Source organism: Cupriavidus sp. 21MJTG02-4, assembly GCF_057798975.1.
Map to the genome: position 1 here is coordinate 1 of NZ_JBYOJP010000030.1, position 52,029 is coordinate 52,029.

General features: G+C 67.3%; 42 protein-coding genes and 2 pseudogenes. 32 read left to right on the forward strand and 12 right to left on the reverse strand.

Annotated elements, in window-relative coordinates; translation table 11 throughout:
• Nucleotides 1-219 precede the first annotated feature (219 nt).
• The 4 genes and pseudogenes from AC3FKH_RS32880 to psrA form a co-directional block, all read right to left on the reverse strand.
• A pseudogene (locus tag AC3FKH_RS32880) lies at nucleotides 220-694 on the reverse strand (AMP-binding enzyme); the annotation flags it as partial.
• Between the two features lie 130 nt (nucleotides 695-824).
• Nucleotides 825-2,270, reverse strand: coding sequence for a phosphonoacetaldehyde dehydrogenase (gene phnY, locus AC3FKH_RS32885; protein ID WP_488679778.1), 1,446 nt, complete (start codon nucleotides 2,268-2,270; stop codon nucleotides 825-827).
• A gap of 84 nt (nucleotides 2,271-2,354) precedes the next feature.
• Nucleotides 2,355-3,658 (reverse strand): annotated as a pseudogene (locus tag AC3FKH_RS32890) (MFS transporter).
• 77 nt (nucleotides 3,659-3,735) lie between these two features.
• Nucleotides 3,736-4,827 (reverse strand): iron-containing alcohol dehydrogenase PsrA, encoded by a 1,092-nt coding sequence (psrA, locus tag AC3FKH_RS32895; protein WP_488679779.1) that lies wholly within the window; start codon nucleotides 4,825-4,827, stop codon nucleotides 3,736-3,738.
• A gap of 242 nt (nucleotides 4,828-5,069) precedes the next feature.
• On the opposite strand from psrA, the gene AC3FKH_RS32900 reads away from it, so the two are divergent.
• Entirely contained in the window at nucleotides 5,070-5,936 is an 867-nt protein-coding gene (locus AC3FKH_RS32900; protein ID WP_488679780.1) for a LysR substrate-binding domain-containing protein, read from the forward strand.
• A gap of 40 nt (nucleotides 5,937-5,976) precedes the next feature.
• Here AC3FKH_RS32900 and AC3FKH_RS32905 read toward each other — a convergent pair whose 3' ends face one another.
• The 3 genes from AC3FKH_RS32905 to AC3FKH_RS32915 form a co-directional block, all read right to left on the reverse strand.
• Complete coding sequence (locus AC3FKH_RS32905; RefSeq protein ID WP_488679781.1) at nucleotides 5,977-7,602, reverse strand: methyl-accepting chemotaxis protein; 1,626 nt, start codon at nucleotides 7,600-7,602, stop codon at nucleotides 5,977-5,979.
• 646 nt (nucleotides 7,603-8,248) lie between these two features.
• Complete coding sequence (locus tag AC3FKH_RS32910) at nucleotides 8,249-8,632, reverse strand: RidA family protein (RefSeq protein ID WP_488679782.1); 384 nt, start codon at nucleotides 8,630-8,632, stop codon at nucleotides 8,249-8,251.
• A gap of 78 nt (nucleotides 8,633-8,710) precedes the next feature.
• Complete coding sequence (locus AC3FKH_RS32915) at nucleotides 8,711-9,652, reverse strand: LysR family transcriptional regulator (protein WP_488679783.1); 942 nt, start codon at nucleotides 9,650-9,652, stop codon at nucleotides 8,711-8,713.
• A gap of 140 nt (nucleotides 9,653-9,792) precedes the next feature.
• Between AC3FKH_RS32915 and gtdA the strand changes: the two genes are divergently transcribed.
• The 5 genes from gtdA to AC3FKH_RS32940 all read left to right on the forward strand — a co-directional run bounded on the left by gtdA (nucleotide 9,793) and on the right by AC3FKH_RS32940 (nucleotide 15,072).
• Nucleotides 9,793-10,839, forward strand: coding sequence for a gentisate 1,2-dioxygenase (gene gtdA, locus AC3FKH_RS32920; protein WP_488679784.1), 1,047 nt, complete (start codon nucleotides 9,793-9,795; stop codon nucleotides 10,837-10,839).
• 103 nt (nucleotides 10,840-10,942) lie between these two features.
• A complete protein-coding gene (locus AC3FKH_RS32925) occupies nucleotides 10,943-11,641 on the forward strand; it encodes a fumarylacetoacetate hydrolase family protein (RefSeq protein WP_488679785.1) in 699 nt (232 codons plus the stop codon).
• A 40-nt stretch (nucleotides 11,642-11,681) separates the two neighbouring features.
• Nucleotides 11,682-12,323 carry a maleylacetoacetate isomerase gene (gene maiA, locus AC3FKH_RS32930; RefSeq protein ID WP_488679786.1) on the forward strand — a complete coding sequence of 214 codons (642 nt, stop codon included), beginning with the start codon at nucleotides 11,682-11,684 and terminating at the stop codon, nucleotides 12,321-12,323.
• A 27-nt stretch (nucleotides 12,324-12,350) separates the two neighbouring features.
• Nucleotides 12,351-13,565, forward strand: coding sequence for a 3-hydroxybenzoate 6-monooxygenase (locus AC3FKH_RS32935; protein ID WP_488679787.1), 1,215 nt, complete (start codon nucleotides 12,351-12,353; stop codon nucleotides 13,563-13,565).
• A 163-nt stretch (nucleotides 13,566-13,728) separates the two neighbouring features.
• Nucleotides 13,729-15,072, forward strand: a complete 1,344-nt coding sequence (locus tag AC3FKH_RS32940; protein ID WP_488679788.1) for an MFS transporter — start codon at nucleotides 13,729-13,731, stop codon at nucleotides 15,070-15,072.
• 12 nt (nucleotides 15,073-15,084) lie between these two features.
• Here the strand turns inward: AC3FKH_RS32940 and AC3FKH_RS32945 are convergent, their stop codons facing one another.
• Genes AC3FKH_RS32945 through AC3FKH_RS32960 form a run of 4 tightly spaced genes read right to left on the reverse strand, consistent with a single transcriptional unit; the run spans nucleotide 15,085 to nucleotide 19,335 of the window.
• Nucleotides 15,085-16,251 (reverse strand): ABC transporter permease, encoded by a 1,167-nt coding sequence (locus AC3FKH_RS32945; RefSeq protein ID WP_488679789.1) that lies wholly within the window; start codon nucleotides 16,249-16,251, stop codon nucleotides 15,085-15,087.
• An 8-nt stretch (nucleotides 16,252-16,259) separates the two neighbouring features.
• A complete protein-coding gene (locus AC3FKH_RS32950) occupies nucleotides 16,260-17,414 on the reverse strand; it encodes an ABC transporter permease (RefSeq protein WP_488679790.1) in 1,155 nt (384 codons plus the stop codon).
• 21 nt (nucleotides 17,415-17,435) lie between these two features.
• Complete coding sequence (locus tag AC3FKH_RS32955; protein WP_483732964.1) at nucleotides 17,436-18,128, reverse strand: ABC transporter ATP-binding protein; 693 nt, start codon at nucleotides 18,126-18,128, stop codon at nucleotides 17,436-17,438.
• Between the two features lies 1 nt (nucleotide 18,129).
• On the reverse strand, nucleotides 18,130-19,335 hold the full coding sequence (locus AC3FKH_RS32960) for an efflux RND transporter periplasmic adaptor subunit (RefSeq protein ID WP_488679791.1): 1,206 nt from the start codon (nucleotides 19,333-19,335) through the stop codon (nucleotides 18,130-18,132).
• Nucleotides 19,336-20,253: 918 nt separating this feature from the next.
• Between AC3FKH_RS32960 and AC3FKH_RS32965 the strand changes: the two genes are divergently transcribed.
• From AC3FKH_RS32965 to AC3FKH_RS33020, 12 genes are read left to right on the forward strand one after another with little or no spacing between them, the layout of a single operon-like run.
• Nucleotides 20,254-20,904: a cytochrome c3 family protein gene (locus AC3FKH_RS32965; RefSeq protein WP_488679792.1), complete on the forward strand. Its 651-nt coding sequence runs from the start codon at nucleotides 20,254-20,256 to the stop codon at nucleotides 20,902-20,904.
• Nucleotides 20,901-23,750: a 4Fe-4S dicluster domain-containing protein gene (locus AC3FKH_RS32970; RefSeq protein WP_488679793.1), complete on the forward strand. Its 2,850-nt coding sequence runs from the start codon at nucleotides 20,901-20,903 to the stop codon at nucleotides 23,748-23,750. Before AC3FKH_RS32965 ends, AC3FKH_RS32970 begins: the two co-directional genes overlap by 4 nt.
• 2 nt (nucleotides 23,751-23,752) lie before the next feature.
• Complete coding sequence (nrfD, locus tag AC3FKH_RS32975) at nucleotides 23,753-25,153, forward strand: NrfD/PsrC family molybdoenzyme membrane anchor subunit (RefSeq protein WP_488679794.1); 1,401 nt, start codon at nucleotides 23,753-23,755, stop codon at nucleotides 25,151-25,153.
• Nucleotides 25,150-25,671 carry a DUF3341 domain-containing protein gene (locus tag AC3FKH_RS32980; protein WP_488679795.1) on the forward strand — a complete coding sequence of 174 codons (522 nt, stop codon included), beginning with the start codon at nucleotides 25,150-25,152 and terminating at the stop codon, nucleotides 25,669-25,671. The genes nrfD and AC3FKH_RS32980 overlap by 4 nt, the downstream gene beginning before the upstream one ends.
• Nucleotides 25,668-26,261 (forward strand): c-type cytochrome, encoded by a 594-nt coding sequence (locus AC3FKH_RS32985; RefSeq protein ID WP_483712345.1) that lies wholly within the window; start codon nucleotides 25,668-25,670, stop codon nucleotides 26,259-26,261. The genes AC3FKH_RS32980 and AC3FKH_RS32985 overlap by 4 nt, the downstream gene beginning before the upstream one ends.
• On the forward strand, nucleotides 26,258-27,172 hold the full coding sequence (locus tag AC3FKH_RS32990; protein WP_488679796.1) for a hypothetical protein: 915 nt from the start codon (nucleotides 26,258-26,260) through the stop codon (nucleotides 27,170-27,172). Before AC3FKH_RS32985 ends, AC3FKH_RS32990 begins: the two co-directional genes overlap by 4 nt.
• Nucleotides 27,169-27,510 carry a hypothetical protein gene (locus AC3FKH_RS32995; RefSeq protein ID WP_488679797.1) on the forward strand — a complete coding sequence of 114 codons (342 nt, stop codon included), beginning with the start codon at nucleotides 27,169-27,171 and terminating at the stop codon, nucleotides 27,508-27,510. Before AC3FKH_RS32990 ends, AC3FKH_RS32995 begins: the two co-directional genes overlap by 4 nt.
• Entirely contained in the window at nucleotides 27,507-28,319 is an 813-nt protein-coding gene (locus tag AC3FKH_RS33000) for an SCO family protein (RefSeq protein WP_488679798.1), read from the forward strand. The genes AC3FKH_RS32995 and AC3FKH_RS33000 overlap by 4 nt, the downstream gene beginning before the upstream one ends.
• Nucleotides 28,316-29,266: a cytochrome c oxidase subunit II gene (gene coxB / locus AC3FKH_RS33005; protein WP_488679799.1), complete on the forward strand. Its 951-nt coding sequence runs from the start codon at nucleotides 28,316-28,318 to the stop codon at nucleotides 29,264-29,266. Before AC3FKH_RS33000 ends, coxB begins: the two co-directional genes overlap by 4 nt.
• Nucleotides 29,247-30,884 carry a cytochrome c oxidase subunit I gene (gene ctaD, locus AC3FKH_RS33010; protein WP_488679800.1) on the forward strand — a complete coding sequence of 546 codons (1,638 nt, stop codon included), beginning with the start codon at nucleotides 29,247-29,249 and terminating at the stop codon, nucleotides 30,882-30,884. Before coxB ends, ctaD begins: the two co-directional genes overlap by 20 nt.
• Nucleotides 30,881-31,519, forward strand: a complete 639-nt coding sequence (locus AC3FKH_RS33015; protein WP_488679801.1) for a cytochrome c oxidase subunit 3 family protein — start codon at nucleotides 30,881-30,883, stop codon at nucleotides 31,517-31,519. The genes ctaD and AC3FKH_RS33015 overlap by 4 nt, the downstream gene beginning before the upstream one ends.
• On the forward strand, nucleotides 31,516-31,857 hold the full coding sequence (locus AC3FKH_RS33020) for a cytochrome C oxidase subunit IV family protein (RefSeq protein WP_488679802.1): 342 nt from the start codon (nucleotides 31,516-31,518) through the stop codon (nucleotides 31,855-31,857). Before AC3FKH_RS33015 ends, AC3FKH_RS33020 begins: the two co-directional genes overlap by 4 nt.
• A 17-nt stretch (nucleotides 31,858-31,874) precedes the next feature.
• Here the strand turns inward: AC3FKH_RS33020 and AC3FKH_RS33025 are convergent, their stop codons facing one another.
• Nucleotides 31,875-32,105: a hypothetical protein gene (locus AC3FKH_RS33025; protein ID WP_488679803.1), complete on the reverse strand. Its 231-nt coding sequence runs from the start codon at nucleotides 32,103-32,105 to the stop codon at nucleotides 31,875-31,877.
• Nucleotides 32,106-32,480: 375 nt separating this feature from the next.
• Between AC3FKH_RS33025 and AC3FKH_RS33030 the strand changes: the two genes are divergently transcribed.
• The 14 genes from AC3FKH_RS33030 (at nucleotide 32,481) to AC3FKH_RS33095 (ending at nucleotide 51,829) form a co-directional block, all read left to right on the forward strand.
• Nucleotides 32,481-34,295 (forward strand): thiamine pyrophosphate-requiring protein, encoded by a 1,815-nt coding sequence (locus tag AC3FKH_RS33030; protein ID WP_483712359.1) that lies wholly within the window; start codon nucleotides 32,481-32,483, stop codon nucleotides 34,293-34,295.
• Nucleotides 34,292-35,392, forward strand: coding sequence for an enolase C-terminal domain-like protein (locus tag AC3FKH_RS33035; protein ID WP_488679804.1), 1,101 nt, complete (start codon nucleotides 34,292-34,294; stop codon nucleotides 35,390-35,392). The genes AC3FKH_RS33030 and AC3FKH_RS33035 overlap by 4 nt, the downstream gene beginning before the upstream one ends.
• Nucleotides 35,374-38,265 carry an FAD-binding and (Fe-S)-binding domain-containing protein gene (locus tag AC3FKH_RS33040; protein WP_488679805.1) on the forward strand — a complete coding sequence of 964 codons (2,892 nt, stop codon included), beginning with the start codon at nucleotides 35,374-35,376 and terminating at the stop codon, nucleotides 38,263-38,265. Before AC3FKH_RS33035 ends, AC3FKH_RS33040 begins: the two co-directional genes overlap by 19 nt.
• A gap of 776 nt (nucleotides 38,266-39,041) precedes the next feature.
• A complete protein-coding gene (locus AC3FKH_RS33045) occupies nucleotides 39,042-39,296 on the forward strand; it encodes a hypothetical protein (protein ID WP_488679806.1) in 255 nt (84 codons plus the stop codon).
• Nucleotides 39,297-39,517: 221 nt separating this feature from the next.
• Nucleotides 39,518-40,438, forward strand: coding sequence for a dioxygenase family protein (locus AC3FKH_RS33050; protein ID WP_488679807.1), 921 nt, complete (start codon nucleotides 39,518-39,520; stop codon nucleotides 40,436-40,438).
• A gap of 36 nt (nucleotides 40,439-40,474) precedes the next feature.
• The gene (locus AC3FKH_RS33055; protein ID WP_488679808.1) at nucleotides 40,475-41,224 is read left to right on the forward strand and encodes an SDR family NAD(P)-dependent oxidoreductase; all 750 of its coding nucleotides are present in this window, start codon (nucleotides 40,475-40,477) and stop codon (nucleotides 41,222-41,224) included.
• 37 nt (nucleotides 41,225-41,261) lie between these two features.
• Nucleotides 41,262-42,146, forward strand: coding sequence for a beta-keto acid cleavage family enzyme (locus tag AC3FKH_RS33060; protein ID WP_488679809.1), 885 nt, complete (start codon nucleotides 41,262-41,264; stop codon nucleotides 42,144-42,146).
• Between the two features lie 41 nt (nucleotides 42,147-42,187).
• The gene (locus AC3FKH_RS33065; RefSeq protein WP_488679810.1) at nucleotides 42,188-43,165 is read left to right on the forward strand and encodes a quinone oxidoreductase family protein; all 978 of its coding nucleotides are present in this window, start codon (nucleotides 42,188-42,190) and stop codon (nucleotides 43,163-43,165) included.
• On the forward strand, nucleotides 43,162-43,503 hold the full coding sequence (locus AC3FKH_RS33070) for a cupin domain-containing protein (RefSeq protein WP_488679811.1): 342 nt from the start codon (nucleotides 43,162-43,164) through the stop codon (nucleotides 43,501-43,503). The genes AC3FKH_RS33065 and AC3FKH_RS33070 overlap by 4 nt, the downstream gene beginning before the upstream one ends.
• A 128-nt stretch (nucleotides 43,504-43,631) precedes the next feature.
• Nucleotides 43,632-44,732: a porin gene (locus tag AC3FKH_RS33075; RefSeq protein ID WP_488679812.1), complete on the forward strand. Its 1,101-nt coding sequence runs from the start codon at nucleotides 43,632-43,634 to the stop codon at nucleotides 44,730-44,732.
• A 25-nt stretch (nucleotides 44,733-44,757) separates the two neighbouring features.
• Nucleotides 44,758-45,741: a tripartite tricarboxylate transporter substrate binding protein gene (locus AC3FKH_RS33080; protein WP_488679813.1), complete on the forward strand. Its 984-nt coding sequence runs from the start codon at nucleotides 44,758-44,760 to the stop codon at nucleotides 45,739-45,741.
• A 96-nt stretch (nucleotides 45,742-45,837) separates the two neighbouring features.
• A complete protein-coding gene (locus AC3FKH_RS33085; RefSeq protein WP_488679814.1) occupies nucleotides 45,838-46,866 on the forward strand; it encodes a LacI family DNA-binding transcriptional regulator in 1,029 nt (342 codons plus the stop codon).
• 316 nt (nucleotides 46,867-47,182) lie between these two features.
• Nucleotides 47,183-48,019: an outer membrane protein assembly factor BamE gene (locus tag AC3FKH_RS33090; protein ID WP_488679816.1), complete on the forward strand. Its 837-nt coding sequence runs from the start codon at nucleotides 47,183-47,185 to the stop codon at nucleotides 48,017-48,019.
• A 171-nt stretch (nucleotides 48,020-48,190) separates the two neighbouring features.
• Nucleotides 48,191-51,829: a YadA-like family protein gene (locus AC3FKH_RS33095; RefSeq protein WP_488679818.1), complete on the forward strand. Its 3,639-nt coding sequence runs from the start codon at nucleotides 48,191-48,193 to the stop codon at nucleotides 51,827-51,829.
• The last annotated feature ends 200 nt before the right edge of the window (nucleotides 51,830-52,029 follow it).

The following is a 52,029-nucleotide window of genomic DNA, read 5'->3' on the forward strand; positions in this document are numbered from 1 at the left end:
AAGGCCGGATATAAGTCTGCAACCAGTCCTGCTCTAGCCAACAATGATCAGCCTTACCTTGCAAACCGGGGCGCGTTCATATAAGTAAGTCGCCGGCTACGCCGGCGAAACAGCCGCGCTTGCCAAGCATGACGTCCCCGCAATTCCCCGAAGAACCTAAAAAAGCCCGCCACACGCATGCACTTGCTGGCAGCCTTTGTCGTGGAGCGGACAGACAATTCATTGCGTAACGCCGAGCTGCTCAAGAATCGCTGGGGTTCTCCAGCGTGGAAGTATCCTGCGTGATCTCCTCCCCCTTGGCCAGCGAACGCAGCAGACGCCGCATGATCTTGCCCGAACGCGTCTTCGGCAGGTTGTCACCAAAACGGATGTCCTTGGGCTTGGCGATCGGGCCGATCTCCTTGGCCACCCAGTTGCGCAGCTCCGTGGCGATCTGCTGCGCCTCGGCATCGCCCGGGCGCGAACGCTTGAGCACTACGAACGCGCAAATGGCCTCGCCCGTGGTGTCGTCCGGGCGGCCTACCACGGCTGCTTCCGCGACGATCGGGTTGGCCACCAGCGCCGACTCGATTTCCATCGTGCCCATGCGGTGGCCCGACACGTTCAGCACATCATCGATGCGGCCCATGATGGTGAAGTAGCCGGTGTCCTTGTCGCGGATCGAGCCATCGCCCGCCAGGTACAGCGTACCGCCAAATCCGGGACGAAGGCGCGGGGAGACCCTCCTGGTCCCGGCTACCGGAGACACCAGCAGAAACTACACGCCGGCCCGGCGGCGCAGGGACGAACTGCACCGCCTTGGCCGGCGCACAGGCCACCGCCGCTCACCAGGGCAGCGAGTACGTCTTGGTATTGGTAAAGCTCTTCATCGCCTCCAGCACGCCTTCCTTGTAGCCCAGGCCGGAGTCCTTGATCCCCCCGAAAGGCGTCAGCTCCAGCCGATACCCCGGCACCTCGCGCACATTGACGCTGCCGACCTTCAGCTCACGCACGAAGCGCGTGATGTAGTCGAGCCGGTTGGTGCAGACCGACGACGACAGCCCGTAAGCGGTGCCGTTCGAAATGCGGATCGCCTCTTCGATGTCCTTGAAGCGGATCACCGGCGACACCGGCCCGAAGGTCTCCTGCCTGGCCACCGTCATGCCGGGATCGACGTGGTCGAGCACCGTCGGCGAGTACAGCGCACCGCGGCGGATATTGCCGTAGCGCAGTTTCGCACCGGCGGCGATCGCCTCGTTGACCACCGTTTCGAACTGGATCGCCGCGGCCTCGTCGATCACGGTGCCCATATCCACCTTCGGGTCCATGGGATCGCCGTAGGTGAGCGCTTCGGTCTTCGCCACCAGCAGGTCGACAAAGCGGTCCGCCACCGACTCGTGCACCAGCATGCGCTTGATCGCCGTGCAGCGCTGGCCCGAGTTCTTGTACGAACCGCTCGCGGCCAGCGTGGCCGCCTCTTCCACGTCGGCGTCTTCCATCACGATGATGGGATCATTGCCGCCCAGCTCGAGCACCTGGCGCTTGTAGGTCGCGGTGGCTGCGATGTACTTGCCGATCGGCACGCCGCCGGTGAAGGTCACCAGGTCCACGTCGGGGTGCGTCAGCATCTCGTCGGCGATCTCGCGCGGATCGCCGGTGATGACCGACAGCATCTGCGGCGGCAGCCCGGCCTCATAAAGGATATCGGCCAGCAAGTAGGCCGCCAGCGGCGTCTTCTCGCTGGGCTTGAGCACCATGCGGTTGTTGGTGGCCACCGACGGCGCCACTTTGTGGATCACCTGGTTGAGCGGATGGTTGAACGGCGTGATGGCGGTGATTACGCCCAGCAGCGGCTCACGCAGCGTATAGACCTTGCGGCTCTTGCCGTGGTGAGTCAGGTCGCACGAAAACACCTGGCCATCGTCGACCAGCGCCTGGTTGGCGGCGAACAGCAGCACGTCGGAGGCGCGGCCCACTTCATAGAGCGAGTCCTTGCGGCACAGGCCCGATTCCAGCGTGATGGTGCGCGAGATCTCGTCGAGGCGCGAGGCGATGATCTCGCCGGCGCGCATCAGGATCTTGTAGCGCTCGTAGCGCGTCAGCGTCGGCTGGTAATCCCGCGCGATGCGGTAGGCGCGGCGCACATCATCGAGCGAGGCCTTCGGCACGGTGGCGATGACTTCGCCGGTGTAGGGATAGGTGACCTCGATCACATCTTCGCGGTAGATCTTCTCGCCGGCGATGCGCAACGCTTCGTGGCGGATTTCGGGGATGGCTTGCAGTGCAGTCATGATCTTCCCTTGCGGGTCTTGAACAGTGTGTGAAAGATGATGCAGCCGCCGCAGGCGGGCCGGCGCCTTGCCGGCCCTGCCTGCTCAGCGGCGGATGAAGGCCGCGATGACGGCGCTGATCATGCAGCTCGTTGCCACGATCGGGAATACCAGCGACGTATTGCCCGAGTGATCCAGCATGCGGCCGATCAGGGGCTCGCCGAGGCCGGCGAGCAGGTAGGAGAAGAAGTTCAGGATGCCGGTGGCAGTACCCGCCCGCCTGGCGCCGACCAGGTCCGGACACAGCGCCCAGAACGACGAGGCCGGGCCGTAGACGAAGAAGCCAGCGAGGAACAGCGCGACAATGGCGCCCATGCCGGTGGGCAGCTTGTACATGACCATCGACGCGATCGCGCCCAGCACCATGTAGAGCACGATCGCCTTGCTGCGGCTCGAACCGAACAGGCGGTCCGAAATCCAGCCGTTGGAGAGTGCGCCCAGGGCCATGCCCACTGGCAGCGCCACCGAGATCCAGGCCGGATCGATCAGCGTGTCGGCATGCTTCCAGTCCTTGCCCAGGAAGTGCACCGGAACCCAGACGATCAGGCCATAGCGCGCCGCGTTCTGGAAGCCGATCGACAGGCCTGCGATCAGCAAGCGCGGGTTGCGCAGCACGGCCTTGTAGCGCGACCACGAGCTTTCTGCTGCGTCGGTTTCGGCATGCGCGCCGCTGGCAGCGCCCCCGGCATTGGCAACGCCCGTGTCAGGCGACTTGTAGCCAAGCTCCTCCGGCCGCTCCCGCACGATCAGGTAGAAGGTGATGCCGCCAACCAGCATCAGCAGCACCGGCAGCCGGAAGATCCAGCGCCAGTCGAGGTGCAGGATATTGACCACCAGGATCGACGTGACAAACGAGAGCACCGATGCGCAGCCCGCGGCGAACACATAGAAGCCGTAGACCTTGCCGCGTTCCTCTGCGCCCCACCAGTTCGACAGCAGCCGGCTGCCAGGCGCCCACCCGAGCGCCTGGAAATAGCCGTTGATGCCCCATGGAATGGCCAGCGTCTTGAAGCCGACGGCAAAGCTGACCACCCAGTTGGCGGCGCACGACAGGATCGCGCCGGCGGTCATGACGCGGCGGCCGCCGAACTTGTCGCCCAGGTTGCCGTTGATCGCCTGCCCGACCGCATAGCACCACAGCAGGCACGTCGATGCCCAGCCGAGTACCTCCTTGGAAAGCCCGAACTCCTTCTGGATGCCGGGAATGGCGAAGCCGAAGGTCTGCCGCCCGGTGTAGAAGAAGAAATAGCAGAACATCGCGGCCAGCAGCATGCGCCACTGTGCCCGCCGGAACGATTGCTCGGCCGGGGCGACGAAGCCCCTACCTGGATGCGATCGGCAGTTTCCATTTTTGTCTCCACTTGTATTGTCGTCCCGTCTTGCGGGATCGTGTTGGCCTGCGATACCGTCGGCCGGGAACGTGCCGCTAGGCCGGCACAGCGCCGATGAAGTTCTTGCCACGGGCACCGTCGAGCGCCCGCGCGATCATGTCGCCGGCCTCGTCATCGGACACGCCGTAGTCGGCGAACTCGGTCTTGACGCCCAGTCCCCGCAGGAACTCGCGCAGGCGCTGCTGTGCCGCGGGCAGCGATGGCCCGAACAGTTCCTGCAGCGTGCGGTCGCGATCCGGACAGCAGGCCCAGGCCTTTTCGAGCACCAGCGGCAGCGTGAACGAGCACGCGATGCCATGCGGCAGGCCGTGGCGCAGCGTCATCTCGTAGGAGATGGAGTGGGCGAGCGCCGTCTTGGTGTTGGAGAACGCCAGGCCCGCCTTGAGCGCCGCAAGCGCCATGCGATCGCGCAGCACGATGTCGCCGGGGTTGCGCACCAGCCGCGGCAGCGTATCGAAGATGTCTTTCGCCGCCGACACGGCGAAGGTGTCCGAGACCGGATTGGCATTGACGTTCCAGACCGACTCCAGCGCGTGCGACAGCGCGTCGAGCCCCGTCGAGACCGTGGTGCCCAGCGGCACGGACAGCATCAGTTCGGCATCGACGATGGCGGCTTCCGGCCACGTCTGGTCGAGATGCAGGGAGTACTTCTTCTGGTTGGCCGCGTCCCAGATGGTCGCCCACGGCGTCACTTCGCTGCCGGTTCCGGCAGTGGTCGGCACCGCAATCAGCGGCTTGACCTGCTCCGGCGTGAACGCCATGCCGGCGGCCAGCAGGCCGATCAGCGAATCGAAGCGGCCGGACTTCGTGCCGACCATCAACGCCTTGGCCGTATCGATGGCGCTGCCGCCACCCACTGCGACAATGACGTCGCACGCGTCCGCCTGTTCCCAGAAGCGGTTGTAGAGGTCCGACAGCTGGGCGACGTCGGGGTTGGGCTGCACGTTGTCGATGACGCCGACCAGGGAAGCACCGAGCAGTCCTTCGAGCCGCGCGACCAGGCCGAGCGCGCGCGCTTCGGGAAAGGTCACGACGACGGCCCGCCGGCCGCGCAGCAGCGCGGGCAGCCGGTCCAAGCTGCCCGCTCCGCACTGGATCGATACAGGGTTGTGGTACGCGTGAATCATGGGGTCTCCTTGCTTGTCGTTCTGGTCTGGCCGGGACCGGCTGGTGCCGCATCCCGCGTTGACAGAAGTTTGGGAGCCCCCCTGGGTACCGTCCAATCGCTTATTCGTGGTCAGCACGCGCCAAAACCGATGGATCGAGCAGGCCGCGGCAGGCACAGGGGAAACCCTGTGTGCGCAAACGCCGCCAACCGTGGGAGACTCTGCGGCCAAACGCTCCCCACACGACAGCCGCGTGCCACGCCATGTTCCACCAGTACTACAAGTCCATCCGGTGCTTCCATGCCGTCGCGAAGACGGGCGGGTTCACTGCCGCGGCGCAATACCTGCATATCGGCCAGCCCACCGTCACGGACCAGGTGAAGGCGCTGGAGACGCGCTTCGGCGTGGAGCTGATCGTGCGCGCGGGCCGCTTCACGCGGCTCACGCCGGCAGGCGAGCGGCTCTATGCGATTACCAAGGGACTGTTCGGACAGGAGGAAGAGGCCATCCAGTTCCTGCAAAGCGCGCACAAGCTGAAGACCGGGCTGGTGCGCGTCGGCGCGGTGTCACCGCCCATTGCACTGGAGCTGGCGCGCGTGTTCAGGGACGTTCACCCGACGCTGGAGCTGACCATCACGATCGGCTCGGAAGCGGCCGTGCTGCGCGGCCTGCAGGATTTCGACATCGACGTGGGCATCCTGGCCGAGCCCGATCCGGTGGAAGGCCTGCATATCGCGCCATACCGCAGCGAGCGCATCGTGGCGGTCGTGCCGCAGCGGCACGCACTGGCGGACCGGCCGACGGTCTCGATGCAGGAACTGTCGCGCGACCCGATCATCCTGCGCGAGCCGGGGTCAAAGACCCGGCATCGCGTGGAGCGCGCGTTCGAGCGCAGCGGCACGGTGCCCCACTACACCATGGAGATCAACAGCCGCGAAGCCACCTTGCATGCGGTCGCCAACGGCATGGGCACGAGCTTCGTCACGGAGATCGAATGCATTCCGCTGCCGGGCCTGCGCGCGGTGCGGGTCGACGAGCCATCGCTGACCATCGACTACGCGCTTTGCTGCCTGGAGGTGCGCAAGGACCGTCCGCTGATTGCCGCGCTGTTCGGCACGGCATTGCGTTAGCGGGAACCGCAATGCCGTGGGTCGCACGGCGTGCCATGGGTCAGGCCATGACGGCGCGCTGCCGCGCCTGCGCCGCAATACCCGCCGGCTCATGCCTGGCGTGCGACTCTCCCGGCAGCTTGAAGAACGACACCAGCTCGATGAGTTCGCGGCCCTGATCTTCCAGGGAGCGAGAAGCGGATGCCGCCTCGCTGACGAGCGAGGCATTGTGCTGGGTCACCTGGTCGATCTGGACCACTGCCTGGTTCACCTGCTCGATGCCGCGCCCCTGTTCCGACGACGCCGTGGCGATCTCCTCGACAATGGCCGTGACCTGCGCCACGGCCTGCGTGACCGACGCCATGGTCTGGCCCGCCTCGCCGGCCAGTTCCGCGCCGCTGGCGACCTGCTTGCCGGAGGTCTCGATCAGTTCCTTGATCTCCTTGGCCGCGCCGGACGAACGCTGCGCCAGCGCGCGCACTTCGCTGGCCACGACGGCAAAGCCGCGGCCCTGCTCGCCCGCGCGCGCTGCTTCCACGGCGGCATTGAGTGCCAGGATGTTGGTCTGGAACGCAATGCTCTCGATGATGCCCGTGATCTCGGCGATCTTGGTGGAGCTGGCGCTGATGCCCTGCATGGTCTGCACCACGCGGCCGACGGTGCTGCTGCCCTGCTGCGCCACGTTGGCGGCATTGCGCGCCAGTTCGGTGGCCTGGCGTGCGTTTTCGGTGTTCTGGCGGACGGCTTCGGTGAGCTCTTCCATGCTGGCCGCGGTTTGCTCCAGCGAAGCGGCCTGCTCTTCGGTGCGGCTGCTCAGGTCGGCATTGCCTTGCGCGATCTCGCGCGTGGCGCCGGCAATGCTGGCGCTGCCCGAGCGCACGCGCGTGACGGTTTCGGTGAGCCGTTCGTTCATGTCGCGCAGCGCCGCGAGCAGGCGGCCGGTCTCGTTGTCGCTCGTGACGTCGATGCGCGCGCCGAGATTGCCGCTCGCGACGGTACGGGCCACGTCCACTGCCTGGCCAATCGGGCCGGTAATGGCGCGCGTAAGCAGCAAGCCGCCTGTCCACGCCAGCGCCACCGCCGCCAGCGCGATCACGATCAGCAGGTTGCGGCGCTCGACATAGTCGGCCGCAAGCTTCGCTTCCATATCGCGCTGGCGGCGATGCGTGAGATCGTCATAGGCGTCGACGGCATGCAGCAGCGACGCGAGCAGTGGCCGGCATTGCGTGTTGATGCGGGCGATGGCTTCCTCGGTGCTCTTCTGGGCGGCCAGCGTGACGATGGCCGTCGCCACCGGCCCGTACTGGGCTTCGACGCGGACCACGTCCGCCACGCGCTGGCGCGCTTCGTCGCTGGCCCCCTTTTCCTGCACCATCTGGTTCAGGCGGGCCAGGCGGCTCTGCACATCGTCATGCGCGTGCAGGGCTTCGGCCTTTTCCTTGTCGATCTCTGCCGGGGACGTCGCGAGGACCATGTTGCGCGCGGCAATGGCGCGGCGATCGACCGCGGCTCGCACCTCGGCGGCCAGCTCCGAACGTGCATTGAGACCTTTCAGGTACTGGGTGAAACCGTCGGTGGCCTCTCCGAGCGCATGAAGCGAGTATCCGGATACGACCAGCACGATGCAGGCCAATGTGCCAAAGCCGGCCAGCAGCCGGGTCTTGATCGAAAGATCCCTGAAATTCACGAATGCCCTCCCTTTTGTCCGTCGGACGTATGCGCTGCGATTGAGTCCTGCCGATCCTGCTGGCACGGCGGCCAACGGCCATCGTGCAACGCCTTCCACCCGTTCGCGAAACCGGCCGCCTGCGATGACGATCGCAGGCTCCGGCGGGGGCCTTTTGCGATGCCGCCTGGAAAGGCGGGTCACGAGGGGCCGGTTCATTGACTTCGTGTTATGCCGGCGGCTAACGGTTCGGATGTGGGGAAGGTTTAGCCCTTCTTAGGGAGGGGGAGGTTTACGTTCTTAGGCTGGTGCAGCATGAGGCGCATGGGATGTGGGGACGGGATCGTCCTTGACATGCGCTGCTGTTTCGCAGGCGTAGCCTGCGAGTCACTTTTTGTCCGAGCGACAAAAAGTAACCAAAAAACGCGTTTACTTGCCCTAACGGGCGAATATTGATCGTAGCGTGCGAAGAATTTCGTACGGGTATTCGCTTCAGAGTCTGCCCCGCTGCCTGCCGCGTGGAGCGCAACCGTATGCAGGCTCCCACACAATGATTGAACGAGCCCCGAACCTGTCCGTGGCCCGGCAGTGGGCGCGCTATCGCATCATCGCCTTCGGCTGCTGCGCGGCTCACCAGTCGCGCGTTGCGGAGACTTCAACCCTGCGGCTAGCTATCCGCAACCACGACCATGCACTCGATCTCGACGCGGGCTCCCAACGCCAGTCCGTGGGCGCCGAGCGCGCTGCGGACGGGATAAGGGGCTTCGAAAAACTCCTTGTAGACGTCGTTGAAAGCCTGCCACTCTCCGATGTCCGCCAGCATGATCGTGCACTTGGCTACTTCGCGCATCGTTACTCCATGCGCTTCCAGCGTCGTGCGGATGTTCATCAGGGCCTGTTTCGCTTCTTCGCGGATGCCGCCCGGGACGAGCCGCGTGCTGCCGGGGACGATGCCCATCTGGCCGGACAGGTAGAGAACGTTGCCGACGCGGACGGCTTCGGAAAATGGCAGCCCCGCGGGCAGGATCTTGCCGGAATTCAGGAATTCCATGTCGCGCCTCCATGGTGGATGTGCGGCACGCCGCAGCATCGGCGTGAGCATCCAATGTAGGCGCCAGAACCCGGTCCCTCAAGGCGCGACATCGACGGCGTCCGGCACCTCGCGATCGGCCGCGCGCCGCAGGCAGTCCAGCATGGCCGCGACGGCCGAGCGCTTGATCGAGTCCTCGCGCCAATACATCGACACCGAACCAAACCCCGCCAGCCGCAGCGGCACGATGCGCAACGCGCCAAGCGCTTCCAGCCGGCGCGCAGTGCGATGCGACGCCAGCCCAATCATGTCGCTGTTGTTCAGAAGCGTGAGATTGAGCACCGTGGAGTTCGACTCGACGCTGTCCGCCGGCAACGGCCGCCCCGCACTAGCGAGTGCGGCTTCCAGCGCGTTGCGGATCGGCGTGCCGCGCGGCCATACCACCCAGCGGTAACCCTGCAGCGCCTCCCACGTCACGGCGTCCTGCGTGGCCAGAGGATGGCGCGGGCGCGCAACGAAATGGATCGGCTCCAGGTAGAGCGATTCGCCTAGCGTCTGCGCATCCTGCAGCTCGGGCGCGGAGCGGCCGACCACGATATCCAGCTCGCTGTGCGCAAGCTGGTTCATCAGCCGGTCCATGGTGGTCTCCACCACCCGCACCTGCGCGCGCGGCATGCGCTGCAGCAGGCGCAGCACGGCCAGCGGCACCGTATCGGCCGCCGAAGCCCCCGATGTGCCGACCACGACCAGACCGCTGCCGCCTTCGCGCATCGCCGCCAGGTCGTCGCGCGCGGTGTCGAGCTGCGCGGCAATGCGGCGCGCGTGCTCGATCAGCGACTCGCCATACGGCGTCGGCTGCAATCCGCGCGCCTGGCGCTCGAACAACGGCAGGCCGATGTCGTCCTCCAGGTCCTTGAGCCACTTGGAAAGCCCGGGCTGGGTGGTGTTGAGCAGCGCGGCCGACTGGCTCATGTTGCCAGTCTCGGCCAGGCTGAGAAGCATCTGCAGGTTGCGCAGACGCAGGCGCTGGGTCCAGTCCATGTTTGATCTTCGGTTCAGCCATACGATGAAACGTATAGACAAGAGGAATTTTTCATTTCAAATCTTATATCGCCGAACGTATAACTCCAAACACCGGCCCGGCGACACCGTCGGGAACCATAAAAAGCCACGGAGACAGCATGTCCGACCATTCGCCTGATCCCGCTCGCGCCGCCTACTACGCGGACATCGGCCGCAGCCATATGACGCCGCTGTGGGAATCGCTGCACAGCCTGGTGCCGCCGCAGCCGCGCCCGCAAATCGTCCCGGCCATCTGGAAGTACGACGCGCTGCGCCCGCTGGTCATGCAGGCCGGCGAGGTCATCAGCGCCGAAGAGGCCGTGCGCCGCGTGCTGATCCTGGAGAACCCGGGCCTGCCGGGCAAGTCGAGCATCACATCCACGCTCTACGCCGGCCTGCAACTGATCCTGCCGGGCGAGATCGCGCCGAGCCACCGCCATACGCAGTCGGCGCTGCGCTTCATCGTGGAAGGCAAGGGCGCCTGGACCGCCGTCAACGGCGAGCGCACCACCATGCACCCGGGCGATTACATCATCACGCCGTCGTGGACCTGGCACGACCACGGCAACCCGAGCCTCGAAGACGGCGGCGAGCCGGTGGTGTGGCTGGACGGCCTCGACATTCCGCTGGTGCAGCAGTTCGACGCCGGCTTTGCCGAGAACTACCCCGAGTCCCAGCAACCCGTCACGCGCGCCGAGGGCGACAGCTTTGCGCGCTTCGGCCACAACATGGTGCCGGTGCGCCACAAGGTCACCGACCCGACCTCGCCGATCTTCAGCTATCCGTACGACCGTTCGCGCGAAGCGCTCGACCAGCTCTACCGCAATGGCGAACTGGATGCCTGGGACGGCGTGAAGCTGCGCTACATCAACCCCGCCACCGGCGGCTGGCCGATGCCGACCATCGCCACCTTCATGCAGTACCTGCCCGCCGGCTTCCAGGGCAAGACCTACCGCAGCACCGACGCCACGGTCTACAGCGTGGTGGAAGGCCGCGGCACGGTTCGCATCGGCGATGCGCAGTTCCAGTTCGAGCCGCGCGATGTCTTCGTGGCGCCGTCGTGGGCACCGGTGCAGCTTGGCGCGATGGAAGACGCCGTGCTGTTCAGCTATTCCGACCGCCCCGTGCTGTCGGCGCTGAACCTGCTGCGCGAAGCGCGCACCTGAGCCGCCTTTCCGTTCCTCCGAATCCTGATGCCCGGGTGCGCGCAAGGCGCTGCACCCCGGCCCCGCACACCCCCTGACTGACCGAACCGACCCGAAACCGACCATGTCCTACGTCTTCACGCCCCCCGCCACCGTTGCCATTCCCGTTGCCGGCACCGGTGACCAGTTCGCCGTGCGCCGCGTCTACTGCGTCGGCCGCAACTATGCCGCCCATGCGCGCGAAATGGGCTTCGATCCCGACCGCGAGCCGCCGTTCTTCTTCTGCAAGCCGGCCGATGCCATCGTGCCCGTGGCCGACGGCCAGACGCTGGAACTGCCCTACCCCACGCAGACGCAGAACTACCACTACGAAGCCGAACTGGTGGCCGTGATCGGCAAGGCCGGCGCCGATATTCCGGTGGAACAGGCGCTGGAGCACGTGTGGGGCTACGCCGTGGGCCTGGACATGACGCGCCGCGACCTGCAGATGAAGATGCGCGAAATGGGCCGCCCGTGGGAAATCGGCAAGGCCTTCGATGCCTCCGCGCCGGTCGCGCCGATCCACCGCGCCGCCGAGATCGGCCACCCGCAGCAGGCCGCCATCTGGCTGACCGTCAACGGCGAGGACAAGCAGCGCAGCAACGTCACGCACCTGATCTGGTCGGTGGCCGAAACGGTGGCGTACCTGTCGCAGTTCTTCCGCCTGGAACCGGGCGATGTGATCTTCACCGGCACCCCGGAAGGCGTGGGCGCGGTCAAGACCGGCGACACCATGGTGACCGGCGTCGAAGGCCTCGGCGAACTCAAGGTCCGCGTGGTCTGAGCCCCCGAAGCGACAAGCAGCGACACAGCAAGCCCCCATCATGCAGCTCTATAGTTTCTTCAACAGCTCCACGTCCTACCGCGTGCGCATTGCGCTGGCGCTCAAGGGCCTGCCCTTCGAGTACCTGCCAGTCAACATCCGCACCGGCCAGCACCGCGAGGCGGAGTACGTACAGGGCATCAACCCGTCTGCCACCGTGCCCGCGCTGGTGGACGGCGAATTCACGCTCGGCCAGTCGCTCGCGATCATGGACTACCTCGAGGCGCACTACCCGGAACCGCGCCTGCTGCCGCAGGACGCGGCGCAGCGTGCGCGCGTGCTGGAACTGACGAGCCTGGTTGCCTGCGACATGCATCCGGTCAACAACCTGCGCGTGCTGCGTTACCTGCAGGACGTGCTGAAGGTGACGCCAGAACAAAAGGACGCCTGGTACCGCCACTGGATCGACGAAGGCATGGCCGGCGTGGAACGACTGCTCGCGCTGTACGGCAACGGCCCGTGGTGCTTCGGCGACAGCCCGACGCTGGCCGACGTCACGCTGGTGCCGCAGGTGGCCAACGCCTTGCGCATGGGCTGCGACCTGTCGGCCTATCCGCGCGCGATGGCCGTCTACGCACACGCCAGTGCGCACCCCGCTTTCGCCAAGGCGGCACCGAGGCATCAACCGGACTACACCGCCTGATTGACGGACCCAGGCCAGGAGACAAGCATGAACACAGCACAAGACACGGGTCGCAAGGTCCTGATCATCGGCGGCGGCATCGGCGGCCTGGCCGCGGCGCTGGCGCTCGCGCGCAAGGGCATCCGCATCGAGCTGCTCGAACAGGCCGAGCAGATCGGCGAGATCGGCGCGGGCATCCAGCTCGCGGCCAATGCCTTCGCGGCCATGGACGCACTGGGCGTGGGCGAGGCCGCGCGCGGCCGCGCGGTCTTCACCGACTACCTGAGCCTGCGCGATGCGATCGACACGCACGAGATCGCCCGCGTCGATGTCGGCACGCCCTACCGCGAGCACTTCGGCAACCCGTATGCGGTGATCCACCGCGCCGACATCCACCTGTCGATCCTGGAGGCCGTGCAGGACCATCCGCTGATCAGCTTCCGCACCGCCACGCGCGTCGAGAAGCTGGAACAGGACGAGCGCGGCGTCACCGTCATCGACCAGCGCGGCGAGCGCCACCGTGCCGATGCCGTGGTCGGCTGCGACGGCGTCAAGTCCGCCATCCGCGAAGCGCTGATCGGCGACGCGCCACGCGTGACCGGCCACGTGGTGTACCGCGCCGTGGTCGAGGTCGACAACATGCCGAAGGACCTGCAGGTCAACGCGCCCGTGGTCTGGGCCGGGCCGAACTGCCACCTGGTGCATTACCCGCTGCGCGGCGGCCAGCAATACAACTTGGTCGTGACCTTCCACAGCCGCGAGCAGGAGAGCTGGGGCGTGCGCGAAGGCAGCAAGGAAGAAGTGCTGTCGTACTTCGACGGCATCCATGCACTGCCGCACCAGATGCTCGATCGCCCGACCTCATGGAAGCGCTGGGCCACCGCCGACCGCGATCCGGTGGCGCGCTGGAGCTTCGGCCGCGCCACCATCCTCGGCGATGCCGCGCACCCGATGACGCAGTACGTCGCGCAGGGCGCATGCCAGGCGCTGGAAGATGCCGTCACGCTGGGTGCCGCGGTGGAAGCCACCGGCAATGACTTCGAAGCCGCGTTCAAGCTGTACGAAGAAGCCCGCATCCCGCGCACCGCGCGCGTGCTGTATGCCGCGCGCGACATGGGTCGCGTGTACCACGCCAAGGGCGTCGACCGCATGGTGCGCAACACGCTGTGGACCGGCCGAACACAGGCGCAGTACTACGACGCGCTGCAGTGGCTGCACGGCTGGCGCGCCGAACGCTGCCTGAGCGCGACGCCCTGGCTCTAACGAGCTTGAATGCCACGTGTTAGCTCCCCTCTCCTGCAAGCGGGAGAGGGGAGCTGACCGATCAACTTGCAGACGCTTCCAAGCAGTGACTGATGGCAGTGGCGGCCCGCGCCGCCCGTAGCCATCGCTCGCCCCAAACCAGGCAACGAGGAGGAGACAACCCATGCCTGCCAGCCAGACCATCAATATTTCCGCGTTCATCGATCGCCAGCCGCTCTCGCCGTACCAGGTCATGATCGTGGTGCTGTGCTTCCTGATCGTCGCGATCGACGGCTTCGACACCGCCGCGATCGGCTTCATCGCGCCGGCAATCCGCGCCGAATGGCAGCTGACGCCCGCGCACCTGGCGCCGCTGTTCGGCGCCGGGCTCGGCGGCCTGATGGCCGGCGCCTTCCTGTTCGGCCCGCTGGCCGACCGCTTCGGTCGCAAGAGCGTGCTGGTGTTCTCGGTGCTGTTCTTCGGCGTGGCCAGCCTGGCCTCGGCGTGGTCGGGGGACCTGTGGGTACTGGTCGCGCTGCGCTTCCTGACCGGCCTTGGCCTGGGCGGCGCCATGCCCAACACCATCACGCTGACGTCGGAGTTCTGTCCGGAGAAGCGCCGCTCGTTCCTGGTCACCACCATGTTCTGCGGCTTCACGCTCGGCTCCGCGCTGGGCGGGCTGGCCTCGGCCGGGCTGATCGAAGCCTACGGCTGGCGCTCCGTGCTGGTGATCGGCGGCGTGATGCCGCTGGTGCTCTCCGTGCTGCTGGCGCTGCTGCTTCCCGAATCCGTGCGCTACCTGGTGATGGCCGGCCGCACGCCCGAGCGCATCGCCGCCACGCTGCAGCGCATTGCCCCGCAGGCTGACCTGCGCGGCGCCACGTTCACCGTAGCGGAAGCCCGCAGCACCAGCTCGCCGGTGCGCCACCTGTTCAAGCCTGAACTGGTGCGCGGCACGCTGCTGTTCTGGCTGACGTTCTTCATGAGCCTGCTGGTGATCTACCTGCTGTCGAGCTGGTTGCCGACGCTGCTGCGCAGCACCGGCCTGTCGCTGCGCACCGCGGCGCTGGTCACCACCATGTTCCAGGTCGGCGGCACGCTCGGCGCCATCGTGCTGGGCTGGCTGATGGACCGCTTCAATCCGCACTATGTGCTGGCCTTCAGCTACGCGCTGGCCGGCGTGTTCGTCGCCGCCATCGGCAGCCTGGCCGATGCACCGGCAATGGCCGGCGTGGCCGTGTTCTTCTCGGGCTTCTGCGTATCGGGGTCGCAGGTCGGCGCCAACGCGCTGTCGGCCGGCTTCTATCCGACCGACTGCCGTGCCACGGGCGTGAGCTGGGCCAACGGCGTAGGCCGTCTCGGTTCGGTGGTCGGCTCGGTAGGCGGTGCCACCATGCTGTCGATGGGGCTCGGCATGCCAACGCTGTTCGCGCTGATCGGCGTGCCGGCCCTGCTGGCTGGCTGCACCATGCTGACGCTCGGGCTGGCGCGGCGCGCCCATGCCCGGCAGGCGCTCGCCGCAAGCTGAAACTCGCAGGCGTCAGCGCGCACGCAGGGCATCGACGATGTTCATGCGGGACGCGCGCAGCGCCGGCAGGAAGCCCCCGACCAGGCCCATCGCCATCGAGAACCCCAGCGTCCTGGCGACGATGCCCGGGGTCAGGATAAAGCGGAACGACAGGTCCGCGAACGTCTGGAAGTTGGTCGTGGAGAACGAGGCGAACTGCATCAGCGCCGCGCAGCAGAGCCCGGCCACGCCGCCGGCAAGCCCCAGTAGCAGGGCCTCGATCAGGAACGCGGCGAGCACGTTGGTGCGCCGGAAGCCCAGCGCGCGCAGCGTGCCGATCTCCGCGACCCGGTTGGCCACCGACGCATACATGGTGATCATCGCGCCGATCATTGCCGCGATCGAGAAGATCGTGGACAGCGTCAGGCCCAGGATGTTGATGAACGTCGACAGCGCCTTGGACTGGTCGCTGTAGAAGCTCTGCTCGCTCTTGGCCTCCGCGGTCAGGCGCGGATCGACGTCGATGTCGGCGCGCAGCCGCGCCAACGCATCGGGCCGCGTCAGCCGCACCACCATCGACGAATAGCTGGCGCGCCGGAACGATTGCATGAGCTGGTCGGCGTCGCCCCAGATCTCCGAATCGAAGCCGCTGCCGCCGGCATCGAACACGCCGACGATGCTCCAGTCGCGCTGGGCAAAGCGCAGCCGCCCGCCCAGCTGCGCGCCTGTGAAGCCGCCCGCCACGCTGCTGCCGACGATGATCTCCGACGAGCCCGGCCGGAACGCGCGCCCGGCCACCAGCCGGATCTGCGGCCGCAAGACCAGCCCCTTGGGCGACACCCCGCGGATCACCACATTGGACGGGGTGTCCGATCCGCGTTTGGTCAGCGAGATCAGCACCACCGCCTCCTTCGAGGCCATCGGCCGTCCGCTGTCGTCCATGGCCACCGACGGGTGCATCTCCATGATGCTGGCCTGGTCGCGGCTGATGGCGCTCTGCACTTCGGTCTCCGCGCCCTTGCGGATCATGACCACGTTGTCCGGCTCGCCGGTGGTGACGAGCGTGCGCTTGAGCCCGGCGTCGAGCATCAGCATGGTGGCGAACACGAACACCACCAGCGCCAGGCCGCCGGCCGTCAGCGCCGTGGTCAGGCGCCGGGCCCACAGGTTGCGCGCGATGTAGCTGAGCGGGATCGCCATGCGCGCGCCTAGCCGATGGCCCGCAGGCCTTCCACGATGCGCACGCGCGCGGCCTGCGCGGCCGGCACCACGGCGGCGGCGAGCGCCACCACCAGCGCGCAGGCGCCCTGCATCCACATGGTCTCGTGCGACACGGAAAACACCGGGAAGACCCCGCCGACGGCCTGCTTGAACACGGCGGCCATCGGCGGCGTGGCCAGCATGCCGATGCCGCCGCCGACCAGGCAGATGAACATCGATTCGCCGAACATCAGCAGCGCCAGGAAGCCCGGCCCGAAGCCGAGCGCCTTGAGCGTGGCGTACTCCGTGGTGCGCTCGCGCGCGCTCATGGCCATGGCGTTGGCCATCACGGCCATGATGATCAGGATCACCACGTACGACACCACGCGGATGGCCGCGATGATCTGGTTCGACATCGCCACGAAGCCAAGCTGGAATGCCTGCTCGGTCTCGGTCAGGGTCTCGGCCAGCGAGTTGCGGAACACCGCGTCGACGTCGCGCGAGATCGCGGCGGCGTTGTCCGGATTGTCGATGCCGACGATATACACGCCGACCTGGTCGGCCTGCCGCGGCGTGCGTTTGCGCACGGTCTCGTTCAGGTACTCCCAGTGGAACACCATGTGGCGCGTGATGGTGCTTTCATCGCGCCCTTCCATGATGCCGCGCACGATGAACTCCCACGTGCCCGGATAGATCGTGCCCTTGATCGGCAGCACGTCGCCGACCTTGAAGCCGTACAGGTCCGCGAGCTGCCGCCCGATCAGGCAGCCCTTTCGGTCGCGCTGGAAGTCGGCGAGCTGCTGCGCGGTGACGCGGAACTCGGGGTACAGCTCGAGGTAGTTGTCCGACACGGCGAACTGCGCGAAGAAGTTCTTGGGGTCGCGGTAGACGCCGCCGAACCAGTTGGAGCGCGCCACCAGCGTGACGCCATCCACGCCGCGGATGCGGCTCTCATAGCTGAGCGGCAGCGGGAACACCAGCGAGATCGCGTTGCGCGTCACCAGCCGCCCGCTGGACGCCGCGGCGGCGCCCGCATACCAGGCATCGACCACGGTCTGCAGCAGTCCGTAGGCCAGCACCGCGACCACCAGCCCGGTCACGGTCAGCGCGGTGCGCAGCTTGTGGCGCAGCGCGTTGCGGGCGATCAGCTTGAGCACGAACATGGCGCGCGCGGTCAGTGCCGGTCAGGCGCTGTTGCCATGGTTCAGTTCTCCCTTTTCCAGGTGCACCATCGAGCGGGCCGCGTTGGCGGCGTGGGCGTCGTGCGTGACCATGATGATGGTCTTGCCGGCTTCGCGGTTGAGCCGCTGCAGCATGGCCAGGATATCCGCGGCGGCGTTGCGGTCGAGGTCGCCGGTAGGTTCGTCGGCCACGATCAGCACGGGGTCGGTAATCAGCGCGCGGGCGATGGCCACGCGCTGCTGCTGCCCGCCGGACAGTTCCGACGGATAGTGATCCATGCGGTCCGCCAGGTTCACCATGCCGAGCACCATGTCCACGCGCGCGCGCCGCTCGGCACGTGACAGGCGCGTCAGCATCAGCGGCAGTTCGACGTTCTCGAACGCGGTGAGCACCGGCATCAGGTTGTAGAACTGGAAGATGAAGCCGACGTTGGCCGCACGCCACGCCGCGAGTTCCGATTCGGCCAGGCGCGTGATGTCCTGCCCGGCCACGAGCAGTTCGCCGCTGTCGGGTCGATCGATGCCTGCGATCAGGTTCAGCAGCGTGCTCTTGCCGGAGCCGGACGGCCCCATCAGCGCAATGAAATCGCCCTCGGCGATATCGAGCGTGATGTCGGTCAGGACCGGCACGGTCTGCATGCCGCGCCGGTATGACTTGGCGACATGACGGATGCGGACGAGCGGGGCGGTCTCCACGTTACTTCTTCGCTGCCGTCACGCGGGCGCCGTCGTACAGCTTGTCGCCGGGCGAGCGCACCACCGTAGCGCCGGCGGCCACGCCGCTGACGGCCACCAGTTCGCCGATGGGTTCGCCGGCCGTCACCGCGGTCTCGTGCGCCTTGCCGTCACGCACCACGAACACCACCTTGCGTCCGTCGCGCGTGGCGATGGCGGCAGGCTGCACGGCTACCACGGGCTTGCGGTCCTGTCCTGCGAGTGGTTTGGACAGGAACGCGATCTTGGCGCTCATATCGGGCAGCACGCGGGGGTCGCGATCGACAAAGCGCACCTTGACCAGCACGGTTGCCTTCGAACGGTCGACCGTGGGCACGATGCGTGAGACTTGCCCTGCGAAGCGCACGTCGGGCAGCGCATCGAGTTGCAGCAAGCAGGGCTGGTCCGCGCGGATCTTCGCGATATTGGATTCGGCGACATCCGCTTCGACTTCCAGGGTGTCCATGTCGGCAATGGTCACCACGGCGCCCTTGGTGTCGGATGCCGACGAGAACGGCGTGATGTTGTCGCCGACGTTGGCATGCTTGATCAGCACCACGCCGTCGAACGGTGCGCGGATGACGGTCTGGTCGACCCCTACCTGGGCGGCCTGGGCATTGGCCTGTGCTGACACGATGGCTGCGCGCGAATTTGCCACCGATGCCTGGGCTTTCTTATAGCGGGCCAGGTCGGCGTCATATTGCTGGGCGGAGATGGCCTTTGGACCCAGCAGTTGTTCGGAGCGGCGCAGGTTCACTTCGGCATCGCGAAGCTCGGCGATTTGCAGGTCCAGGTTGGCTTGAGCGACCTTCACCTGCGCTGTCGCCTGCGCAAGGGTGGCTCCCACGTCGCGGCTTTCGATGCGCGCGATGATCTCGTCCTTCTTCACGTGCGACCCCTCCAGCACGCCCAGCCATTCGAGCCGGCCTTGCGCTTTGGACGCCACGGCCGCCTTGCGCTGCGGCACGACGTAGCCGGTGGCATTTAGGAGGGTGTAGTTTTGGGAGGGATAGGCGGTGGAAACCGTCACGGTTTCAACCGCCGTCGGGCCGGCCAGCTTGTAGGCCACGGCGGCCGCCAGTGCGATTAGAACGGCGCCGACGATGATGGGCAGCCACCGGCGCCTGCGCGGCGGGGCGGCGCGCGGGCCGCGGTCGATTTTCAGCCTGGAGAGATCGGGATCGGGCAATCGGTCTTCCTCCTGAAGGGAGGTTGCCAGTATAGCGCCGGGGGCACTTTGGGATTGGGATGGGGATGGTTGGGTTGATCTCAGTGGCGGCGAGCATTGCAAGCGGTTCTGGAAAATCGGGGCTGGGGAGGTAAAGGGTACATGCGGGAACTGCGGTGGGGTTCTGGTTATGACTGGGGTGTCGTGCTTGGCAGGCCGCCGCTGTTTCGCCGGCGGAGCCGGCGAGTCACTTTTTGTCCGAGCGACAAAAAGTAACCAAAAAGCGCGTTTACTTGCCCTAACGGGCGAATATTGATCGTAGTGTGCTGAGGGTGTTGTACGGGTATGAACTTCAGAGACTGCCCCGCTGCCTGCCGCATGGTGCGCGTCCGCATGCAGGCTTTCAAGCCGTGATTGAACGAGCCCTGAACCTGTCCGTGGCCCCTGCTTCCACCGTCATCGCATCATCGCCTTCGGCTGCTACGCAGCTCACTAGTCGGTTAGTCAGGGGCGTCAGCGGCGCTGGCGACGGTGCTTCCGTTACCTCGCTTTTCTGGTTTTACTGAGCGCGCAGCAGCCGTAGGCGATGATGCGATATCGCTGGACCTTGCCGGGCCACGGACAGGTTCAGGGCTCGTTCAATCATTGCCCGAGAGCCTGCATACGGTTGCGCACCACGCGGCAGGCAGCCGGGCATTCTCTGAAGCGAGTACCCGTACGAAATTCTTCGCACGCTACGATCAATATTCGCCCGTTAGGGCAAGTAAACGCGTTTTTTGGTTACTTTTTGTCGCTCGGACAAAAAGTAACTCGCAGGCTACGCCTGCGAAACAGCGGCGCCTGCCAAGAGCGACGACCCAGTCAAAACCAGAGCCCCCCCCCCAAACCCTTGGCATCCCCCTTGCAACAAACAATCGTTTTGCCACAAAAAAAAACGCCATGGCGCAAACCTTCACGCGCTCGGAGCTGCTTGTCCTCAAGCTGCTGGGCCTTGGCGCGGTAGTGCTTGTCGCCGCAGCCCTCGGGATGGCCCGCTGGTCCATGGCGCCGCAAATCGAAATGCAGGAACCCGTCGCGCAGCCCATCCCCTTCAGCCACAAGCATCACGTTTCCGATGACGGCATCGATTGCCGCTACTGCCATACGTCGGTGGAAACGTCGGCCTTCGCGGGCATGCCGGCCACCAGCGTATGCCTGACCTGCCACAGCGTGCTGTTCCGCGACGCGCCGATGCTCGCGCCGCTGCACGACAGCCTCCGGCAAAACCTCCCGCTGGCCTGGACACGCGTGCATGACCTGCCCGACTTCGTCTACTTCGACCACAGCATCCACGTCGCCAAGGGCGTTGCCTGCCAGGAATGCCACGGACGCGTGGACCAGATGCCCCTGACGCGCCGCGTGGCACCGCTCGACATGCAATGGTGCCTCGCCTGCCACCGCGACCCCGTCCGCCATCTGCATGCCCCCACCGATATCGTCACGATGCGCGAACGCGCCCCGCTTTCCGCCGATGACATTGCCATGCTGCAGAAGATGTATCACCTGCAGGACACGCGACGACTCACCGATTGTTCCACCTGTCATCGATGAAACACGCCCCCGTGATTCCGATCGTCCCCGTGCAGGAACCGGCCGATGCGCCGCGCAGCCCCTCGCGCCGCCACTTCCTGCGCACGACGATGGCGGCTTCCGCCGCGCTGGCCGGCGCGGCATGCAGCGGGCCGCCAGCCGAAACCATCGTGCCCTATGTGCAGATGCCCGAAGGCATCGTGCCCGGCAGGCCGCTCTTCTATGCCACCGCGCTCACGCGCCACGGCTACGGCACCGGTGTGCTCGTCGAAACCAATATGGGCCGCCCGACCAAGATCGAGGGCAATCCGCGCCACCCCGCCAGCCTCGGCGCCACGCATCCGTTCGATCAGGCCACCGTGCTGCAGCTCTGGGACCCCGACCGCAGCCAGGCACCGTATCGCGGCACCGCGCTGACGAGCTGGGCCGCGTTCGACGCGGCGCTGGCCACACAGCGCGTCCAGTGGCGCGACAACGGCGGGAAAGGCCTGCGGCTACTGACCGGCAACGTGGGCTCGCCGACACTGGCCGCGCAGATTGCAAGATGGCTCGAGCGCTATCCGAAGGCCGGCTGGCACGTGCATGACCCGCTCCATGGCGACGATGCGGCGATCCGCCTGGCGTTCGGCGACAACGTCGATCTCGTGATCGATCCCGCCCCCGCCACGACCATCGTGACACTGGATGCCGACCTGATCGGCCACGGCCCGGCCGCCGTGCGCGTCGCGCACGACCTGATGGCGGACCGCCGCGGCGTGGCGCCCCCGCTGGCACGCCGGCTCTACGCGATCGAGTCGTCGCCGACACTGACCGGCGAAATTGCCGACAACCGGCTGGCGCTGCCGCCGCATGAGATCGAACGGCTGGCCTGGTCGCTCGCGCGCAGGCTCGGCGGCGGCGTTGCGGCGGACACGCCCGCGCCCGCGTCCGGACCCGCGCGGCGCTGGCTCGCCGTGCTGGCCCGGCGTCTCGAAGAAGCGCCACCGGGCAGCTCGCTGGTGGTGGCCGGCGACAACCTGTCCGCCCCGACACGGGCGCTGGTCTGGCGGCTCAATGCCCGGCTGGGCAATCTCGGCAAGTCGGTGCGCACGATCACCGGCACGCCAAGGCGACCGCAAGGCGACGCGCATTCGATCGGCGCACTGACCGATGCCATGCGGGCCGGCGCTGTCTCCGCGCTGCTCGTGATCGACGCCAATCCCGCCTATGACGCGCCCTGCGATACCGGCTTCAACGCGGCACTCGCACACGTACCGTGGTCGGCGCACATGGGCCTCTATCGCGATGAAACCGCGCGGCTGACCACCTGGCATGCGCCCATGGCCCATGACCTGGAGCGCTGGAGCGACGTGCGCGCCTGGGACGGCACCGCGTCGATCGTCCAGCCCGTGATTGCGCCACTCAATGACGGCCGCTCCGCGCACGAGCTGCTGTCGGCCACCATCGACGCACGCCAGTCGGGCTACGACCTCGTACGCGCATTCTGGCGCACGCACCAGCCCACCGACTTCGAAGCCTTCTGGGAGCAGGCATTGCGTACCGGCGTCATCCCCGGCACGGCCGCACCCGCCGCGACGGCAGACATGCGCCAGCCTATCGCCCCGCCGCCATTCCCCGCGCCCGTACTCGTCGCGCGCTTCATGCCCGATCCCGCCACCGATGCCGGCGAGCTGGCCAATAACGCGTGGCTGCAGGAACTGCCGCGGGCACTGACGCGGCACACCTGGGAGAACGCCGCGCTGATCGGGCCGCTCACCGCACGCGCGCGGCACCTGTCCACCGGCGACGTGATCGCCATCCGCCGCGTGGATGGACAAGGCCATCCGATCGAGGCGCCGGTATGGGTGATGCCCCGCCACGCGGAAGGCGTCATGACGCTGCCGCTCGGCTATGGCCGTCGCCATGCCGGACGCGTCGGCAATGGGGTGGGCTTTGACGCGTATGCGCTGCGTGCGGTTCACGGGCCGCACGAGATCGCCGTCGAAGCCACCGGACAGCGCCATGCGTTCGCGCTGGTCCAGACGCAAACCTCGATGGCGGGGCGCGAGGTCGCCCCGCTCGCCACCGTGGAGGCCTATCGCCGCGATCCCCGCTTCGCCCAGGCCACGCCCGCCGCGCCATCGCTCTATCCGCGCTGGCCGTATCCGACCGAACGCTGGGGCATGACCGTGGACCTGAACGCCTGCATCGGCTGCAATGGCTGCACCATCGCCTGCCAGGCCGAGAACAACATCCCCGTCGTCGGCAAGGACCAGGTCATGCGCGGCCGCGTCATGCACTGGATCCGCGTCGACCGCTACGACGATGCGCACGACACTACCGGCCACGCGGCGCGCAGCGTATTCCAGCCCGTCCCCTGCATGCATTGCGAGGACGCGCCGTGCGAGCTGGTCTGCCCCGTCGGCGCCACGGTGCACGACAGCGCCGGCCTCAACGTGCAGGTCTACAACCGCTGCGTCGGCACGCGCTTCTGCTCGAACAACTGCCCGTACAAGGTGCGGCGCTTCAACTTCCTGCAATACAGCAACCAGGGCGACGACCGGCCACCGCCGGCCTACAACCCGGAGGTCACCGTGCGCCGCCGTGGCGTGATGGAGAAATGCACGTATTGCCTGCAGCGCATCACGCGCGCGCGGCTGGAGGCCGAGAAGCTCGGCCAGCCGCTGCGCGACGGTGACGTGGTGACCGCGTGCCAGGCCGCCTGCCCGACCCGGGCGATCGCGTTCGGCAACCTCAACGATCCCGACAGCGTGGTCAGCCAGCTCAAGCGGGGGCCGCGCAACTTCGACCTGCTGGCCGAACTGAACACCCGGCCGCGCACAAGCTATGCGGCGCTGGTGACCAACCCCGACGATGCGCTGGCCTGAACATGACCGACCGCTCCGCTACGTCCCCCCCTGACGCGCCGCCCGTTTCCAAGGACATCGGCGTGCTGCGGCCGGGCTGGGGCTACGCCAGCGTGTCCGACAAGATCGCCGGCCTGGTGCTGGAGCGGCCGGTGCGGTGGCCCTGGCTCAGCGCGTTCCTGCTGACTTTTGCTGGCATGGCCGTCTTCATCGGCGGTACGGCGTGGCTGTTCGTGAAAGGCGTGGGCATCTGGGGCGTCGACATTCCGGTGGCATGGGGCTTTGCCATCGGCAACTTCGTCTGGTGGATCGGGATCGGCCATGCGGGGACCTTCATCTCGGCGTTCCTGCTGCTGCTCCGTCAGCAGTGGCGCACGTCGGTGAACCGCTTCGCCGAAGCCATGACGCTGTTTGCCGCCGCCATCGCCGGCCTGTTCCCGATCCTGCACCTGGGCCGGCCGTGGTTCTTCTACTGGCTGGTCCCCTACCCCGACGTCATGAACGTCTGGCCGCAATGGCGCAGCCCGCTGGTGTGGGACCTGTTCGCGATCGGCACCTACCTGATCGTCTCGCTGCTGTTCTGGTATGTCGGCCTGATCCCGGACCTGGCCACGCTGCGCGACCGCGCGTGCCTGCGCGGCCGGCGGCGCACGGCCCAGGCCTATGCCGTGCTGGCCTTGGGCTGGCGCGGCGACGCACGCCACTGGGCGCGCTACGAAAGCGCCTACCTGCTGCTGGCCGGACTGGCGACACCGCTGGTGATCGCGGTGCATTCGATCGTGTCGCTGGACTTCGCCATCGGCAACACGCCGGGCTACCACTCGACGATCTTTCCGCCGTACTTCGTCGCCGGCGCGCTGTTCTCGGGCTTCGCCATGGTGCTGACCATCGCCATTCCGCTGCGGCGCATGTACGGGCTGGAGGACTTCATCACCACGCGGCACCTGGCCAATGCGGCCAAGATCATGCTGACCGTGAGCCTGATCGTCGCTTATGGCTACGCCAGCGAGATCTTCACGGCGTTCTACAGCGGCGACCGCTACGAGATGTTCCTGTTCGAGAACCGCTGGACCGGCCCGTATGCGCCGGTCTACTGGGCGATGATTACCTGCAATGTGCTCGCGCCGCAGTGCCTGTGGTGGCGCCGCGTGCGGCACAGCCCGCTCGCGCTGTTCGTGCTGAGCCTGGTCATCAACACGGGCATGTGGATGGAGCGGTTCCTGATCGTGGTATCGAGCCTGCACCGCGATTTCCTGCCGTCGTCATGGGGCATGTTCTATCCGACCTGGTGGGACTGGATCATGCTGGCGGGCTCCATCGCGATGTTCGCCTGGCTGTTCCTGGTCTTTATCCGCTGCCTGCCGGTGATTTCGATCGCCGAGATGCGCGAGCTGGTCCTTGCCAGCGCCAGGGAGCGGCCATGAACCAATACGGCGTGCTGGCCGAATACCGCACCGGCGCCGCCCTGCTCGCCGCGGCACAACGCGCGCGCGCGGCCGGCTTCACGCACCTGGAAGCGTTCACGCCGTATCCGGTCGAGGGGCTTGCGCAAGCCATCGGCATGGCGACCGACCGCATGCCGCTGATCTGCCTGCTCGGCGGGCTGGGCGGCGGGCTTGGCGGGTTCCTGCTGCAGTGGTATGCCGCGGTGATCGATTACCCGATCAATATCGGCGGCCGCCCGGCCGGAAGCTGGCAGATGTTCGTGCCCGTGACGTTCTCGCTGACGATACTGGGCGCGGCACTTGCCACGGTGATCGGCATGCTGGTGGCAAACCGGCTGCCTCGCCTGCGGCATCCGCTATTCGACGCGCCCGATTTCGAACAGGCGTCGCGGTACCGCTTCTTCCTTTGCATCCGTCCGGAGGCGGCGCAGGCCACGGCGGCCCGCGAGCTGCTGGCCGCAACCGCGCCGCTGCGCCTGAGCGAGGTGCCCCAATGATGCCGCTGCGCCTGCTCCGCTACGTCGCCGCCACGTGCATGCTGGCCGCGCTCGGCGCCTGCGAACGCGCCCGCCAGGACATGTACGACCAGCCCAAGTACAAGCCGTTCGCCCGCAGCGACCGCTTTGCCGATGGCACTTCCGCGCGCCCGCGTCCCGACCATTCGGTACCGGTGCCCGGCGGCCCCTTCGCCGCCATGTCGAGTGGCAGGGACCAGGACTGGCCCGGCGCGGAAAATCGCGCGCCGCTCACGCTGCAGCAGTTGCAGCGCGGACGCTCGCGCTACGAGATCCATTGCGCGCCTTGCCATAGCCCGACCGGCGACGGTGACGGCATGGTGGTCCGGCGCGGCTTCCCGCATCCGCCGTCGTTCCACAGCGACGCGCTGCGCAGCGCCACCGACGCGCGGCTGTACGACGCGATCACCCATGGCAGCGGCCCGATGGCGCCCTATGCCGCGCAGTTGCCGCCGGCAGACCGCCGCGCCGTGGTGGCATACATCCGCGCCCTGCAGTTGAGCCAGCATGCGTCCGCCGCGCGCCTGACGGCCGACGACCTGCGGCACCTGGACAACGGCGTGCAACCATGAGCGCGCACGTCGTCGCGACGATCCTGGCCCTGTACCTGTGCGCATGGTGGTGCTGCATCGGCATCGTGCTGGGCGGGCTGGCCATGGTCTGGATCCACAACCTCAGCGGCGGCGCCTGGGGCGAGGCGCTGCGCGCGCCGCTGCTGGACCTGGCGCGCCATACCTGGCTGCTGGCGCTGCTGTTCGTGCCCGTGCTGGCCGGCACGGCCTTCCTGTATCCGTGGGCCGCCGACGCCGCGCTGGGGGTCCACCGCTGGCCGCATGAAATCGCCGCCGGCGACGCCACCTTCAAGTCGATGTGGCTGACACCGCTGGGCTTCGTGCTGCGCGGCGTGGCCGTGCTCGCGATCTGGATCGTGCTGGCGGCCATGAGCCGCTCCGCGCGCTGGACGCGCTCGGCGCGGTTCGCCGCGGTGGCGCTGATCGTCTATGGCATCACGGTGAGCATCGCGGCGGTCGACTGGATCATGTCGCTGATGCCGCTCTGGTATTCGAGCGTCTTCGGCCTGCTGCTGGCCACCGGGCAAGCGTGCGCCGGCCTGGCCTTCGGCACCTGGCTGGCCGCGCGGCACGGCGCCGCGCCGCAGGTGCTTCAGGATCTGGGCAACCTGCTGCTGACAGCCGTCATCACCTGGGCCTACCTGGCGTTCACACAGTACCTGATCATCTGGGCGGAGGATCTCCCCCATGAGACCGCCTGGTACCTGGTGCGCCGCCATGGCTTGTGGCCGGTGCTGGCGTGGGCGCTGGCGCTCGGCCATTTCGCGCTGCCGATGCTGGCGCTGCTGTCGCGGCGCCTGAAGCGCTCGCCGGCCATGCTGGGCGCGGTGGCGGCATCGCTGCTCGTCATGCATGCGTTGAACGCATTCTGGCTGGTATTGCCCTCGACCGGCGCCGGAGGCCAGACATGAGCCGCGTCCGCCAGGCCCGCCATGTGAGCCTGCGTGCCGTGCTGGCCGGCGCGGCGGTGCTGCTGGTCTCGATTGCGCTTGCGCTCCTGCTGGGCGGCCTCTACGAACGTCACCTGAATCCCGTGGGCCGGCTCGACACGCCCACACCGACCACGCCGGAGGCCACGCTGCCGCTATCGCAGAGCGCGCCGCAATCCGAACGCGAGCGCTACGACGCGGAGAAGCAAAGCGTGCTCAACGGCTGGGGCTGGGTGGACCAGCGCGCGGGCATCGCGCGTATCCCCGTGGAGCGGGCCATGGCCCTGATGGCCGCGCCCGCGTCGGAGCCGGCGCCATGACGCGCCCGTGGCTCGGCATCGTCCCGGCCGCCTGCCTCGCGCTGTGCGCGCAGGCCGGCCCGCTCGCGCTGCCGGCTCCGCCCGACATGGCGTTCGCGCCCGTCCCGGGCCGGCAGGTGCCGCTCGACCTCGTCTTCCGCGACGACGACGGCGCACCGGCGCGCCTGCGCGACTTGTCCGCGGATCGGCCGGTGATTCTGGTACCCGGCTACTACCATTGCGCCAACCTGTGCAGCACCGTCATGGATGGCGTGCTCGAATCGCTGGCGCAGGCCCGCCTGCCGCGCGGCGCGTGGCGCGTGGTCGCGTTCAGCATCGACAGCGGCGAAACCGCGTCCGTGGCGGCCGCGAAGAAGCAGAGCTATGGCGCGCTGGTCGCGGCATCCGGCGGCAACCTGCATATGCTGACCGGCGACGCCGCGGCGATCGGCGCGCTGACGCAGGCCATTGGCCTGCGCGCGTCGCGGGTCGCCGGTTCCGGCGAGATCGCGCATCCGGCCGGCTTCGTCGTGCTGACGACGGACGGCCGCATTGTCCAGGCCTTCAATGGCGTACGGTTCGATGCGACGGCCCTGCGCCACGCCATCGAGCAGGCATCGGCCGGCAAGGTCGGCTCCCCCGCCCAGCAATGGCTGATGCGCTGCGTCCACTTCGACCCGCGTACGGGACGCTACACGGTGACCATCCTCGATGGCATCCGCGCGCTGTTCCTGGGCGCGTTCGCCACGCTGGCCGGCTGGTGGCTGTGGCACAGGCTGTGGCACAGGCTGTGCCACAGCCTGTGCCACAAACGGCGGCGTCCATCATGAACAGCAGCTTCCACCTGCTGCCCGAGAGCGCGTCGCTGGCGGCCGGGCGCTATGACACCCTGATGCTGTCGCTGACCGCGCTGCTGGCCGTGGTCGCGCTGGCGGTGCTCGTGCTGATCGCGGGGTCCGTGATCCGCTACCACGAGCGCCGTCCGGCGGACCGCAGCCATCCACCGCTGTCGAACAAGCCGCTGGAGATTGCCTGGACCACGATCCCGCTGCTGATCTTCCTTGGCATCTTCGCCTGGGGCGCGCATGACTACACCCTGCTCGCGCGCGAGAGCGCGGGCGCGCTGCCCGTCACCGTCGTGGCGCGCCAGTGGATGTGGAAGCTGGAGCACGCCAACGGCAAGCGCGAGATCAATGAACTGCACGTCCCGCTGGGCCAGGCCGTCCAGCTGACGATGACTTCGCAGGACGTGATCCACAGCTTCTATGTGCCGGCATTCCGCATCAAGCAGGACGTGGTGCCGGGCCGCTACACCACGCTGCGCTTCACCGCCACGCGCGCGGGCGTGTACCGGCTGTTCTGCGCCGAATACTGCGGCACCGACCATGCCGCCATGCAGGGGCGCATCGTGGTGATGCCGCCCGCCGAGTTCGCGCGCTGGCTCGATACGGACGTGGGCCCGGAAACCACGGCGGCGCGCGGCCGTGCGCTGTTCCAGCGCCTGGGCTGCGCCGCCTGCCATGACGCCGGCGCGACGGTGCAGGCGCCGCGCCTGGACCACCTGATGGGCAGCACGGTCACGCTGCAGGACGGCCGCACCGTGACCGCCGACGCGGCCTATGTGCGCGACGCGATGCTGACCCCGCGCAAGGACATCGTCGCCGGCTATGCGCCCATCATGCCCACCTACCAGGGCCAGATCGACGAGGAAGACATTGTCGCCATCATCGAATACCTGCGCACCACAGGAGCCGCCAATGGAAGCCCAGGTCGCTGAACGCGCCAGCACCGTGGCCGAGCCCGATTACCTGGGCGACGGATTCTCGCTCGGGTCCTGGCTCGGCTCGACGGACCACAAGCGCATTGCGTGGCTGTACATGGCCTCGATCACGCTGTTCTTTTTCATCGGCGGCGCCGCCGCCACGCTGATCCGGCTGAACCTGGTTACGCCGCAGGGCCACCTCATGCAGGCCGACACCTACAATCGCCTGTTCACCGCGCATGGCGTGATCATGGTCTGGCTGTTCCTGATCCCGTCGATTCCTTCGGTGCTGGGCAACTTCCTGGTGCCGCTGATGATCGGCGCGCGCGACATGGCGTTTCCGCGCCTGAACCTGGCGAGCTGGTACCTGTACGTGGCCGGCGGCCTGCTGACGCTGGGCGCGATGATCGCGGGCGGCGTCGATACCGGCTGGACCTTCTACACGCCGTACTCGACCATGTTCTCGAACAGCCACGTGGTGCTGACCCTGGCCGGCGTGTTCGTCACCGGCTTTTCGTCGATCCTGACCGGGCTCAATATCATCGTCACCGTGCATACGCTGCGCGCGCCCGGCATGACCTGGCTGCGCCTGCCGCTGTTCGTCTGGGCGGCCTACGGCACCAGCCTGATCCTGGTGCTGGCCACCCCGGTGCTGGCCATGACGCTGTGCCTGGTGGCGCTGGAGCGGCTGGCCCACATCGGCATCTTCGACCCCGCGCTGGGCGGCGACCCGCTGCTGTTCCAGCACCTGTTCTGGTTCTACTCGCACCCGGCCGTGTACATCATGATCCTGCCCGCGATGGGGGTGGCCAGCGAGATCATCCCGTGTTTCGCGCGGCGCCCGGTATTCGGCTACCGCGCCATGGTGTGGGCGATCGTCGGCATCGCTAGCCTCGGGTTCCTGGTGTGGGGCCACCACATGTTCGTGAGCGGCCAGTCGTACCGCGCCAGCGTGACCTTCTCGCTGCTGAGCTTCCTGGTGGCCATACCTTCGGCCATCAAGGTCTTCAACTGGACCGCCACGCTGTACAAGGGCAGCATCCGCCTGTCCGCGCCGATGCTGTATGCGCTGGGCTTTGTCGGGCTCTTCACCATCGGCGGCCTCACGGGGCTGGTCCTGGCCGCACTGGCGCTGGACGTCCACCTGACCGACACCTACTTCGTGATCGCGCATTTCCACTACATCATGGTCGGGGGCTCGGTCATGGCCTATCTTGGCGGCCTGCATTTCTGGTGGCCCAAGATGACGGGCCGCCGCTATCCCGAGATCTGGGCACGCATCGCGGCGGTGGTCATCTTCTTCGGCTTCAACCTGACCTTCTTCCCGCAGTTCCTGCTCGGCTTCGAGGGCATGCCGCGCCGCTATCACGCCTATCCGCCGGAATTCCAGGTGCTCAATATCCTGTCGTCCGCGGGCGGGTCGATCCTGGCGATCGGCTACCTGATGCCGCTGGTCTACCTGATCCATTCGCTGTTCCGCGCCGAGCGGGCGCCGGCCAACCCGTGGCAGGCCACCGGGCTCGAATGGCAGACCACGTCGCCGCCGCCGACACGCAACTTCACGCAGGTGCCGAAGGTGCAGTGCGACGCCTATCTCTACGATCCGGTCTCGGGCAAGGAGACGCCGCAATGAGGGCCCCGCCGTTCCAGTTCGACAGCACCGGCCAGCAGGCGGTGGCGGCGCGGCTCGGCATGTGGGTCTTCCTGGGCACCGAGCTGATGTTCTTCGGCCCGCTCTTCGTCGGCTACTACTTCGTCCGCACGACCGACCCGGCCTCGCTCGCGCTGGCCGCGCGGCACACCGAGCTGCTGCTCGGCACGCTGAATACGTTCGTCCTGATGACCAGCAGCCTCGCCATGGCGATGGCCGTATCGGCCGCGCGGGACGGCCGCCAGCGTGCCGCCGTGCGCTGCCTGTGGGCCACGGCGGCACTCGGACTGGCCTTCCTGGTCATCAAGACGTGGGAGTATGCGAAGGACATCGCCGGCGGCTTTGTCCCGGCCAATGCTTCCGGCGCGGGCGGGCCGACCGGGCAGATGTTCCGCCTGCTCTACTACGCCATGACGGGCCTGCACGCCATCCACCTTTGCATCGGCATCGGCCTGGTGGTGATGTTCGCGCTGGCGATGCAGCAGCGCCGGCCGCTGGCGGCCGACCCAGGTCATTCAGGGCGCGTAGAGATCGTCGGCCTGTACTGGCACTTTGTCGACATGGTCTGGCTGTTCCTGTTCCCGCTGCTCTACCTTCCGGGAAGGAGTGGCCCATGAAGTCCCCCAGCCATCGCACGATGCAACCCGAAACGCGCCACCAGCTCGGTGTCTGGGCGAGCCTGATGGGGCTTCTGGCCATTACCGTCGGCACGGCCTTTCTTCGCCTCGGTCCGTGGAATCTCGTGATCAACCTCGGCATCGCCGCGATCAAGGCCATGCTGGTCGCCATCTTCTTCATGCACCTGGCCCGCGCCAGCGTGCTGCTGCGGATTGCCTGCGCGGTGCCGGTGGCGATCCTCGCGATCCTGTTCGTGCTGGCGCATGGCGACTACGCGAGCCGCGCCAAGGTGCCCGCGGCGTGGCAGTTGCCGCCGCGCGCTTCTACCGGACGCTAGTGTCCTGAACCAGGACACTAGGGCCCTTCCGCCGCGTGTGGTCCGACCAGGTCGTTGCAAAGACGCCAGAGCACGGACGTGGGCAATTCGTCGCCGGCCGGCCGCCATGCGGCCAGTGCATCGTCCTGGATGCAGACCGTGTTCCACCACGTGGTGAGTTCCGCCTGGCTCCATGCGCGGCGCGCGTCGATGGGGACGTCCGCCAGCATCTGCCTGACACGTTGCCGGAATTCGGTATCGCTGAGCATGTGCATTCTCCTGCTTGGATGGCCTGGACCGCGGGCCAGCCCACCCACGATTCGCGACGGGGGAAAGACGCTTTTCGGGCGTCGCGAACTGGCTGCGCATCGGTGGATGTCTTCGTCAGGCATTACCGCCACCGCATGCAAGATATATCCCACCGTGATGCGTTGCGCAGGATGCCTTGCGCTGCGCATGCGCGGACCGCTTGTCCGCCACATCGCGCCAACGGCGGATGCAATCCTTACCGGAATGCGCACTTTCTACGCGGCGGTGGCCCATATATCGCAGCGACGGATGTGCTGCGCCGAATTCGCGGGGGGCCGCTCCCGAGAACCGGCATGCGTGATGCATGGCTGTGTCACAGACGACGGAGGCAAACCATGGCAATGACCGTTTCTGACTTCGTGCTCAAGCGCCTGCGCGAATGGGGCGTGCGGCGCGTATTCGGCTATCCCGGCGACGGCATCAACGGCCTGATGGGCGCGTTCGGCCGTGCCGGCAACGAGCCCGAATTCGTGCAGGCGCGCCACGAGGAACTGGCCGCCTTCATGGCCTGCGCCCATGCGAAGTTCACCGGCGAGGCCGGCGTCTGCCTGGCCACATCGGGTCCGGGCGCGATCCACCTGCTCAACGGCCTGTATGACGCGCGCATGGACCACCAGCCCGTGGTGGCGATCGTTGGCCAGCAGAAGCGCGCGGCACTGGGCGGCGATTACCAGCAGGAGGTCGACCTGACCACGCTGATGAAGGACGTGGCGCGCGACTTCGTGGAAATGGCGACCGATCCCGCGCAGATGCGCCACCTGGTGGATCGCGCCATGCGCATCGCCATCGAGCGGCGCACGGTCACCTGCATCATCATCCCGAACGACGTGCAGGAACTGGCGGCGGTGCCGGTGCCGCCGCGCGAGCACGGCACCGTGCATACGGGCATCGGCTACACCGCGCGCGCGAAGGTGCCGCAGGAGCCGGACCTGCGCCGGGCCGCCGAGGTGCTCAACGCGGGCAGCAAGGTGGCGATGCTGGTGGGCGCCGGCGCATTGCAGGCCACCGATGAAGTCATCGAGGTGGCGCGCCGGCTCGGCGCTGGCGTGGCCAAGGCCCTGCTGGGCAAGGCCGCCGTGCCCGACGACCTGCCCTTCGTCACGGGCAGCATCGGCCTGCTCGGCACCAAGCCAAGCTGGGAACTGATGAACGGCTGCGACACCTTGCTGATGGTGGGCTCCGCCTTTCCATACTCCGAGTTCCTGCCCGCGGAGGGCAAGGCACGCGGAGTCCAGATCGATATCGACGGGCGCATGCTCAACCTGCGCTACCCGATGGAAATCTGCCTGGAGGGCGACAGCGCCGCCACGTTGCGCGCGCTGCTGCCGCTGCTGAAGCAGCAGCCGCTCGCATGGCAGCAGGAGGTCGAGCACAACGTGGCCGAGTGGTGGCAGGTGCTGGCACAGCGCGCGGCCGCCAAGGCGGAGCCCATCAACCCGCAGCGCGTCTTCACGGAACTGTCCGAGCGGCTGCCCGATGGCTGCATCCTGACCTGCGACTCGGGCTCCGCGGCCAACTGGTATGCGCGCGACCTGAAGATACGGCGCGGCATGATGGCATCGCTCAGCGGCGGGCTCGCGACCATGGGCCCGGCCGTGCCGTATGCGATTGCCGCCAGGTATGCGCACCCGGACCGGCCCGTGATCGCGATGGCCGGCGATGGCGCCATGCAGATGAACGGCATCAACGGGCTGATCACGATCTCGCGCGACTGGAAGCGCTGGTCGGGCGGGTCGCTGACCATCATCGTGCTGAACAACGGCGACCTGAACCAGGTCACGTGGGAGCAGCGCGTTATGGAAGGCGACCCGAAGTTTGCCGCGTCGCAGGACCTGCCGCCGTTCGGCTATGCCGCGTTCGCGCAGCTGCTCGGCTTGCAGGGCATTCGCGTCGACCGGCCCGAGTCGATCGGCCCGGCCCTGGACCAGGCATTGGCCGCCACCGTGCCCACGGTGCTCGAAATGGTCACGGACCCCAATGTGCCACCGCTGCCACCGCATATTTCGGTGAAAGAGGCGCGTGCCTATCTATCCGCCATGCTGCATGGCGACGCCGATGCGGGCGGCACCTTGCGCGCCACCTTCCGGCAGGTGTGGGAATCGCTGACCGCGCCGTCGAAGCGGCACGCCGAGAAGGACTCCACGCCGTGACCCGCGCCCGCCCCGCGCCGATACGGTCCGTCGAAGCCCGGGCCTATCGGATTCCGCTGCCCGCCGCGGAATCCGACGGCACGCTGGAGTGGGACCACACCACGCTGGTGGTCGTGCATGCCACGGCCGGCGGCGTGCGCGGTTGCGGGTATGGGTACTCCGACCAGGCGGTCATACCGATCATTGCGCAGATCCTTGTGCCGCGCGTGCTCGGCACCGATGCGATGGCCACCAACGCCAACTGGCGAGCGATGACCGGCGCGGTGCGCAATCTCGGTGTTTCGGGCCTGTGCGCGCAGGCGATCTCCGCCGTCGATATCGCGCTGTGGGACCTGAAGGCGCGGCTGCTCGACGTGTCGCTGATGCAGCTGCTCGGCGCGGCGCGCACGTCGATTCCCGGCTATGCGAGCGGCGGCTTCACGAGCCTGACGCCCGCGCAACTGCGCGAGACCGGGCGCGCCTGGCGCGATGCCGGCTTCACGCGCGTCAAGATCAAGGTGGGTCGCCACCCGGCCGACGATCCGGCGCGCGTTGCCACGATGCGCGACGCGGTCGGGCCGGACGTCGAAGTGTTCGTCGATGCCAATGGCGCCTACACGGTCGCGCAGGCGCTGCACATGGCGGAACGGTTTGCACAGTCCGACATCTCGTGGTTCGAGGAGCCCGTGTCCTCCGACGATATCTCGGGCCTGCGCGAAGTGCGCGAGCGCACGCCCCCGGGGCTGGCTGTCGCGGCCGGCGAGTATGGCTTTACCGGCGACGATTTCCGGCGGCTGCTGGAACCGCGTTGCGTCGATGTCCTGCAGGCCGACGCGACGCGCTGCGGCATCACGGGCTGGCTGCGCGCGGTGAATCTTTGCGAAGCCTTTCACGTCCCGCTTTCCAGCCATTGCGCGCCGGCGCTGCATGCGAGCCTGTGCTGCGCGGCTTCGGCGGCGATCCACGTCGAAGTGTTCGAGGATCATGCGCAGATCGAACAACGGTACTTCGACGGCATCCCCGCACTGCGCGACGGCAGTCTCCATCCGCATGCCGACCGGCCCGGGCTCGGGCTGCACTTCAAGGAAGGGGATGCGCGATGCCACCTGGCCTGCTAGCGTCCGGGCCCGGCGAAACGTTCGCCGCCCTGGAGCAAGACCTTCGCGATACCGTCGACGCCGAAGTGCGTTTCGACGCGGGCAGCCGCGCGCTCTATGCGACCGATGCATCGAACTACCGGCAGGTGCCGATCGGCGTGGTGATACCGCGCAGCGTGCAGGCCGTCATCGATACCGTGGCCCTGTGCCGGCGGCATGGCGCGCCGGTGCTGTCGCGCGGCGGCGGCACCAGCCTGTGCGGGCAGACCTGCAACGTCGCGGTGGTGCTCGACTTCTCGAAGTACCTCAACCGCATCCTTGCCATCGATCCGCAGGAGAAGACCGCGCGCGTGCAGCCGGGCGTGGTGCTGGACCGCCTGCGCGATACCGCCGAACGCCATCACCTGACGTTCGCGCCGGACCCCGCCACGCATACGCACAATACGCTCGGCGGCATGATCGGCAACAACTCGTGCGGACCGCATTCGGTCATGGGCGGCGAGACCATCCGCAACGTGATCGAACTCGACATCCTGACCTACGACGGCACCCGGCTGACCGTCGGCGCGACCACGCCGCAGGCGTGGGACGCGCTGGCCGCACGGACCGACCGGGTGGGCGAGATCTACCGGCACCTGCGCACGCTGCGCGATGACTTCCAGGACGACATCCGCCAGCATATGCCGCGGATTCCGCGACGGGTCTCGGGCTACCCCCTGGAAGCGCTGCTGCCCGAGTACGACGGCAATATCGCCCACGCGCTGGTCGGCACCGAAGGCACCTGCGTGGTCGTGCTCGAAGCCAAGCTGCGGCTGATGGACAGCCCGCGCGCGCGCACGCTGATCGCGCTCGGCTATGCGGACGTCTATCACGCCGCCGACCACGTGCTGGACGTCATGGACGCCGGCCCGATCGCCGTGGAAGGCATGGATGACCGGCTGATCGGCGACATGAAGGCGCTGCACATGCACCCCGACGATGTGGCGCTGCTGCCGGAAGGCAACGGCTGGCTGCTGGCGGAATTCGGCGGCGACGACAAGGCGCAGGCCGATGGCAGCGCGCGCAAGCTGATGGATGCCCTGAAGGCCGGCAGCGACCCGCCTTCGATGAAGCTGTTCGACGACCCCGGCGAAGAGCAACTGATCTGGCGCGTGCGGGAATCCGGCCTTGGCGCCACCGCCCACGTGCCAAACCAGAAGATCACGTGGGAAGGCTGGGAAGACTCGGCCGTCCCGCCGCGGCACCTGGCCGAGTATCTGCGCCGCCTGCGCGAGCTGTTCGATCAATACGGCTTTGCCTGCGCGCTGTACGGCCACTTCGGCCAGGGGTGCGTGCATACGCGCATCGACTTCGACCTGGAAACGGCGCAAGGCATCGAGACCTGGCGGCGCTTCCTGGACGACGCGGCGCACCTCGTCGTGAGCCTGGGCGGCTCGATCTCCGGCGAGCATGGCGACGGCCAGTCGAAAGCCGACCTGCTGCCGATCATGTACAGCGAGCGGCTCATGCGCGCCTTCGGCAGGTTCAAGCAGATCTGGGACCCGCTCAATCGCATGAACCCCGGCAAGGTCGTCAATCCATTTCATGTCGACCAGAACTTGCGGATCGGGACGGACTACAACCCGCCCGAGCAGCCGGTCTATTTCCACTACACGGCGGACGGCGGCAGCTTCCCGCGGGCGATGCTGCGTTGCGTCGGCGTGGGCGAGTGCCGCAAGAACAAGGGCGTGATGTGCCCCAGCTATATGGCGACGGGCGAGGAAAAGCATTCGACGCGCGGGCGTGCCCGCATGCTGTTCGAGATGCTGAAGGGCGAGGTGGTGCAGGACGGCTGGCGTTCGGAGGCCGTGCATGATGCGCTCGACCTGTGCCTGTCCTGCAAGGGCTGCAAGGGCGAATGTCCGGTGAACGTCGACATGGCGATCTACCGTGCCGAGTTCATGGCGCATTACTACGAGCGCCGGCACCGGCCGCGTGAGGCATTTGCCTTCGGCCTGGTCGACCGGTGGACGCGGATGGGCCTGCATGCCCCGGGCCTCGCCAACCTGCTCACGCATGCGCCGCTGTTCTCGCAGGCGGCGCACAAGCTGGCCAACGTGGCGAGCGAGCGCGAGATTCCGCGCATCGCGAACCAGTCGTTCCGCGACTGGTTCGCCACGCGGCCGCGCGCGGCTCCGCACGGGCGCCGCGTGATCCTGTGGCCGGACACCTTCACCAACGCCTTCGAGCCGGCGATCGCACGCGACGCCGTCGCCGTGCTGGAAGCCACGGGACACGATGTGCATATCCCGCGCGAGCCGGTGTGCTGCGGACGGCCGCTCTACGAGTACGGCATGCTGGACCGGGCGCGTGCCTATCTGCGCGACGTGCTCGACATGCTGGCCGACGATATCCGCCGCGGTACGCCGGTGGTGGTGCTGGAACCCGCCTGCCTGTCCGTGTTCCACGAGGAAATGCGCGAGTTGCTCGGCGGCGACGAACAGGCCATGCGCCTGCGCCGGCAGGCGTTCCTGCTGCCCGACTTCCTGTGCCAGCAGGATTCCCTGCGCGGCCTGCGCACGCTGTCAGGCAGCGCGCTCGTCCACCTCCATTGCCATCATCGCTCGCTCTGGAAGGGCGACGGGGAAGAACAGGTACTGCGCGCGCTCGGCGTCGACCCTACCGTGCTGGATTCGGGTTGCTGCGGCATGGCGGGGTCGTTCGGATTCCTGCCGGAAAAACAGGCGGTATCGGATGCTTGCGCCCAGCGGACCCTGATCCCCCGCATCCTGGCGAAAGACGCGCAGACCATGGTCGTGGCTGACGGCTTCAGTTGCCGCCTGCAGATCCGGCACCACGCGGGCGCGCATGCGCTTCATATCGCCCAGATGCTGGCGCGAGCACTGGAAGGCTGATCGCGAAACGTTCAGAACGAATCCCTTCTGAACACCGTGGCGAGCGCAGGGCACGCCACCTACACCTGGACACGTTGACATGAAGCCTGTCGTTCATCACTTCCATTCCCATCCGCCACTCCACGGGACGCGGTATTACCTTGCGCTTGCAGGGGCCTTGTTCGCCGTCGGCGGCATTTACGCAGCACTTTTCGTCGCTTTTTAGCGGGGCTTTCTCCGCCGGGCACGAGTTGTGTTGCAGACTGCTTATTTCAGCATTTAATTATGCTGCGTCGCGATACTGTCCATTTCGAACACTACAATTAAGACAATGCCGGTCAGACGCCGCTTGGTTGCCGCCAGTCGCCTGGTCCAACCAGCATCCAAACCCGCGGGAGCGGGTTTTTCTTCGCGTAATCCCCGCGATACCGCAGGTGAAGGAACCGCCATGCCTCAACTGTTCACTCGGACGCAGATGGAGTTAGAAGAAGAAGACGAAGAAAGGATCGAAGATCGCAGCGTTCTGGCGCGCGCGGCGCGCACTATCGCAGCCAGCAGGCAGCTACTGGAGCGCCTTGGTTCGCTCGGCCCAGTGCAGCCATCGGACCAGCACGGAGCCCGCCTGCAGCAGACGCCGTCCCAGCCCGTGCCCGATGTCAAGGAGCCCGGGGCCCAGCGGCATGGCGAAGAATGCACGCCTGACAAGGGCGCACAGCCTCGGTGCCCATCTGTCGGACATCCTCCGATACCGGTCCTCTGCGTCAAGAGCTATCACAAGAAAAGAGAGCAGCATCTGCATGGAGCGCATCATGCACGCAAGACTGGCGGCGCGGAATATCGAAGAGGACCTCAGGGAGCTGGATGAGACGGCGCGCTCCATCGAGCGTCTCGGAGCGCGCATTCAAGCGCAGGAAAGACGGATTGCTGCGCTCAGGCGCGATGGCATAGAAACCGGGAGCGCGGAGGAAATTCGCGCCAGGCTATGTGACAGCCTCAAGGACATGGTCATGCATCGTGCGCTGATTTTGCATGCGATGACCTTTGGCACCTAAAGGAAATGCGGGCCGCCCGTTGCGCGGTCTGCGATAGCGGCGGGCCGCAAGTCCGCCGCCACCGCGCGCGGCGATCCGTACCTCTCAAGCGCTGATTTCCCGGGCGTTCAACGAAACTCCCCGGCCTCCGTCCTTCCTTGCTTCAAAACAATGCTTGACCAATCCGATTCTTTGGCCATAATTGCAAACGTTTGCTGCAAACGTTTGCAAGGAGAAGAGCAATGGAGACGCAACAAGGCACCGCCCCTCTTCGGCTGATCGAAGACGAGCATTCCGTCACCCAGATCGTCCAGGCCGCCATGGCGCAGACCAGCAGTCCGCGCTTGCGCCTGGTGATGGGCCTGCTGGTGCAGCACCTGCACGATTTCCTGCGCGAGGTCCGCCCCACTGACGAGGAATTCGAGCAGGCGCTGGAATTCATTGCCGCACTGGGGCACGCCACCCACGCGACCAACAATGAAGTCGTGCTGGCCGCCGACGTGCTGGGCCTGTCGACGCTGGTGACGGTGATGAACAACAGCACCCGGGACGGCCGCACGCCGGGCGCGCTGCTGGGCCCGTTCTATCGCGCCAACGCCCCGCGCTATGGCTGCGGCGACTGCGTGGTGCAGGACGACGCGCCGGGCCTGCCGCTGTTCGTGCGCGGCACCGTGCGCGGTACCGATGGCGCGCCGCTGTCCGGCGCGCTGGTGGAAATTTGGCAGGCTTCTCCGGTCGGCCTGTACGACAACCAGGACCCGCGCCAGCCCGACCGCAACCTGCGTGGCTGCTTCCATACCGACGAGCAAGGCGCCTACCACTTCCGCACCGTGCGCCCGGCCGGCTATCCGGTGCCGACCAACGGCCCGATCGGCACGCTGCTCGACGCGCAGCAGCGCCATCCGTACCGGCCCGCGCATATCCATTTCATCGTCGCGGCGCCGGGCTATCGCACGCTGGTGACGCAGGTGTTCGTGGACGAGCCGCAAGCGCTGGAAACCGACGTGACCTTCGGCGTGCACCGGCAGCTCGTGGGCCATCTCGAACACGTCGAACATGGCCAAAGCCCCTGGGGCAACCTGCCCGCCCCGTTCTACACGCTCGATTTCGATTTCACGCTCGAACCCGGCGAACAGACCTTCCCGAAGCCGCCGATCGACTGACCCACCGCCCCTTTCAACGCAGCCCGACTGAATACCATGAGCCTTTCATCCCTCTCCGGCAAGGTTGCCGTGATCCTCGGCGGTACCGGCGGCATCGGCCTGGCCACCGGCCATGCGCTGGCCCAGCTTGGCGCCAGCGTGGTCCTGACCGGGCGCCTGCGCGACAGCGCGGACAGCGCGGCCGCGTCGCTGCCGGCCGGCAACCACCTGGGCGCCGTGGCCGAGATCGGCGACACCGCGTCGCTGAACGCGCTGGCCGGCGAAGTCAGCCACCACTACGGCCGGATCGACATCCTGGTCAACACCGCCGGCTTCACGCGGGCCATTCCGCACGCGGACCTCGACGCGCTCGACGATGCCCTCATCGACGAACTGTTCGCCATCAACTGGCGCGGCCAGTTCGCGGCCGTCCGCGCATTCGCGCCGCACCTGCGCGCCCATGGCGACGGGCTGGTGGTCAACGTCGGCTCCATCGCGGGCCGCACGGGCCAGGGCAGCAACGTGGCCTACTGCGCGGCCAAGGCCGGGCTGGATGTCATGGCCGTGTCGCTGGGCCGCGCGCTGGCGCCAGCCATCCGCGTGCTGAATGTCTCGCCCGGCGTGGTCGACACGGGCTTCGTGCCCGGCCGCGACGACACCTTCAACGAGCGCGCGGCCAAAACCACGCCGCTGCGCCGTATCGGCCAGGCGCAGGACGTGGCCGACGCCATCGTCGCCTGCGCCACGTCGCTGCGCTTTGCCACGGGCACGACCATCGTCGTCGACGGGGGCCGCCAGCTCGGCTGATTGCCTTTTCGCTTTCCACACTATCGCCAACGCAACCATGCATGCACGCAAGACCCTCATCACCTGCGCGGTGACCGGCAATATCGTCACGCCCGAGCAGTACCCCAACCTGCCCGTGACGCCGGAGCAGATCGCCAACGCCGCGCTGGAAGCCGCCGAAGCCGGCGCCGCGGCCGCACATATCCACGTGCGCGATCCGGAGACCGGACGTCCGTCGATGTCGCTCGACTACTACGCCGACGTCATCGACCGCATCCGCAAGCGCCACCGCACGCTGATCATCAACCTGACCACCGGTCCCGGCGGCCGCTTCGTGCCGAGCGAGGACGAACCGCGCGTGGCCGCGCCGGGCACCACGCTGCTGCACCCGGCCAAGCGCGTCGAGCACATCGCCGCGCTGCGCCCCGATGTGTGTTCGCTGGACCTGAACACCATGAACTCGGGCGGCGACGTGGTCATCAACACGCCGGCCAATGTTCGCAAGATGGCCGCCGTGATCCGCTCGGCCGGCGTCATGCCCGAACTGGAGATCTTCGATTCGGGCGATCTGAACATGGCGCTGGACTTCATCCGCGAGGGCGTGCTCGACGGCCCCGGCCTGTGGACCTTCGTGCTCGGCGTGAAGTACGGCTTCGCGCCGACGCCGGAAACCCTCTTCTACGCGCGCAACATGCTGCCAGCCGGGGCGCACTGGTCGGCCTTCGGCATCGGCCGCGCGGAGTTCCCGATCGTGGCGCAGGCGTGGCTCGCGGGCGGGCATGTCCGGGTCGGGCTGGAAGACAACATCTACCTGGAAAAAGGCGTGCTGGCCCCGAACAACGCCGCACTGGTGGCCAAGGCGAGCGACATCGTCCGCTCGCTCGGCGGCGAGATTGCCTCGGCACAGGAAGCACGCCGCGTGCTCGGCCTGCGCGAAGCCTGAACCAACACCGCACAAGACAAGACACTGAAAAGGAAGAGACCATGAACACCATTCGCGTCAGCGAAAAAGCCGCCGGCATCGACAGCCTGCAACTGGAACTGGTGGGCGCGCCGCGCCCCGAGGCCGTGGACGGCCAGTGCGTGATCGAAGTGGCCAGCGCGGGCGTCAATCCCAGCGACGTCAAGGCCACGCTCGGACTGATGCCGCACGCGATCTGGCCGCGTACGCCGGGGCGCGACTATGCAGGCACGGTGGTTGCCGGCCCGAACGGCATGGTCGGCCTGCAGGTATGGGGCAGTGGCGGCGAACTGGGCATCCGCCGCGACGGCACGCATGGCAGGTACCTGAGCGTGGCCGCGCAGTCGGTACGCGAAAAGCCGGCCACGTTGTCGCTGCTCGAAGCCGGTGCGGTCGGCGTGCCGTTCATCACCGCCTATGAAGGCCTGCGCCGCGCCGGCATGCCGAAGCCCGGCAGCACCGTGCTGGTGTGCGGCGGCAACGGCAAGGTCGGCCAGGCGACCATCCAGATCGCCACCGCGCTGGGCGCGCGCGTGTTCGCCGTCGAGCGCACCGCGGAGCGCTATCGCGGCCACGCCAGCGGCCCGGTGCGCATGATCGACGCAAGCAGCGAATCCATCGCCGCGGTGGTACGCGACGAAACCGGCGGGCATGGCGCCGACATTGTCTACAACACGGTCGGCAGCCCGTACTTCGAGCAGGCCAACCAGGCCATGGCGATCGGCGCCGCGCAGATCTTCATCTCCACCATCGAGCGCCCCGTGCCGTTCGATATCTTCACGTTTTACCGCGGCCAGCACACCTATGTGGGCGTCGACACGCTGGCGCTGGACAGCAGTGCGTGCGCGGGCATCCTCGACCAGCTCGCGCCGATGTTCGCGTCCGCCGCGTTGAAGCCGTTCCCGGTGCTGCCCGAGTACACCTACGCGCTGGCTGACGCCGCCGACGCCTATCGCGCCGTGCTGCAAGGCGCGGCCGAACGCGTGGTGCTCAAGCCATGAACACGACCCGCTTCGCGCAGGCGCCGGCGTACTTTCCGCCCAACCACGACGGCATGCATTGCGTGCGCCTGCAGGGGCATGAGGCCGGGCCGTCCGAGTCGCTGTGGCTGGGCGTGTCGGTGCTGCTGCCCGGCGGGCACACCAGCATGGATGCCTCCGCCGTCGAGAAGCACTACGTCGTGCTTGAAGGCGAAGTCTGCCTGCGCACGCCGGACGAGACCGTCACGCTGCAGCAGTTCGACTCGGTGCGGCTCGCGCCGGGCGAAGCGCGGCAGGTGTCCAACCCGGGCAACCGCCCGGCGATGCTGCTGCTGGCCATGCCGTACCCGAAAGCGTGAACCAGTAGCCATAACAAGCAGCAAGCAGTACGTAGCACGCAGTATCCGGCGCCACGGCATGGCGCCGTCCCCGCGCATTGCGGGGACTCTCTTCCATAACAAACATCAAAGGTAGGGGAGACAAACCCATGAAACGCGTTCCCATGCGAAGCGCGGCGCTGGCCGTGGCCGCATGCTGCCTGGCCGGCACGGCCCAGGCGCAGTCTTCGGTCACGATCTATGGCCGCATCAACACGGCGCTGGAGTATTCCAACGCCACCACCGCCACGGACGGCACGCACCTGGGCGGCACCGGACGGCTGACCAACAACCGCTCGGTATTCGGGCTGCGTGGCGAAGAAGACCTTGGCGGCACGCTCAAGGCGATCTGGCAGATCGAGAGCAACTTCTCGCTCGATACGGGCCAGGGCCAGATTGCCGGGCGCAATGACCGCATCGGGCTGCAGGGCAAGGCCGGCACCTTCTTCATGGGCCACTGGCAGACGCCGTATACCGAGGCGACGTCCGGCTACGACCCCTACTACCCGACCACCGCCGGCTACATGGCGCTGATCGGCAACGGGTCCACGTCGAGCTCCGACAACGTGCAGGACACCAGCTCGTTCGATCGCCGGCAGAAGAACATCATCGTCTACAAGACGCCATCGCTGGCGGGCTTCAGTGGCGCCGCGGCGTGGGGCATCAACGAGGAAAAGCTGACCGTGCCGCGCAATCCCGGCCTGTACTCGTTTTCGGCCGCGTATGACAACGGCCCGCTCAACGTGGTGCTGGCCTATGAGATCCACCAGAACTACCAGGTCCAGGGCCGCAATGACGACGCCATGAAGGCCGGCGTGTCGTACCGGTTCCCGACCACCACGGTCGCGCTGCTGTACGAGCGCCTGCACTACCGCACCGCCACCGGCGACCTGACGCGCAACGGCTACTACGCGTCGCTCGTGCAGAAGCTGGGCCCGGGCAGCGTTAGGGCAGGCTTCGCGCTGGCCAGCAACGGCGCCGGCAGCGCCACCGAGACCGTCGGCTTCTTCCGCAGCGGGGCGGATACGGGCGCGATGCAGTTCACCGTCGGCTACGACTATCCGCTGTCCAAACGTACCGCGCTGTATGCCTACTACAGCCGCATCCAGAACAAGAAGAACGCGATCTATGACTTCGCCATCAACGAACTCGGCGTGAGCGCCGGCGCGAGCCCGCAGACCTTTGCGCTCGGCATGCGCCACTTCTTCTGAATCCCCGGTTGCAAGGAGACCTACGATGTACCGCCCCCTTCGTCGCAAAGCCCTGCTCACCCTGACCGCCGCGGTTGCCCTGGCCGCCCTGCCCGCCATGGCGCAACCGCAGTACCCGTCCAAGCCGATCCGCCTCGTGGTGCCGTTCTCGGCCGGCAGCGCCACCGACATCCTGGCCCGCATCATCGGCGCCAGGATGGGACAGAATTCCGGCTACCAGATCATCGTCGACAACCGCCCCGGCGCCGGCGGCACGCTCGGCGCCACCGGCGTCGCCAAGGCCGCGCCGGACGGCTACACGCTGATCCTGGTGTCGGTCGGCCACGCCATCAACGCCACGCTGTACCCGAAGCTGGCCTACGACACCGTCAAGGACTTCGCGCCGGTGTCGCTGGTGGCGAGCGTGCCCAATGTGCTGGTGGTGAACGCCGCCAGCCAGTACAACTCCGTGCGCGACGTGGTTGCCGCGGCCAGGGCCAACCCCGGTGCCATGAACTTCGATTCGGCCGGCTCGGGCAGCTCCACGCACCTGAGCGGCGAACTGTTCAAGATGCAGGCCGGCATCGACGTGGTCCACATCCCGTACAAGGGCACGGGCGAAGCGCTCACCGACGTGATGGCGGGGCGCGGCGACATGATGTTCGCGCCGTCGGTCTCGGCCATGCCGTTCGTGCGCCAGGGCAAGCTCAAGGCCCTGGCCGTGACCACGGCGAAGCGGGCCGCCTCCCTGCCCGACATTCCGACCGTGGCGGAAGCCGGCCTGCCGGGGTATGCCTTCGATTCGTGGTTCGGGATCCTCGCTCCCGCCGGCACGCCGAAGGAGATCGTCAATGCGCTCAATGCCGAGATCGGCAAGGCGCTGGCCGCGCCCGATGTCAGGGAAAAGCTCGCGGTGCAGGGTGCCGAGCCCAGGACCTCCACGCCGCAGGCGTTCTCCGCCTATATCCAGGCGGAAATCGCCAAGCTGGCGCCGGTTGTCAGGCAATCGGGCGTCAAGGGCGGCCAGTAGTCGGCTCGCGCGCGGCGGCCGGCCGTCGCGGGTGCCTTAGAATGGCGGTTTCCCGACCTGCCCAGCGCCCCAGCCGCCGCACCGCATTCCGCCGACATGTCCGAGCGCAAACGCCTGACCCTCAAAGACCTCGCCGCCGAGATCAACGTGCATTACTCGACGGTGTCGCGCGTGATGAACCCGGCCACACGGCATCTCGTGGCGGAAGACGTGGCGGCACGCGTGCTGGCACTGGCCGACGAGCGCGGCTTCCGTCCGAACCGCATCGCGGCCGGGTTGCGCACGCAGCGTTCAGGGCTGGTCGGCGTGGTGCTGCCCGATATCGCCAACCCGGTGTTTCCGCCGATCCTGGCGGGCATTGAAGCGGTGTTGTGCCAGCAAGGCTATGTGCCGATCGTCGTCAACGCCGGCACCGACAAGGCGCGCCAGCGCTTCGTCATCGACCAGCTGCTCGGGCGCCAGGTCGAAGGGCTGGTGCTGGCCACGGCCGAGCGCGACGATCCCGTGCTGGAATACTGCGTGGCCCAGCGCATTCCCGTAGTCATGGTGAACCGCGGCGAGGACACCGGCCGGGCGTCATGCGTGGTCAGCGACAGCCTGCTGGCCATGCGCCTGACGGTGGATCACCTGGTCGGGCTCGGGCACCGCCGCATCGGCCACATCGCGGGACCATCGACGCTGTCGACCGGCTTCCTGCGCCGCGAGGGCTTTGTCCGCGCCGTGCGGCGCCACCGCCTGGGAGGCGGCCAATGGCAGGTCATCGAAGCCGCAAGCTACTCGCGCGAAGCGGGCCGCGAAGCCTGCGAACGGCTGCTGGCCGAATTCCCGGGCATGACGGCCATTGCGGCCGGCAATGACCTGATCGCCATGGGCTGCTACGACTGCCTGCGCGCCCGTGGCCTGCGCTGCCCCGACGACCTCTCGGTGATCGGCCACAACGACATGCCGTTCGTCGACGCGCTCACGCCGCCGCTGACCACGGTGCGCATTGCCGTCCATGAAATGGGCGAGGAAGCGGCAAGGCTGCTGCTCAGCAAGCTCAGCCAGCCCGATGCCAAGGCGGTGACGGTCGAGCTGACGCCGGAGCTGATCGTGCGGGGGTCGACGGGGGCGCCGAGGGCATAGCGCCGTAGCGCGATAGCGGGCGGACGCGCCAATCCCACCAGCCCGCCGCAAGAAAACCGCGCGGATTCGAAGTCCTTCTATAGTTTCCGTTGCTTCGGGAACCTAGTCTACGACCCGAAGATCCGCAGCATTCAGCAACCGGTCTCCTCGACGCCACGCCAGTCAGCGAGTGATTGATGTGGCGGCGGCTGACCCGGCGTGGCGGCATCGCCGCCCGCCAACTTCCCGACTGAAGCCAATCTCCCGGACAGCTTGCCTGGCCGAGGGCCGGTGTTTGCCGCGGATCGGAGTTCTTCGATCAAACCGAGGCGACACTATGAGATTGACTACCTCTTCGCTGGCTGCGGCAGCCATGGCCGCCGCCATCCTGGCCGGCTGTTCCACGACCTCCAGCCACCCGACTGACCAGGGCACATCGAGCCAGGTCGTATTCCCCGACAAGGCCAGCGCCTGGCCCGCCCAGGGCACCTTCGCGAACCTCGACAACCTGCGCCAGCTGCGGCCCGGCATGACCAAGGACCAGCACTACGCGCTGATCGGGCGGCCGCACTTCAACGAGGGCATGCTCGATGTGCGCGAGTGGGATTACCTCTTCAATTTCCGCACGGGCAAGCCGGCACCGGACGATGTCGCGCAATGCCAGATGAAGGTGCTGTTCGACACGGACATGCAGTCCCGTTCGTACTACTGGGCGCCCGAATCGTGCGCGGCGTTCCTGAAGATTGCGCAAGCGCCGGCGCCGGCTGCCCCGATCGCGATGCCCGCCGCCACCGAACGGACCACAACGCTCGGCGCCGATGCCCTGTTCGCCTTCAACGGCTCCGGCACGGCCGACCTGCTGCCGGAAGGCCGCCGCCAGGTCGAGGCACTGGGCAGGGAGCTGGCCGCGATGAAATCGCTCCGCCATGTCGATGTATACGCCTACACCGACCGCCTCGGCACCGCCGCCTATAACCAGCGCCTGTCGCAACAGCGCGCGCAGACGGTGAAGAACCTGCTGGTGGCGCAAGGCGTGGACAGCCGCGTGGTGACCGCACAAGGCCGTGGCAAGGCCGACCCTGTGAGCCATTGCGGCGCCATGCCCCGCAGCAAGCTGATTGCATGCCTCGCGCCGGACCGGCGCGTGGAGATCCGCTCCGCGGGCGTGAAGTAGCACGGCAGGCCGGCGTGGATACGGCCGGCTGATCCCTTCCATTCACGAATCTTTTTGAACATGCCGCACTGCGGCAGGGGCGCGCTCACGCCGGTTTTCCGTGGGCCGTCCCGACAAGGCGGCCGGCATCCGACGCATGCCGCGCCTTCTCAAGGAATCAGGAGTCTCATCATGAACAAGACATATCGCAGCGTTTTCAACGCATCGACGGGCACATGGGTGGCGGCGCCCGAGACCGCCAAGGGGCGCGCAAAGTCATCGCGAAGCATCGCTGCCTCCGCGCTCGCCATCTTCGCCAGCGTTGCCACGCCGTGCGCATTCGCGTTCGATCCCATTGGCAACAATGCCGCCGGCAGCTCCAGCGACCTGGTCATCGGCGACAACGCAGCAGGCATCTCATATCCCACCTACTTTTACCCCACCATGACAACGGACCCCTGGGGCAATCCACTGCCAGGCGGGGGCTCGGTCATCGTCGGCAACAACGCCAACGCCAACCAGAATGCCGGCGTGACCTTGCTCGGCAGCAACACCAGCGCTTCTGGTAACGGTGCGGTGGCCATCGGCTTGGATTCGTCAGCGGCGTACGATGGCACTGCGGTAGGCACCGCGGCATTCGCCACCGGCAGCTACAGCGTCGCCATGGGCCGCGGAGCGGTTGCCTCGCACACCTCGTCCGTCGCCCTGGGCGTGCTGTCTGCCGCGGCCGGCGATGAGTCGCTCGCATTGGGCGACTATGCCTTCGCCAGCGGCACGTCTTCCGTCGCGGTCGGCGATGGCGCAATGTCCAGGAACACTGAAGCCATTGCCATTGGCAAGGCCGCGCAGGCACTGGGCGTCCGGTCCATCAGCATTGGCGCACGGAACATCGTGACCGGTGACAATTCCGGCGCGATCGGCGACCCGAACAATGTCACCGGCACGGGCAGCTATGCGCTGGGCAATGACAACACCATCGATGCCGACAACGCCTTCGTCGTCGGCAACAACGTGTCGGTACCGGCCGGCCTGAATGGCGCCGTCGTGCTGGGCAACAACTCGACGGTGTCCGCCGCCACCCCCAGGGCCGGCATGACCGTGAATGGGGTTGCGCACACCTTTGCCGGCGCGGCACCGGCGGCGGGCGATGTGCTGAGCGTCGGTTCCACGGCGGCTCCGCGGCAGATCCAGAACGTCGCGGCCGGCCAGGTCGGCGCGGCAAGCACCGACGCCGTCAACGGCTCCCAACTGTATGCCGTGACACAGGAACTGGACAAGCCCATCAGCTTCAGCGGCAACAGCGGCGCCAGCATCGACCGGCACCTTGGCGATACGCTCGCCATCACCGGCGCCGCCACGACGGCCGGCAGCTACTCGGGGGCCAACCTGAAGACCGTCACCGACCCGACGGGCGTGATCAGCCTGCAGATGGCCGACGCGCCGAAGTTCGGCAATATCACTATCAACGATGGGGACAGCGGCAAGATCACCGGCGTCACCGCCGGTACGGCAGCCACCGATGCCGTCAACGTGAGCCAGCTCCAGGCTGCCACGGCCGATGCCGTCATGTATGACGACAGCACCCACAGCAGCGTGACGCTGGCCGGCGACACCTACAACCCGGTGACCAAGACCGGCGGCACGAAGATCATCAACGTCGCACGCGGCGTGGATGACAGCGACGCCGTGAACATGTCGCAGCTCAACGAGACCAATGCCATCATCAACAACTTTGCCGGCGACCAGTCCGATACGTACATCGACCATAACGGACGCGGCATCCGCTATGTGCGCACCAATGACAGCGGCCTGCCGCTGGACGATGCGCATGCTCAAGGCATCGGCTCGTCGGCGCTGGGCTACAACGCCGTGGCGCTCGGCGGCAATGCGCTGGCGCTTGGCCGCAATGCCGTTGCGGCCAGCGACAACGACGTCGCGCTCGGCGCGGGCGCTGTCACGCAGGCGGCGGTCGCGACGACGGGTACGACCATTGCCGGCAAGGACTATGCCTTCGCGGGCATCGCGCCGACCAGCACCGTCAGCGTTGGCGACATCGGCGCCGAGCGCACCGTCACCAATGTGGCCGCCGGCCGCATCAGCGCCACCAGCACCGATGCCATCAACGGCTCGCAGCTCTACGCCACCAATGTGGCCATCGAGGACCTGGACCAGGGCGCGGTGAAGTACGACCGGTTTGCGGATGGCACCGTGAACTACAACAGCGTGACGATGGGTGGCAGCACGTACAACCCGGTAAGCAAGACTGGTGGCACGAAGATCACCAACGTGGCGCGTGGCGTGGCGGACAGCGATGCGGTGAACGTGTCCCAGCTGAATGAAGTCAAGGCTGACGTGACCAGCATCACCAATACGGTCGAGAACTTCGCCGGCGACCAGTCGACCACGTACACGGAAGAGAATGGCCGCGGCATTCGCTACGTCCGCACCAACGACACGGGCCTGCCGCAAGCCGACGCCCACGCCCGGGGACAGGCCGCGACCGCCGTCGGCTACAACGCGCAGGCGAACGGTGACGGCGCCGTGGCCATGGGCCGCGACAGCAATGCGGCCGCAGCGGATGCGGTGGCGATCGGCCACAACAGCGTCGCCGCCAATGCGGGCGATGTGGCACTCGGAGCGGGCTCCGTCACTGCTGCCGCGGTTGCTACCACGGGCGTGACGATCGCCGGCAAGGACTACACCTTCGCGGGCACCGCGCCGACCAGCACGGTCAGCGTCGGCGACGCCGGCGCCGAGCGCACCATCACCAACGTGGCTGCCGGGCGCATCAGCGCCGATAGTACCGATGCCGTCAACGGCTCCCAACTGGCTGCGACCAACGCGGCCATCGAGCAGATTTCCTCGAACATCTCGAACCTCGACCAGGGCGCGGTCAAGTACGACACCAATGCGGATGGCACCGTCAACTACAACAGCGTGACGATGGGCGGCGACACGTACAACTCGGTGACAAAGACTGGCGGCACGAGGATCACCAACGTGGCGCGCGGCGTCAACGACAGCGACGTCGTGAACATGTCGCAGCTCAACGAGACCAACGCGGTCATCAACAACTTCGCCGGCAACCAGTCGACCGAGTACACCGAGCAGAACGGGCGCGGCATCCGCTATGTCAGGACCAACGACACCGGGCTGGCGCAGGCGGATGCCTATGCCCAGGGGCAGGGGTCGACGGCGGTGGGCTATGACGCCCGGGCAACCGGCGACAGCGCGCTCGCGCTCGGCCGCAATGCCGTGGCATCGGACGCCAACAGCGTGGCACTCGGCGCGGGATCGGTCACGGCGGCGGCGGTGGCGACGGCCAGCGGCGTGGTGGGTGGCACCACCTACCAGTTCGCCGGAGGCAGCGCGACCAGCACGGTCAGCGTGGGTTCGGCTGGCAACGAGCGCACCGTGAGCAATGTCGCGGCCGGGCGCCTCAGCGCGGGGAGTACCGACGCGGTCAACGGTTCGCAGTTGTATGCGACCAACCAGAAGGTGGATGAGAACACGCAGGACATTGCCAACCTGAACCAGCAGGTGGGTGGGAATACGCAGTCCATCACCAACCTGAACAACCGGGTTGACGGCGTGCAGCGTGATGCCAACGCCGGCACCGCGTCGGCCATGGCGCTGGCGGGACTGCCGCAGGCGGTGTTGCCGGGCAAGGGCATGGTCGCCCTGGCGGGCAGCACCTACAGCGGCCAGTCAGCGATCGCGCTCGGGGTGTCGAAGCTGTCGGATTCCGGGAAGTGGGTGTTCAAGGGTGGCGTGACGACCAACTCGCGTCGCAATGTGGGGGCGGCGGTTGGAGCGGGATTCCATTGGTAGACGGGATCAATTTTTAGGGAAGCCGGCATGGGTCGCTGGTTATGAACGGTTGTCGTTCTTGGCAGGCGCTGCTGTTTCGCCGGCGTAGCCGGCGACCTACTTATATGAACGCGCCCCGGTTTGCAAGGTAAGACTGATCATTGTTGGCTAGAACAGGACTGGTTGCAGACTTATATCCGGCCTTGCTTGCAGGCGAACCT

What these genes read in the sequence shown, in the direction of transcription:
- AC3FKH_RS33065 (WP_488679810.1), top strand. Translation starts at nt 42,188, where the DNA reads ATGAACACCATTCGCGTCAGCGAAAAAGCCGCCGGCATCGACAGCCTG.
- gtdA (WP_488679784.1), top strand. Translation starts at nt 9,793, where the DNA reads ATGTCCGACCATTCGCCTGATCCCGCTCGCGCCGCCTACTACGCGGAC.
- AC3FKH_RS32910 (WP_488679782.1), bottom strand. Translation starts at nt 8,632, where the DNA reads ATGGAATTCCTGAATTCCGGCAAGATCCTGCCCGCGGGGCTGCCATTT.
- AC3FKH_RS33055 (WP_488679808.1), top strand. Translation starts at nt 40,475, where the DNA reads ATGAGCCTTTCATCCCTCTCCGGCAAGGTTGCCGTGATCCTCGGCGGT.
- AC3FKH_RS32940 (WP_488679788.1), top strand. Translation starts at nt 13,729, where the DNA reads ATGCCTGCCAGCCAGACCATCAATATTTCCGCGTTCATCGATCGCCAG.
- ctaD (WP_488679800.1), top strand. Translation starts at nt 29,247, where the DNA reads ATGGAAGCCCAGGTCGCTGAACGCGCCAGCACCGTGGCCGAGCCCGAT.
- AC3FKH_RS32925 (WP_488679785.1), top strand. Translation starts at nt 10,943, where the DNA reads ATGTCCTACGTCTTCACGCCCCCCGCCACCGTTGCCATTCCCGTTGCC.
- AC3FKH_RS33015 (WP_488679801.1), top strand. Translation starts at nt 30,881, where the DNA reads ATGAGGGCCCCGCCGTTCCAGTTCGACAGCACCGGCCAGCAGGCGGTG.
- AC3FKH_RS33020 (WP_488679802.1), top strand. Translation starts at nt 31,516, where the DNA reads ATGAAGTCCCCCAGCCATCGCACGATGCAACCCGAAACGCGCCACCAG.
- AC3FKH_RS33085 (WP_488679814.1), top strand. Translation starts at nt 45,838, where the DNA reads ATGTCCGAGCGCAAACGCCTGACCCTCAAAGACCTCGCCGCCGAGATC.
- AC3FKH_RS33070 (WP_488679811.1), top strand. Translation starts at nt 43,162, where the DNA reads ATGAACACGACCCGCTTCGCGCAGGCGCCGGCGTACTTTCCGCCCAAC.
- AC3FKH_RS32985 (WP_483712345.1), top strand. Translation starts at nt 25,668, where the DNA reads ATGATGCCGCTGCGCCTGCTCCGCTACGTCGCCGCCACGTGCATGCTG.
- AC3FKH_RS32935 (WP_488679787.1), top strand. Translation starts at nt 12,351, where the DNA reads ATGAACACAGCACAAGACACGGGTCGCAAGGTCCTGATCATCGGCGGC.
- AC3FKH_RS33060 (WP_488679809.1), top strand. Translation starts at nt 41,262, where the DNA reads ATGCATGCACGCAAGACCCTCATCACCTGCGCGGTGACCGGCAATATC.
- AC3FKH_RS32945 (WP_488679789.1), bottom strand. Translation starts at nt 16,251, where the DNA reads ATGGCGATCCCGCTCAGCTACATCGCGCGCAACCTGTGGGCCCGGCGC.
- AC3FKH_RS32915 (WP_488679783.1), bottom strand. Translation starts at nt 9,652, where the DNA reads ATGGACTGGACCCAGCGCCTGCGTCTGCGCAACCTGCAGATGCTTCTC.
- AC3FKH_RS33080 (WP_488679813.1), top strand. Translation starts at nt 44,758, where the DNA reads ATGTACCGCCCCCTTCGTCGCAAAGCCCTGCTCACCCTGACCGCCGCG.
- AC3FKH_RS32995 (WP_488679797.1), top strand. Translation starts at nt 27,169, where the DNA reads ATGAGCCGCGTCCGCCAGGCCCGCCATGTGAGCCTGCGTGCCGTGCTG.
- AC3FKH_RS33030 (WP_483712359.1), top strand. Translation starts at nt 32,481, where the DNA reads ATGGCAATGACCGTTTCTGACTTCGTGCTCAAGCGCCTGCGCGAATGG.
- AC3FKH_RS33075 (WP_488679812.1), top strand. Translation starts at nt 43,632, where the DNA reads ATGAAACGCGTTCCCATGCGAAGCGCGGCGCTGGCCGTGGCCGCATGC.
- AC3FKH_RS33025 (WP_488679803.1), bottom strand. Translation starts at nt 32,105, where the DNA reads ATGCTCAGCGATACCGAATTCCGGCAACGTGTCAGGCAGATGCTGGCG.
- phnY (WP_488679778.1), bottom strand. Translation starts at nt 2,270, where the DNA reads ATGACTGCACTGCAAGCCATCCCCGAAATCCGCCACGAAGCGTTGCGC.
- AC3FKH_RS33000 (WP_488679798.1), top strand. Translation starts at nt 27,507, where the DNA reads ATGACGCGCCCGTGGCTCGGCATCGTCCCGGCCGCCTGCCTCGCGCTG.
- AC3FKH_RS33040 (WP_488679805.1), top strand. Translation starts at nt 35,374, where the DNA reads ATGCCACCTGGCCTGCTAGCGTCCGGGCCCGGCGAAACGTTCGCCGCC.
- AC3FKH_RS32990 (WP_488679796.1), top strand. Translation starts at nt 26,258, where the DNA reads ATGAGCGCGCACGTCGTCGCGACGATCCTGGCCCTGTACCTGTGCGCA.
- AC3FKH_RS32965 (WP_488679792.1), top strand. Translation starts at nt 20,254, where the DNA reads ATGGCGCAAACCTTCACGCGCTCGGAGCTGCTTGTCCTCAAGCTGCTG.
- psrA (WP_488679779.1), bottom strand. Translation starts at nt 4,827, where the DNA reads ATGATTCACGCGTACCACAACCCTGTATCGATCCAGTGCGGAGCGGGC.
- AC3FKH_RS33095 (WP_488679818.1), top strand. Translation starts at nt 48,191, where the DNA reads ATGAACAAGACATATCGCAGCGTTTTCAACGCATCGACGGGCACATGG.
- AC3FKH_RS32980 (WP_488679795.1), top strand. Translation starts at nt 25,150, where the DNA reads ATGAACCAATACGGCGTGCTGGCCGAATACCGCACCGGCGCCGCCCTG.
- AC3FKH_RS33045 (WP_488679806.1), top strand. Translation starts at nt 39,042, where the DNA reads ATGGAGCGCATCATGCACGCAAGACTGGCGGCGCGGAATATCGAAGAG.
- nrfD (WP_488679794.1), top strand. Translation starts at nt 23,753, where the DNA reads ATGACCGACCGCTCCGCTACGTCCCCCCCTGACGCGCCGCCCGTTTCC.
- AC3FKH_RS32900 (WP_488679780.1), top strand. Translation starts at nt 5,070, where the DNA reads ATGTTCCACCAGTACTACAAGTCCATCCGGTGCTTCCATGCCGTCGCG.
- AC3FKH_RS32970 (WP_488679793.1), top strand. Translation starts at nt 20,901, where the DNA reads ATGAAACACGCCCCCGTGATTCCGATCGTCCCCGTGCAGGAACCGGCC.
- AC3FKH_RS33050 (WP_488679807.1), top strand. Translation starts at nt 39,518, where the DNA reads ATGGAGACGCAACAAGGCACCGCCCCTCTTCGGCTGATCGAAGACGAG.
- coxB (WP_488679799.1), top strand. Translation starts at nt 28,316, where the DNA reads ATGAACAGCAGCTTCCACCTGCTGCCCGAGAGCGCGTCGCTGGCGGCC.
- maiA (WP_488679786.1), top strand. Translation starts at nt 11,682, where the DNA reads ATGCAGCTCTATAGTTTCTTCAACAGCTCCACGTCCTACCGCGTGCGC.
- AC3FKH_RS32950 (WP_488679790.1), bottom strand. Translation starts at nt 17,414, where the DNA reads ATGTTCGTGCTCAAGCTGATCGCCCGCAACGCGCTGCGCCACAAGCTG.
- AC3FKH_RS33090 (WP_488679816.1), top strand. Translation starts at nt 47,183, where the DNA reads ATGAGATTGACTACCTCTTCGCTGGCTGCGGCAGCCATGGCCGCCGCC.